This is a genomic window from Thermus oshimai DSM 12092 (assembly GCF_000373145.1).
Classification (GTDB): Bacteria; Deinococcota; Deinococci; order Deinococcales; family Thermaceae; genus Thermus; species Thermus oshimai.
The window spans coordinates 1-53410 of sequence record NZ_KB890621.1 but is presented as its reverse complement, the minus strand read 5'-3'; the positions used below and the strand labels follow the sequence as shown (position 1 = coordinate 53410).

58 protein-coding genes and 2 riboswitches (1 of these 60 cut by a window edge) are annotated in these 53410 nt (G+C 69.8%); of the genes, 35 read left to right on the top strand and 23 right to left on the bottom strand.

Annotated elements, in window-relative coordinates:
• The 3 genes in view from B043_RS0109645 to B043_RS0109635 are tightly spaced (at most 12 nt apart) and all read right to left on the bottom strand, a layout consistent with a single transcriptional unit that may run on beyond the window.
• Positions 1-96 carry the 5' portion of a ribonucleoside-diphosphate reductase subunit alpha gene (locus tag B043_RS0109645; RefSeq protein ID WP_018461846.1) on the bottom strand. It extends 1587 nt beyond the left edge of the window, so the window shows 96 of its 1683 coding nt (coding positions 1-96); it begins with the start codon at positions 94-96; the stop codon falls past the left edge of the window.
• 12 nt (positions 97-108) lie between these two features.
• Positions 109-1080: a ribonucleotide-diphosphate reductase subunit beta gene (locus B043_RS0109640; protein ID WP_018461845.1), complete on the bottom strand. Its 972-nt coding sequence runs from the start codon at positions 1078-1080 to the stop codon at positions 109-111.
• Positions 1070-1453, bottom strand: a complete 384-nt coding sequence (locus B043_RS0109635) for an acyl-CoA thioesterase (protein ID WP_015065333.1) — start codon at positions 1451-1453, stop codon at positions 1070-1072. Before B043_RS0109635 ends, B043_RS0109640 begins: the two co-directional genes overlap by 11 nt.
• Positions 1454-1603: 150 nt before the next feature.
• Positions 1604-1674, bottom strand: a riboswitch (cobalamin riboswitch).
• Positions 1675-1797: 123 nt separating this feature from the next.
• Between B043_RS0109635 and B043_RS13365 the strand changes: the two genes are divergently transcribed.
• The 7 genes from B043_RS13365 (at position 1798) to B043_RS0109600 (ending at position 8041) form a co-directional block, all read left to right on the top strand.
• Complete coding sequence (locus B043_RS13365; protein WP_018461843.1) at positions 1798-2655, top strand: TroA family protein; 858 nt, start codon at positions 1798-1800, stop codon at positions 2653-2655.
• Positions 2656-2690: 35 nt separating this feature from the next.
• Complete coding sequence (locus B043_RS0109625) at positions 2691-3599, top strand: carbohydrate ABC transporter permease (protein WP_026234216.1); 909 nt, start codon at positions 2691-2693, stop codon at positions 3597-3599.
• Positions 3592-4407, top strand: coding sequence for a carbohydrate ABC transporter permease (locus B043_RS0109620; protein ID WP_018461841.1), 816 nt, complete (start codon positions 3592-3594; stop codon positions 4405-4407). Before B043_RS0109625 ends, B043_RS0109620 begins: the two co-directional genes overlap by 8 nt.
• Positions 4408-4416: 9 nt before the next feature.
• Complete coding sequence (locus B043_RS0109615) at positions 4417-5715, top strand: ABC transporter substrate-binding protein (RefSeq protein WP_026234215.1); 1299 nt, start codon at positions 4417-4419, stop codon at positions 5713-5715.
• Positions 5716-5846: 131 nt separating this feature from the next.
• The gene (locus tag B043_RS0109610; RefSeq protein ID WP_018461839.1) at positions 5847-6572 is read left to right on the top strand and encodes a sugar phosphate isomerase/epimerase family protein; all 726 of its coding nucleotides are present in this window, start codon (positions 5847-5849) and stop codon (positions 6570-6572) included.
• Positions 6573-6581: 9 nt separating this feature from the next.
• Positions 6582-7328, top strand: coding sequence for a 5'/3'-nucleotidase SurE (surE, locus tag B043_RS0109605; protein WP_015065327.1), 747 nt, complete (start codon positions 6582-6584; stop codon positions 7326-7328).
• Positions 7325-8041, top strand: coding sequence for a glycosyltransferase family 2 protein (locus B043_RS0109600; protein ID WP_018461838.1), 717 nt, complete (start codon positions 7325-7327; stop codon positions 8039-8041). Before surE ends, B043_RS0109600 begins: the two co-directional genes overlap by 4 nt.
• Positions 8042-8092: 51 nt before the next feature.
• Here B043_RS0109600 and B043_RS0109595 read toward each other — a convergent pair whose 3' ends face one another.
• From B043_RS0109595 to B043_RS0109570, 6 genes are all read right to left on the bottom strand, one after another.
• Complete coding sequence (locus tag B043_RS0109595; RefSeq protein WP_018461837.1) at positions 8093-9592, bottom strand: alkaline phosphatase; 1500 nt, start codon at positions 9590-9592, stop codon at positions 8093-8095.
• Between the two features lie 159 nt (positions 9593-9751).
• On the bottom strand, positions 9752-11647 hold the full coding sequence (locus B043_RS0109590) for a pilus assembly PilX N-terminal domain-containing protein (RefSeq protein ID WP_018461836.1): 1896 nt from the start codon (positions 11645-11647) through the stop codon (positions 9752-9754).
• Positions 11648-11656: 9 nt separating this feature from the next.
• On the bottom strand, positions 11657-12547 hold the full coding sequence (locus B043_RS0109585; protein WP_051073591.1) for a PilW family protein: 891 nt from the start codon (positions 12545-12547) through the stop codon (positions 11657-11659).
• Positions 12513-12893 (bottom strand): prepilin-type N-terminal cleavage/methylation domain-containing protein, encoded by a 381-nt coding sequence (locus tag B043_RS0109580; protein ID WP_015065322.1) that lies wholly within the window; start codon positions 12891-12893, stop codon positions 12513-12515. The genes B043_RS0109585 and B043_RS0109580 overlap by 35 nt, the downstream gene beginning before the upstream one ends.
• The gene (locus tag B043_RS0109575) at positions 12890-13327 is read right to left on the bottom strand and encodes a pilus assembly FimT family protein (RefSeq protein WP_015065321.1); all 438 of its coding nucleotides are present in this window, start codon (positions 13325-13327) and stop codon (positions 12890-12892) included. Before B043_RS0109575 ends, B043_RS0109580 begins: the two co-directional genes overlap by 4 nt.
• A 121-nt stretch (positions 13328-13448) precedes the next feature.
• Positions 13449-16040, bottom strand: coding sequence for a MalT transcriptional regulator family protein (locus B043_RS0109570; RefSeq protein WP_018461833.1), 2592 nt, complete (start codon positions 16038-16040; stop codon positions 13449-13451).
• A gap of 82 nt (positions 16041-16122) precedes the next feature.
• Here B043_RS0109570 and B043_RS0109565 point away from each other — a divergent pair, with 82 nt between their 5' ends.
• From B043_RS0109565 to B043_RS0109515, 11 genes are read left to right on the top strand one after another with little or no spacing between them, the layout of a single operon-like run.
• Entirely contained in the window at positions 16123-17130 is a 1008-nt protein-coding gene (locus B043_RS0109565; RefSeq protein WP_018461832.1) for a 3-oxoacyl-ACP synthase, read from the top strand.
• Entirely contained in the window at positions 17123-18604 is a 1482-nt protein-coding gene (locus B043_RS0109560) for a class I adenylate-forming enzyme family protein (protein WP_018461831.1), read from the top strand. The genes B043_RS0109565 and B043_RS0109560 overlap by 8 nt, the downstream gene beginning before the upstream one ends.
• Positions 18591-19361, top strand: coding sequence for an alpha/beta fold hydrolase (locus B043_RS0109555; RefSeq protein WP_018461830.1), 771 nt, complete (start codon positions 18591-18593; stop codon positions 19359-19361). The genes B043_RS0109560 and B043_RS0109555 overlap by 14 nt, the downstream gene beginning before the upstream one ends.
• On the top strand, positions 19354-20085 hold the full coding sequence (locus tag B043_RS0109550; RefSeq protein WP_018461829.1) for an alpha/beta fold hydrolase: 732 nt from the start codon (positions 19354-19356) through the stop codon (positions 20083-20085). Before B043_RS0109555 ends, B043_RS0109550 begins: the two co-directional genes overlap by 8 nt.
• Entirely contained in the window at positions 20082-20531 is a 450-nt protein-coding gene (locus tag B043_RS0109545; protein WP_018461828.1) for a MaoC family dehydratase, read from the top strand. Before B043_RS0109550 ends, B043_RS0109545 begins: the two co-directional genes overlap by 4 nt.
• Positions 20524-21696, top strand: a complete 1173-nt coding sequence (locus tag B043_RS0109540; RefSeq protein ID WP_026234214.1) for an ABC transporter substrate-binding protein — start codon at positions 20524-20526, stop codon at positions 21694-21696. Before B043_RS0109545 ends, B043_RS0109540 begins: the two co-directional genes overlap by 8 nt.
• A complete protein-coding gene (locus B043_RS0109535; RefSeq protein ID WP_018461826.1) occupies positions 21696-22571 on the top strand; it encodes a branched-chain amino acid ABC transporter permease in 876 nt (291 codons plus the stop codon). Before B043_RS0109540 ends, B043_RS0109535 begins: the two co-directional genes overlap by 1 nt.
• Positions 22568-23470 carry a branched-chain amino acid ABC transporter permease gene (locus B043_RS0109530; protein ID WP_018461825.1) on the top strand — a complete coding sequence of 301 codons (903 nt, stop codon included), beginning with the start codon at positions 22568-22570 and terminating at the stop codon, positions 23468-23470. Before B043_RS0109535 ends, B043_RS0109530 begins: the two co-directional genes overlap by 4 nt.
• Positions 23463-24188, top strand: coding sequence for an ABC transporter ATP-binding protein (locus B043_RS0109525; RefSeq protein ID WP_018461824.1), 726 nt, complete (start codon positions 23463-23465; stop codon positions 24186-24188). The genes B043_RS0109530 and B043_RS0109525 overlap by 8 nt, the downstream gene beginning before the upstream one ends.
• Complete coding sequence (locus B043_RS0109520; RefSeq protein WP_018461823.1) at positions 24185-24889, top strand: ABC transporter ATP-binding protein; 705 nt, start codon at positions 24185-24187, stop codon at positions 24887-24889. The genes B043_RS0109525 and B043_RS0109520 overlap by 4 nt, the downstream gene beginning before the upstream one ends.
• Before the next feature lie 9 nt (positions 24890-24898).
• Positions 24899-25648 (top strand): 3-hydroxybutyrate dehydrogenase, encoded by a 750-nt coding sequence (locus B043_RS0109515; protein ID WP_018461822.1) that lies wholly within the window; start codon positions 24899-24901, stop codon positions 25646-25648.
• 14 nt (positions 25649-25662) lie between these two features.
• On the opposite strand, the gene B043_RS0109510 is transcribed toward B043_RS0109515, so the two are convergent.
• The 6 genes from B043_RS0109510 to B043_RS0109485 all read right to left on the bottom strand — a co-directional run bounded on the left by B043_RS0109510 (position 25663) and on the right by B043_RS0109485 (position 31956).
• On the bottom strand, positions 25663-27561 hold the full coding sequence (locus B043_RS0109510) for a cobyric acid synthase (protein WP_018461821.1): 1899 nt from the start codon (positions 27559-27561) through the stop codon (positions 25663-25665).
• A gap of 72 nt (positions 27562-27633) precedes the next feature.
• On the bottom strand, positions 27634-27897 hold the full coding sequence (locus B043_RS12395; protein WP_018461820.1) for a nucleotidyltransferase domain-containing protein: 264 nt from the start codon (positions 27895-27897) through the stop codon (positions 27634-27636).
• Between the two features lie 4 nt (positions 27898-27901).
• Entirely contained in the window at positions 27902-28909 is a 1008-nt protein-coding gene (locus B043_RS0109500) for a pyridoxal phosphate-dependent aminotransferase (RefSeq protein ID WP_018461819.1), read from the bottom strand.
• Positions 28910-29004: 95 nt separating this feature from the next.
• Positions 29005-30531, bottom strand: a complete 1527-nt coding sequence (locus B043_RS0109495; RefSeq protein WP_018461818.1) for a S8 family peptidase — start codon at positions 30529-30531, stop codon at positions 29005-29007.
• Positions 30532-30610: 79 nt separating this feature from the next.
• Positions 30611-31450 (bottom strand): adenosylcobinamide-phosphate synthase CbiB, encoded by an 840-nt coding sequence (gene cbiB / locus B043_RS0109490; RefSeq protein WP_018461817.1) that lies wholly within the window; start codon positions 31448-31450, stop codon positions 30611-30613.
• A complete protein-coding gene (locus B043_RS0109485; protein ID WP_018461816.1) occupies positions 31447-31956 on the bottom strand; it encodes a histidine phosphatase family protein in 510 nt (169 codons plus the stop codon). Before B043_RS0109485 ends, cbiB begins: the two co-directional genes overlap by 4 nt.
• A 56-nt stretch (positions 31957-32012) precedes the next feature.
• Between B043_RS0109485 and cobT the strand changes: the two genes are divergently transcribed.
• The 7 genes from cobT (at position 32013) to B043_RS0109450 (ending at position 37635) form a co-directional block, all read left to right on the top strand.
• Entirely contained in the window at positions 32013-33026 is a 1014-nt protein-coding gene (cobT, locus tag B043_RS0109480; RefSeq protein WP_018461815.1) for a nicotinate-nucleotide--dimethylbenzimidazole phosphoribosyltransferase, read from the top strand.
• Between the two features lie 4 nt (positions 33027-33030).
• A complete protein-coding gene (locus B043_RS0109475; RefSeq protein ID WP_015065297.1) occupies positions 33031-33354 on the top strand; it encodes a heavy metal-binding domain-containing protein in 324 nt (107 codons plus the stop codon).
• Positions 33355-33358: 4 nt separating this feature from the next.
• A complete protein-coding gene (locus B043_RS0109470) occupies positions 33359-34051 on the top strand; it encodes an adenosylcobinamide-GDP ribazoletransferase (protein ID WP_015065296.1) in 693 nt (230 codons plus the stop codon).
• Positions 34030-34593, top strand: coding sequence for a cob(I)yrinic acid a,c-diamide adenosyltransferase (cobO, locus tag B043_RS0109465; protein WP_018461814.1), 564 nt, complete (start codon positions 34030-34032; stop codon positions 34591-34593). The genes B043_RS0109470 and cobO overlap by 22 nt, the downstream gene beginning before the upstream one ends.
• 66 nt (positions 34594-34659) lie before the next feature.
• The gene (locus tag B043_RS0109460) at positions 34660-35259 is read left to right on the top strand and encodes a protoglobin domain-containing protein (RefSeq protein ID WP_018461813.1); all 600 of its coding nucleotides are present in this window, start codon (positions 34660-34662) and stop codon (positions 35257-35259) included.
• On the top strand, positions 35256-36581 hold the full coding sequence (locus B043_RS0109455) for a cobyrinic acid a,c-diamide synthase CobB (protein WP_018461812.1): 1326 nt from the start codon (positions 35256-35258) through the stop codon (positions 36579-36581). Before B043_RS0109460 ends, B043_RS0109455 begins: the two co-directional genes overlap by 4 nt.
• A 22-nt stretch (positions 36582-36603) precedes the next feature.
• Positions 36604-37635: an Atu2307/SP_0267 family LLM class monooxygenase gene (locus B043_RS0109450; protein ID WP_018461811.1), complete on the top strand. Its 1032-nt coding sequence runs from the start codon at positions 36604-36606 to the stop codon at positions 37633-37635.
• A 5-nt stretch (positions 37636-37640) separates the two neighbouring features.
• Here B043_RS0109450 and B043_RS0109445 read toward each other — a convergent pair whose 3' ends face one another.
• The 7 genes from B043_RS0109445 to B043_RS0109415 are packed head-to-tail and all read right to left on the bottom strand — an operon-like array spanning position 37641 to position 43930.
• Complete coding sequence (locus tag B043_RS0109445) at positions 37641-38699, bottom strand: sulfate adenylyltransferase (RefSeq protein ID WP_018461810.1); 1059 nt, start codon at positions 38697-38699, stop codon at positions 37641-37643.
• Positions 38696-39418: a uroporphyrinogen-III C-methyltransferase gene (gene cobA / locus B043_RS0109440; RefSeq protein ID WP_015065289.1), complete on the bottom strand. Its 723-nt coding sequence runs from the start codon at positions 39416-39418 to the stop codon at positions 38696-38698. The genes B043_RS0109445 and cobA overlap by 4 nt, the downstream gene beginning before the upstream one ends.
• The gene (locus tag B043_RS0109435; protein WP_015065288.1) at positions 39411-40145 is read right to left on the bottom strand and encodes a sulfite exporter TauE/SafE family protein; all 735 of its coding nucleotides are present in this window, start codon (positions 40143-40145) and stop codon (positions 39411-39413) included. Before B043_RS0109435 ends, cobA begins: the two co-directional genes overlap by 8 nt.
• Positions 40146-40814 (bottom strand): phosphoadenylyl-sulfate reductase, encoded by a 669-nt coding sequence (locus B043_RS0109430; RefSeq protein ID WP_015065287.1) that lies wholly within the window; start codon positions 40812-40814, stop codon positions 40146-40148. It lies immediately after the preceding gene.
• Positions 40802-41449: a precorrin-2 dehydrogenase/sirohydrochlorin ferrochelatase family protein gene (locus B043_RS0109425; protein ID WP_018461809.1), complete on the bottom strand. Its 648-nt coding sequence runs from the start codon at positions 41447-41449 to the stop codon at positions 40802-40804. The genes B043_RS0109430 and B043_RS0109425 overlap by 13 nt, the downstream gene beginning before the upstream one ends.
• Complete coding sequence (locus B043_RS0109420; protein ID WP_018461808.1) at positions 41431-42195, bottom strand: uroporphyrinogen-III synthase; 765 nt, start codon at positions 42193-42195, stop codon at positions 41431-41433. The genes B043_RS0109425 and B043_RS0109420 overlap by 19 nt, the downstream gene beginning before the upstream one ends.
• A 10-nt stretch (positions 42196-42205) precedes the next feature.
• Positions 42206-43930 carry a nitrite/sulfite reductase gene (locus B043_RS0109415; RefSeq protein WP_018461807.1) on the bottom strand — a complete coding sequence of 575 codons (1725 nt, stop codon included), beginning with the start codon at positions 43928-43930 and terminating at the stop codon, positions 42206-42208.
• Between the two features lie 595 nt (positions 43931-44525).
• Here B043_RS0109415 and B043_RS0109410 point away from each other — a divergent pair.
• The 7 genes from B043_RS0109410 to B043_RS0109380 all read left to right on the top strand — a co-directional run bounded on the left by B043_RS0109410 (position 44526) and on the right by B043_RS0109380 (position 50663).
• On the top strand, positions 44526-45242 hold the full coding sequence (locus B043_RS0109410; RefSeq protein WP_155987423.1) for a hypothetical protein: 717 nt from the start codon (positions 44526-44528) through the stop codon (positions 45240-45242).
• Between the two features lie 143 nt (positions 45243-45385).
• Positions 45386-45495, top strand: a riboswitch (TPP riboswitch).
• A gap of 66 nt (positions 45496-45561) precedes the next feature.
• Positions 45562-46182, top strand: a complete 621-nt coding sequence (thiE, locus tag B043_RS0109405) for a thiamine phosphate synthase (RefSeq protein ID WP_018461805.1) — start codon at positions 45562-45564, stop codon at positions 46180-46182.
• Positions 46169-46363, top strand: a complete 195-nt coding sequence (gene thiS, locus B043_RS0109400) for a sulfur carrier protein ThiS (RefSeq protein ID WP_015065282.1) — start codon at positions 46169-46171, stop codon at positions 46361-46363. Before thiE ends, thiS begins: the two co-directional genes overlap by 14 nt.
• Positions 46364-47134, top strand: a complete 771-nt coding sequence (locus B043_RS0109395) for a thiazole synthase (protein WP_015065281.1) — start codon at positions 46364-46366, stop codon at positions 47132-47134. It begins immediately after the preceding gene.
• Positions 47131-48057, top strand: coding sequence for an FAD-dependent oxidoreductase (locus B043_RS0109390; RefSeq protein ID WP_015065280.1), 927 nt, complete (start codon positions 47131-47133; stop codon positions 48055-48057). Before B043_RS0109395 ends, B043_RS0109390 begins: the two co-directional genes overlap by 4 nt.
• Positions 48054-49361, top strand: a complete 1308-nt coding sequence (gene thiC, locus B043_RS0109385) for a phosphomethylpyrimidine synthase ThiC (RefSeq protein ID WP_015065279.1) — start codon at positions 48054-48056, stop codon at positions 49359-49361. The genes B043_RS0109390 and thiC overlap by 4 nt, the downstream gene beginning before the upstream one ends.
• 6 nt (positions 49362-49367) lie before the next feature.
• The gene (locus B043_RS0109380) at positions 49368-50663 is read left to right on the top strand and encodes an MFS transporter (protein ID WP_015065278.1); all 1296 of its coding nucleotides are present in this window, start codon (positions 49368-49370) and stop codon (positions 50661-50663) included.
• Between the two features lie 82 nt (positions 50664-50745).
• Here B043_RS0109380 and B043_RS0109375 read toward each other — a convergent pair whose 3' ends face one another.
• Positions 50746-50949 carry a type II toxin-antitoxin system Phd/YefM family antitoxin gene (locus B043_RS0109375; RefSeq protein ID WP_015065277.1) on the bottom strand — a complete coding sequence of 68 codons (204 nt, stop codon included), beginning with the start codon at positions 50947-50949 and terminating at the stop codon, positions 50746-50748.
• Positions 50950-50995: 46 nt separating this feature from the next.
• On the opposite strand from B043_RS0109375, the gene thiD reads away from it, so the two are divergent.
• The 3 genes from thiD to B043_RS0109350 form a co-directional block, all read left to right on the top strand.
• Positions 50996-51772 carry a bifunctional hydroxymethylpyrimidine kinase/phosphomethylpyrimidine kinase gene (thiD, locus tag B043_RS0109370; protein ID WP_018461804.1) on the top strand — a complete coding sequence of 259 codons (777 nt, stop codon included), beginning with the start codon at positions 50996-50998 and terminating at the stop codon, positions 51770-51772.
• Positions 51773-52266: 494 nt separating this feature from the next.
• Positions 52267-52773 carry a hypothetical protein gene (locus B043_RS12845; RefSeq protein WP_155987422.1) on the top strand — a complete coding sequence of 169 codons (507 nt, stop codon included), beginning with the start codon at positions 52267-52269 and terminating at the stop codon, positions 52771-52773.
• Positions 52774-53163: 390 nt separating this feature from the next.
• On the top strand, positions 53164-53410 hold a 247-nt coding region (locus B043_RS0109350; RefSeq protein WP_026234212.1), incomplete at its 3' end, for a transposase.

Genomic DNA, 53410 nt, shown 5'->3' with positions numbered 1-53410 from the left:
GACCCCCGGCAGCAGGTAGCCCCGGGCCATGTAGGTCCGGGTGTGCTCGTTGACCCAGTACCAGGGCTCGTAGGCGTGTCCTTTGGTCTTAAGCATCCCCTACCCCCTTTAGAACAGCTCGTCGGGGCTGAAGGCCTTCACCCTGCGGGCGTAGGCCACGCTCCTTTTGTTGAAGAAGTCCACGTCCTTGTCCGCCAAGAGCTCCAGGCTGAACCACTCCGTGTCCTTAAGGACCTCCTTGCGCACCGGGAAGGCCTCGGGCAGGCCGTGGAGGCGGAGGACGGTGTTGTACCGGTCCTTGAGGAACTCCAAGACCTCCTCCCGCCCCACGAAGGGGGTGTCCCCCTCCGCAAAGAGCCAGTCCAGGAGGTCTTCCTCTGCCTTGAGGAAGCTCCGGGCGGAGCGCAGGGCTTCTTCAGCGAAGCCTTCGCCGAAAAGCCCTGGCCCTTCCTCCCGGAGGATGCGCAGGAGTTCGGCCCCAAAGAGGCCGTGGATGTTCTCCTCCTTGCTGGTGGCCTCGATGGCGTTGGCGATGCCCTTGTAGCGGTTGCCCCGGCGGTTTAGGGCCATGAGGGCGTAGAACTGGGAGAAGAGGGAGATGTGCTCCACAAAGGAGGAGAAGAGGAGGAGGGCCAGGGCGTACTCCTTTAGGCTCCCCTCTTTCGCCCGCTCCAGCACCCCCCTTAGGGCCTCCGCCCGGGCCCGGAAGGGGGAAGCCTCCTCCAGGTACCGACCGAAGCGCTCGTTGAGGTCCAGGAGGTCCAAGAGGTGGGCGTAGGCGTTGGCGTGGCGCACCTCGCTCTCGGCGAAGGTCATGCCCACCTCCGCCACCTCCGGCTTGGGGAAGCGCTCGTACACCTTGGCCCAGAAGAGCTTCACGGAAAGCTCCACCTGGGCGATGGCGGAAAGGGCCCTCTCCACCAGGCTCCGCACCTCCGGCTCCGAGAGGGCGTGGTCCTGAAGGTCGGAACTAAAGCTAAACTCCGTGTGCACCCAGTAGCTGTGCCGGATGGCGTCCCTAAACCGGAGAAGCTCAGGGTACTCGTAAGGGCGGTAGGCCTCGCGGGGTTCAGTCAGCATGGCGGTCCTCCTGACGGGGGACGGGAACAGGGCGCCCATTCTCATCCACGGCCACCAGCACGAATCCTCCCTGGGCGGCCAAGTAGGGCTCCCCCTTCTCCAAAGGCTCCACCCACATTTCCACGGACACCCGGATGGAGCTTCGCCCCACCTCCGCCACCCGGGCCACCAGCTCCACGATGGACCCCAGGGGCACGGGGCGCTTGAAGTCCACCGCGTCCGCGTGGACCGTGACCACCTTCCTGCGGGCATAGCGGGTGGCGGCCACGAAGGCCGCCTGGTCCATCCAGGCCAGAACCGTACCGCCGAAAAGGGTTCCGTAGTGGTTGGTCTCCCCGGGGAAGACGGGGTAGACCATGCGCGTCTCACGCATGCTTCCTCCCTCCCTAGGGGGTGAAAAGACCCCCTTAAGCCGAAGGCTCAAGCCGCTACCGGTTTTTTGGGGGAACGGGCTTGTCTAAGGGTCCATGCGCATCACCACCTTCACCCTTGCCTCGAGGGCTACGGGGCAGGACCGCGGGGCGGGTACTCGGGCTTCCGGCCCAGGGCCGGTTACCGTTGCGGGACAGCGCCGGACTCTCACCGGACTTCCCCCGCCGCCCGTGGGCGTCCAGGCCTGTCGGCCTGGCCCCGCGGCCAGGACACCCTAAGTTTTGGGTGTCCTGCCGGATAACCTACTACCGGTAGGGCCTCCCGTCAAGGCCGTAAGCTGAAGGCATGCGCGTGGCCAGCCTGGTGCCCGCAGGCACCCTCTATCTGGAGGCCCTCGGGGTGGAGCCGGTGGGGGTGAGCCACAGCTGCCCCAACCCCCGGGGGCTTCCCGTGCTCACGGAAAGCCTCATCCCGCCCGGCCTCTCCCAGGAGGAGATCGACCGGCGGGTACGGGAGGCCTACCGCCAGGGGCTTTCCCTCTACCGGGTGCGGGAGGAGGTCCTCCTGGAGTTGGCCCCCGACCTTCTCCTCACCCAGGGGGTCTGCGAGGTCTGCGCCCCCACCCCCCGGGAGGTGGAAGGGGCCCTGGCCTTCCTGCCCCGGCCGCCCAGGGTCTTTGAGCTCCGGGGCACCCGCCTGGCGGACCTCTTCCGGGACCTCAGGCGCCTAGGGGAGGCCTTGGGGCTAGAGGGGCGGGCAGAGGCTCTGGTGGAAGGCCTTTCCGCCCGCTTGGCCGCCCTGCCCCCGCCCCCTTCCCCCAGGCCCCGGGTGGCCTTCCTGGAGTGGCTGGACCCGCCCTACCTTGGGGGGCACTGGGTGCGGGAGGTGGTGGAGGCCGCGGGAGGGGCGTACCTGGGGCCCGAAGCGGGGGCCCCAAGCCGGAGGGTCCCTCCGGAGGAGGTGCCCCTGGCGGAGGTGGTCTTCCTGGCCTTTTGCGGCTACGGCCTGGAGGAGGCCCGGGTGGCGGTGGAGGCCCACCTGGCCCGGGGAGGGTGGCTTCGGGGTTACCTCCGGGGGCGGAAGGCCTACCTCCTGGACGCGGGCCCCTTCCAGGCCCTTACCCCCAGGACGGTGGAGGGGGTGGGGATCCTGGCCCGCCTCCTCCGGGGCGGGGAGGCGGAGGGCGCCCTGCCCCTGGCCTGACCTCCTTCTGACAGCGGGGGCCTAACCTGTCCTCCGTGGTCCGTTCGGAGCGTCGCCTCCTGAGGCGGGCAGCCCCCTTGCGGGAGGGCCTTTGGGCCTACGGGTTCCTCCTCCCCGCCTACCTGCTCTTCGGGGCCTTCTACCTCTGGCCCCTCCTCCAGGGGGTTTGGCTTTCCCTCCACGAGGAGGACTTTCTGGGCCGGAAGGCCTTCTTCGTGGGCTTGGCCCAGTACGCCCAGGTCCTGCAGGCCCCGGAGTTTTGGGCGGGCGCCCTGCGTTCCCTCTTCTTCGCACTGATGGTGGTCCCCCTGGAGCTGGGCCTGGGCCTCCTCGCGGCCCTACTGGTCTACCGCAACTACCCTGGGGTGGCCCTGTTCCGGGTCCTCTTCTTCCTCACCGCCGCGGTGCCCACCGCGGTGGCCGCGGTGGCCTGGGGCTGGTTCCTCCACCCCGTGGGGGGGTACCTGAACCACCTCCTCCAGGGCCTCGGCCTTGGGCCCTTCCCCTGGCTCACCCACCCCGCCTGGGCCCTCCCCACCCTGGCGGCCGTCACCGCCTGGTCGGGGGTGGGCTTCACGGCCATCCTCCTCACCGCTGGGCTCCAGAGCATCCCCGAGGAGGTCCTGGAGGCGGCCCTGGTGGACGGGGCCACCCCCTGGGTCCGCTTCCTCCGGGTGACCCTGCCCCTCCTTTCCCCCGTCCTCTTCCTGGTGGGCCTCCTGGTGGTCCTGAAGAGCCTCACCGCCTTCGGCCCCATCCACCTCCTCACCCGGGGAGGGCCCCTGGAGAGCACCACGGTCTGGATCTACCGGGTCTACCAGGACGCCTTCTTTAACTTCCGGGTGCCCTACGCCCTGGCGGAGGCCGTCCTCCTCCTCCTTCTCCTCATCGCCCTGGCGGCCCTGCAGTTTTGGCTTCTGGGGAGGCGGGTGCACTATGCCTAGGCGCCTCCTTCCCCTTTACCTCCTGGCGGGGGGGTACGCCTTCCTCCTCCTGCTCCCCCTTCTCGTGCTCCTTTCCGCCAGCTTCCGCCCCCCTGAGGAGCTCTTCCGCCCAGGCCTCTGGCCCCAGGGGGCCACCCTCGAGGCCTACCGGCTGGCCCTCACCGCCTACCCCCTAGGGCGCTACCTCCTCAACAGCCTCCTGGTGGCCGGGGCCACCACCCTCCTCGTCCTCCTCACCAGCCTGCCCGCGGGCTACGCCCTGGCCCGCCTCCCCTTCCGGGGCCAGAGCCTCTTCCTGGGCCTCGCCGTGGCCTTCCTCCTCATCCCGGGGGAGATCACCTTCCTGCCCCTCTACCTCCTGGTGGACCGCCTGGGGGGGCTGGACACCTACTGGGCCCTGGTCGTGCCCTTCGCGGCCAGCCCCCTGGGGGTCTTCCTCCTGCGCCAGCACCTCAAGGCCCTGCCCCAGGACTACTTTGACGCGGCCCGCATCGACGGGGCGGGGCACCTGGCCATCCTCCGCCACCTGGCCTTCCCCCTTTCCGCCCCCGTCCTCTCGGCCCTGGCGGCCCTCACCTTCATCGGGAGCTGGAACATGTACCTCTGGCCCCTGGTGGTGGTCCAGAGCAAGGAGATGATGACCGTCCAGCTGGGGATCAACTTCATCCTCAACGAACAGGACGCCGTGGCCCGGTGGAACGTGGTGGCCGCGGCGGCCTTCCTCACCCTTCTTCCCAGCCTTGTGGTCTTTCTGCTCGCCCAAAGGGCCCTGGTGCGTGGGGTCACCCTGGGCGGGCTGAAGGGATAGGAGGTGGGTATGCGCAGACTGGTATGGTTCTTGGTCCTAGGTTGGGGAGCGGCGTTGGCCCAGGGGAAGATCACCCTGCAGTTCTGGCACTCCATGGGGGGGGTCCTGGGGGAGGCCACGGAGGCCCTGGTCCAGGACTTCAACCGGAGCCAGAACCGCTACGAGGTCAAGTCCCAGTACGTGGGGAGCTACGACGACGGGATCAACAAGCTCCTGGCCGCCCTCCGGGCCGGCCGGGGCTACCCCCACGTGATCCAGGTCTACGACATCGGGGCCCGGATCATGGCCGACTCCGGCGCCGTGGTCCCCCTGGAGGACCTGGCCCGGGCCAGCGGCTTTGACCTGGACCGCTTCCTCTCGCAGCCCAGGAACTACTACACGGTGGAGGGCAAGCTGTACGGCCTGCCCTTCAACTCCTCCAACCCCATCCTCTACCTTAACGCCGCGGCCCTGGACGAGGCGGGCATCCCCTTCAAGGCCAGCTGGAGCCTGAAGGACCTAGAGGAGGCGGCCCGCAAGCTCACCAAGAAGGACGCCCAGGGGCGCACCGTGCGCTACGGCCTCTCCATCCCCATAGACTCTTGGTTCGTGGAACAGGTGAGCTACAACTCCGGCTACTTCTTCTGCAACGGGGAGAACGGCCGCAGGGCCCGGGCCACGGAGGTGGCCTTTGACAACGAGGCCGCGGTGGCCTTCCTGGACATGTACGCTCGCCTCGTGCGGGAAGGGGTGGCGGCCAACACCGGGAGGAACTGGACGGACTCCCAGAACCTCTTCGCCCAGGGCCAGGCGGCCATCGCCGCCTACTCCACCGCGAGCCTCACGGGGGTCCTCCGCCAGGTGGGGGGCCGTTTCCCTGTGCGCACCGCCTTCTACCCCTACCTGAAGGAGCGGAACGGCGTGGCCATCGGCGGGGCTGCCCTCTATGTGCTCAAGGGCTTTCCGGAGGCGGAGGTCCAGGGGGCCTGGGCCTTCGTGCGCTTCCTGTTGGAGCCCAAGACCCAGGCCAAGTGGCACCTGGCCACGGGGTACTTCCCCGTGGTGAAGGGGGTGGTGGAGCTTCCCGAGGTGCGCCAGGCCCATGTGCGGAACCCCAACTTCACCACCGCCATCCGGCAGCTGGAGACCTCCAAGGCCAACACCGCCTCCGCGGGGTGCCTCATGGGCTCCTTCCCCGAGATCCGCCAGTACGTGGCCGCGGCCTGGGAGGCCACCCTCCAGGGCAAGCCGGCCCGGGAGGCCCTTAGGGAGGCCAAGGCCCGGGCGGACGAGGCTTTGAGGCGCTACAACGCCAGCGTGGCCCGCTGAAGGCCTCCTGACACGGGGGGCTTAACCTAACCCCGGAGGGCGGAAGGCCCTCCGGGCTCCCCTTCCTTACCCCCCGGGCTTGTCCCGGGGGCTTTGACCTGCCCCTGACAGGGGGAGGCTAGGGTGGGGGCATGCGGCTCCTCTGGTCCGTGAACCTGCTGGAGGCGGAGGCCCTCCTCCCCCGCCTCGAGGCCCTGGGCCTGGGGGCGGAGGTCTACCTGGACCCCCGGGGCCTGGGGGACCGGGCCCTCCTGGAGCGCCTGGCCCGGAGGCTTCCCGGGCCCCTTTCCGCCCACCTCCCCTTCTGGAACCTGGACCCCATCGCCCCCGACCCCGAGGTGGCCGACCTCTCCCAAAGGCGCCTCCTGGAGGGCCTGGAGGCCGCGGCCCGCCTGGGGGCCGAGCGGGCGGTCTTCCACTCCGGCCTCCCCGCCAAGACCCCCCTGGCGGGGGCCCTGGCCCGGGTGGAGCCCCTCCTGGAGGCCCTGAGGCCCCTGGTGGAGAGGGCCCGGGCCCTGGGAGTGGCCCTTTTCCTGGAGAACACCCACGAGCCCGCCCCTGGGGTCCTGGTGGAGCTCCTGGAGGCCCTGGGCCTGGGCTTCTGCTTTGACCCCGCCCACGCCCGGGTCTTCAGCGCCACCCCCGACCCCTTCTCCTGGCTCGCCCTCCGCCCGGGCCACCTGCACCTGAACGGCACGGACGGGGTCTACGACCGGCACTGGAACCTGGACCGGGGGGAAGGGGACCTGGCCTGGCTGGAAGGCCTCGAGGGGGTGCCCTGGGTGCTGGAGGTGTGGGGGGACCCCGGGCCCTCCCTGCGCTTCCTGGCTGACCGCCTCCTGACCGCCGGGGGCTAAGGTGGGGGCATGAAGATCCTGGTGACCAACGACGACGGCATCCTGAGCCCCGGCCTCCTGGCCCTGGCCCGGGCGGCGCTGGACTTCGGGGAGGTGCGGGTGGTGGCCCCGGAGTGGGAGATGAGCGCCTCCGGGCACGCCATCACCATCGCCCGCCCCTTGAGGATGCGCCCCACCCGGCTTTTGGATCTGGACCTGCCCTACCTGGAGGCCTTCCGGGTGGACGGCACCCCCGCGGACTGCGTGGCCCTGGGGGTTTACGACTGGGGCGGGGCGGACCTGGTCCTTTCCGGGATCAACCTGGGGAGCAACCTGGGCCACGAGATCTGGCACTCGGGCACGGTGGCCGCGGCCAAGCAGGCCTTCCTCTTCGGCATCCCCGCGGCCGCCTTCAGCGTGCCCCTGAACGGGGAGGAGCCGGACTTCTCCCGCCTGGTCCCCTGGGTCAAGCGGGTGATCGCCGCCCTCCTGGAGGGCCCCTGGCCCTTCCTGGTGAACGTGAACCTCCCCCACCAGCCCAAGGGGATCCTCTGGACCCGGCAGTCTGTGCGCCGGTACGAGGGCCAGGTGGTCGCCGCCCAAGACCCCATGGGCCGGGACGGGTACTGGTTTGCCGCCCACCCCCTGGGGGAGGCGGAGGAGGGGACGGACCGCTGGGCCGTGGCCCAGGGCTTCGTGAGCCTCACCCCCCTGAGGCTGGACCTCACGGACGAGGCCTGGATCTCGGGCTTCGCCCCCAAGCGCGCCGAGCGGTGAGCGGGGAGCCCCTCTTCAGCGTCCTCATCCCCACCCGGGGCCGGCCGGAGTTCCTGGCCCGGGCCTTGGCCTCCCTGGAGCGGCAGACCCTGGGGGCCTGGGAGGCCTGGGTGGTGGAGGACGGGGCGGGGGAAGGGCTTTTGGTGGCCCGGAGCTTCCTGGACCCCCGGGTCCAGGGGGTCAGGAACCGGGGGCAGGGCCAGGTGGCGGCCCGGAACACGGGCCTCGCCTTAGCCCGGGGCCGGTACCTCCTCTTCCTGGACGACGACGACTGGCTCCTGGACACCGCCTACCTCCATCGGGTCCGCCGGGCCCAGGAGATGGGGGAGGCCCTGGTCTACACGGGGGGTCTCCTCTTCGGGCCCGTGGAGACCCGCCGCCTGGAGCCGGGGGAGGTGGGCCCCTGGCTCCTAAAGGACAACCGCCTCCTGGCCTCGGGGACGGCCCTGCCCCGGGCCTGGATGGACCGCCTAGGCCCCCTGGACGAGGCCATGGGGCACTACTGGGACTGGGACCTCTGGCTTCGGGTCTACCGGGCCGGCCTCCCCTTCCGCTACCTCAAGGGCCCAGGGGTGGGGATCGGCCTCCACGGGGGCAACCAGAGCCTGGGCCGGGAGGCGGAGCGGGCCTTCTACCTGGAAAGGCTAAGGGCCAAGCACGGCCTTGGCCCCCTGGCCCTCAAGAACCACGCGGAGCTGGCGGAGGGATTGTAGGAAAGCCCCCGCCGAGGGGGAGGATTCGGCGGGGGCTTCCTGGGAAGCCCTCTACACCGCCAGGGTTTCCTTGGGGTGCACCCACTCCGCCCCGGGGCGCTTGGCCAGGACCTCCAGGGCCTCCTCCTCCGTCATCACCGGGTTCTGGTAGCGGAGCCCCAGGGCCCGGCTCATGAGGGTGAAGACATCGGTGTTGTCCAGGAGGCCCAGCTGCACCCCCCGGCCCACCCCGGCCCCGTAGAGGGCCAGCATCACTGGGCTTGCGGTGTGCTGGCCGGAGTTCCAGCCGATGTTGGGCCGGTCGGGGCGGGCGGCTTCCCGCTGCACCATGGCCCAGGAGAGGGTGTTGGCGGGCTGGACGCCGTAGCGCACCCCGTCGGGCCGGTAGGCCTTCTTGGCGATGGCCTCCACCACCATGGCCGCCTCCTCGTCCTTGAGGGCCACCCCCTTCATGGCGCGGAAGGCCTCCTTCACCTGGGCGGCGTCGGGGTTCTGGCCCAGGCGCGCCAGCATGAACTCAAAGGAGGCTTTCTGGTCCTTGAGGAGGTCCACCCCCCGGCTGCTCTCCAGGTAGGACCGGCCAGCCCCGTAGAGGGCCCCCACCCCGGTGGCGTGGTCCGAGACCACGATCAGGAGGGTGTCGGGGTAACGGTCCGCGAAGGCGAGGAGGAGCTCCAGGGCCTCGTCCGCGGCCAGCACGTCCCAAAGGGTGGCCGCGGGGTCGTTGAGGTGGTTGGCGTGGTCGATCCGCCCGGCCTCCACCTGGAGGACAAAGCCCTGCCGGTAGGCGGGAAGGCGCTTAAGGGCGGCCTCGGTCATCTCCTTCAGGGAGGGGACCTTCACCCCCTGGAAGCGGCGGTCCACCTCGTAGGGCACGTGGCTGCTGGAGAAGACCCCCAGGAGGCGGTTGGAGCGCTCCGCCTGGAGCTCCTCGAGGGTGCGCACCACCCCGTAGCCCTTTTCCCGGAAGAGGGCGTAGAGGTCCTTTTTGTCGCTCCGCCTCTCCGCGCTGAAGAACCGGTCCCCACCCCCCAGGTAGACCTCCGCCCCGAAGGCCAGGTACTGCTCCGCGATGGCCTCCTCCGCGTTGCGGTCGGGGTTGCTCACCACGAAGGAGGCGGGGGTGGCGTGGGTCACCGTGGTGGTGGTCACCAGGCCCACCGCCTTGCCCGCCTCCTTGGCCGCGGCGAAGATGGGGAGGAGCTTGGTCCCGTCCGCGTGCACCGCCAGCCCCCCGTTCACCGTCTTCACCCCGCAGGAGAAGGCGTTCCCCGCGGCGCTGGACTCGGTGACGTAGGAGGTGAGGCTGTTGGTGTGGATCTGGCCGAAGGCCCCCTGCCCGAAGAGGCGTTCCAAGGTGAGCTTCCGGCCCAGAACCCGCTGGGCGTAGGCCCGGGCGATGGCGAAGTCCTCCCAGGAGAAGCCGTCGTAGACCATGACGATGAGGTTCCGCGCCTTGGGCAAGAAGGGCATCATCCCCCCCTGGGCCCGGGCCAGCCCCGAGGCGGCCCCTATGACCAGTCCTGCCTTGAGGAGATCCCTACGGTTCATACCCGATCCCTCCGCCCTCAGCTTGGGGGGGCTCCGTCATGGCCGTGTCAGGGCGCCCCGGATAGGGGCGGGGAAGCTTCCCGGAGTAGGGCTTGGGTTAAGACGCCCCCAAGGCCTCGAGGCCTTGGGGGAAAGAAAGGAGCGCCTTCGGTCCCGCTCCTAGCGCTCAAACTGCCGCACGAAGAGTTCCTGTTTTAGGTAGACGAAGCGGGGGGACAGGGGCGGCAGGTTTTGGTAGTGGTTGAAGCGGGTGTCAAAGGACCAATTGCGGATGGGGGGCTGGTACCACGGGGGGCCGAGGAAGAAGGGGCCGTTGACGTTTCGGGGCTCTCCCAGGCTTACGATGGAACCCGTGAAGTTAAACGTGGCTTGCGTGTAGCGTACGCTACCTCCGCAGCACTGGGTGGTGTTGCTTCCCCAGTGCTCGTGAAAGCGGAAGATGTTGTGCACGCCTCCACCCTCCTGCCCACCTTGGGTGGGGGTCACGGAAGCTCCGCTGAGCACCGCGGCGTTCACCGTGGTAGTGGTGGCTTGGGGAAGCCACCGAGAGGTGTCCGTGCCGTTATCCCCACCGGGGAGATTCTGGCCCCTCAGACGGCACTCAGGCCGGCTCTTGGTATCCCCGCTTATGGTGGCGGGGCAGCCCGCGGGCCGAGGGGTAGGGTAGGCCTCCCCGTTCGCCCAGTTGTTGGAGAGCAAGTTCATGGAGTCGCCCATGAGGGCCGCCGGCCTCCAGTTCACGGCGTTGAAGTCCCCCTGGATGTAGAGGGCTTGGTCCGTGACCAGGGTAAGGCCTTGAATGGCAGGGGCCCCAGAGATGGCGGATCGGAGCTCGCGCCCGTTTCTAAGGCGCACCCCGTAGCCATTGGTCCGGTCGCTATCCGGCCCCCTGACGGAAAGGTGGACCACCAGGCCCCCGTCGGTGGTGTCGTCTAAGCCGAAGGAAAGGGCACCGTGAACAGTCCTGAGGATGTGGATGCAGTCCAGCATCCTCTGAACGTCCACCTCTAACATGGAGATGGTCCGGCGCTCCCGGTTGTTGTAGAAGCTGTTGCTGTAGCCGAAGGCGCTAGGGCAAGCGGAGGCCAGCAGGCTGTCGGCCAGGGCCAGGCTTCCGTCAGGGTTGTAGACCCTTATGGTGGGTGTGGTGCCCGTGAGGTCCAAGGCCACCCTCAGGTCCGCCTTGTTCCAGTACTCCCCTGCCCGGCCTCGCCAGGGGGGGTTGAAGGTGTCGGGGGTGGGGATGGTGGGTGGATCCACTCCGGCCTGCATCCATCCGTTCCAGTTCCGGATTTCCGATGGAGACAGAGCCCGCAGGCTGTCGGTGTTGCTTACCTCCCGGTCCTGGTTCCCATCGTGGACCCGGACGGTGCCCGTACTCCCCCGGGAGGACTTGTTCCCCCGGTAAATCCTTCCTGCGGCGGTTACCTGGCCTCGGATGGTCAGAGTGGAGCCACCCCCTGCGTCCAAGTAAAGGTCGCTGTTGGTGTGCACCGGGCCCTCGAGGGTCATGGGGGCGGTGCGGTTGAACTCCAGGTCCTGCTGGTAAAAGACGGCAAACTGGAAGAGGGGCACCACCCGGCTCTTGAAGCGCATCTCCAGGATGGCCTCCGGCCTCCCGTCCCGTCCCTCCGCTACGGAGAAGACGCTATAGCGGTACTCCTGGGCGTTCAGGTTCTGGTAAAGCTCTCCCGGCGGAATCCGGATCACCTGGGGGTTGTTGGGATCTTCCACCACGTAGGTCATCACCCGGCGGCCGGAAAGGGTGTAGGCCTGGCAGCGGAAGTCCCCACCCCCCTGGTTGCTCCCCTGGCAGGGGTTCGTGGGGCTTGGGGGGGTGCCCGAGGGGCGGTTGTAACCTAAAAACTTTTGCCGGACTTCCTCCGCCCGGAGGTTGAGCCCGGCCTCCGCGGCATAAAAGCCCGCGGTTTGCGCAGCCGAGGCGCTTGTGGTGCTGAGCTCTATGCGGGTGAGGGTGAAGTACGCGGTGAGGAGGGCCATAAGCACCGTGAGGAGGATCAGCGCGGTGACTAGGGCAAACCCTTTTCCCTTCATGTTTGCCTCCTACTGCGAGAGAACATTGCGGGGAAAGTACTCCCCGCTGAGGGTGCGGCTTCGCCCCCCTTCCTGCACCGTGACCTCCACCAGGATTGCGGCCACATCCGTCCACCGCTGGCCCCGGCTACCGAAATCCGTGTGAGTTCTGCCGTCCTGGGTGCGCACCGCCACCCTAAAGCCCGTCACCCGATCCACTAAGCGCAAGGGTGCGGCCGCATTCCCGTTCAGGATGAGGTGAAGCAGGCCGTCTTGGAGCACATACCGGCGTTCCTCTAGGGCGTAGATCCGGCTGGTGCCGTTCCCGGGGTAGTCGTTGGTCCACCGTCCCCGGGCGCGGTGGATGTGGAAACGGGATTGGTCCTCGGCGTCGTAGGGGAAGAACTCCCCTCTTCCCGTGGTGGGGTCATAGAGGTAGAAGGTTACCTCCCCTCCGTTTTCCTGGCGGTAACGAGCGAAGGCCTCCAGGCGGTCGTCCCACCCGTTTCCGTCCCCGTCCTGGGGGAGGCATTGGGGCGGAGGGCTGTGGTCCCTTCGGGCCACAAAGAGCACGTCTTGGCTGCTCCCGGCCTGTAGGCCGTTTCGGTCGCAGAGCGTTAAAACCGCGTCCAGCAGGTTCCTGCGGAGGACCAAGGTGTTCCCACTAGACACCTGGACGGCAGGAAAGTCCATGGGTGTCCTTTCCCCCGCTTGGCGGATGTCGGCTCCCAGGAGGTCCAGAGCCGCCCGTAGGTTCTGGTTCAGGGCGGTTCGGGTCTGGTCCAGGGTGTAGAGCTGGCGGTTGGAAAGGACCAGGCCCAGGGAAAGGGCCAGGATCAGGGCCCCGATGCCCAGAGCCACCAGGAGCTCTATCAGGGTGAGCCCCTTAGCGGAGGCTAGTGTAGACCGTTTCTGCGGCATAGACCGTCCTCCCGTTCCAGACCACTTCCACCCGGATGTGCCGGCTTCCGGGGCCGCACAAGGAGGCCTGGGCGCAGTAGGTGCGGCGTAGGGTGAAGGTGCGCCCCCCGTACCCCTCTTGCCGTTCCGTACTCCCCGAGGTGGGCAGGGTGGAAGGGTCCTGGAGCCTTAGGCTTTCAAACTCCCGCTGGGCTAGGAAGACCGCTTGGGAGCGGACCTCAGAAGCCGTATTGGTCTGGAGGTGCCCCACGAAGGAGGGGACGATAAAGGCCAGGGCGATGCCCAAGACGGCGAGGGCCACCACCACCTCCACAATGGAAAGCCCCTGGGAACCGCCGTGCCTCATAACCGCCTCACCCCCCCGCCCAGGAGCACCTCTAGGCGACGCTCTTGGGCCTCTTTCCGGAACACCAAGACCAGGTTTCGGTCGCTGTACCCCCGGCTGGAGAAGCAGAGCTCCACGGATTGCCCATTTCCCGTGGATAGGGTAACCCCCGGGGGGAGCTCCAGCTCCAGGCTGGTGTCCTCGGTGAAGCTCGTGCTCGTGCACCGGGGTGCGTACTCTGCCAAAAGCCGGTTCCCCACCTGGCGTACCCGGTAGGCGGAGGTGGTGGACATGGCCTTGGCCCGCACCAGCTTAAGGTAGCCCTCCGTGTGGACCCAGGCGTCCTGGAGAGGGTTGGAAAAGGGACGAAGGTTGAGGGCGGCGATACTGAAGGCGATTCCCAAAACGCCTAGGGTCACCAGGAGTTCTATTAGCGTGAACCCCTTGGACCTCATCTGCTTCAATGGTAATCGTTGGTACTGTTGGGAGTCTATCCCCCAAATGGGGGGTTCATCCGATGTTCTCCTGTGGAGCTGGGCTTGGCCAAAGCTGTACCTTCACAGGGCCCGGGGGGTCTCAGGATGCCTCTTCCCCTAGCTCCTCCAGGGCCCTCTTCCGGAGGGCCCTGGCCTCTTCTGCCCAAGGGGTGAGGCGGAGCCTCTCCCAGGCCTCCTCGTCCAAGGGGTCCAGGGCCAGGGCCTGGAGCCAGTCCTCGGCCCGGGGGCTTCGGAGGAGGGCCCGCCTCCGCTCCTCCAGCCGGGCCCGGGCCCACTCGTCCAGGAGGGGGTGGTCCAGGCCCCGGTAGGGGAGGGCGCAGGGGGCCTCGGGGTCCTGGAGGTCCAGGTAGAGCTCGGGGGCCTCCCGGTGGAGCCGCCAGGGGTGGGTGCGGAGGAAGTAGCCCGGGGCCCCCTTGGGCCGGCCGGGTTCCAGGTGGGAGAGGAGCTCCCACCACAGCACCCGGAACTCCCCGGGGGAGACCCCCAGGGCCTCCTGGAGCTCCTCCTTATCCCAGTCCTTCTCCAGGAGGAGGGCGAGGAGGAGGCGGGCCTTCTCCCGCCCGAAGCGCACGGGCCTGCCCTCCACCCGCACCTCGAGGCCCCCCAGGGCCCGGATCTCCACCCGCACCCCAGGGTGATAGGCCACCTCCAGGCGCCCGAGCCGCCAAAGGGCCTGGCGCACCCGGTGGACGGGGGGGGCGAAGAGGGTGGGGCGTTCCAGGAAGGGGTAGCGGAGGAGGAGGTCCTCCAGCCCTTGCCGGAAGGGGTAGGCCTGGGCCAGGTTCCTCAGGAAGGGGTCGGGGGCGGGGAGGGCGGGGAGGGGCCAGGCCTCCCCCCCTCTGAGCCGGGCCGTGGCCACCGCCAGGGTCATGAAGGCCTCCACCCAGAGGTCCCCCGAGGCCCGGGCCAGGCGGACCATCTCCGGGAAGGCCCCCTCCTCCCCCAAGGCGGCAAGCCCCCCCAGGGCCTCCACCTGGAGCCGGGCGGGCCCCCCCTGGGCCAGGAGGAGGGCCGTGCGGTAGGCGGCCTCCGCTTCTCTAAGGCGGCCCAGGGCCAGGAGGGCGTGGCCCTGCCGGGCCTCCGCCAGGCTGATCCCGAAGGGGCTTCCCAGGACCTCGGCCTCCCAGCGGCCCCTTTCGGCCAAGCGCAGGCCCTCCTCCGCGTCCCCGGCCACGCACTCCAGGAGGGCCCGGAGGAGGGTTCCCTCCCGGTGGTTCTGGGGCGGGCGGTGGAGGCCGGGGTCCTTGAGGTCCCGGAGAAGGGCCAGGGCCTCCTCCACCCGGCCGAGCCGGAGGAGGACCCTGGGGCCCGTGAGGCCCAAGGCCTGGGCCTCCTCGGCCCGGCCCTCGTTGAGGAGGTTTTCCGCGAGGAGAGGCCTAGCCTCCTCGGGGAAGCGCCTCAAGGCCTCCTCCAGGTAGGGCCGGGCCAGGGCGGGTTCCACCGTGTCCAAGTGGAGGCGGGCGAGGCCCAGGTAGGCCCGCGCCTCCCCCCGTTCCAGGGCCTCCCGGTAGGCCCGTTCCGCCTCCTCGTAGCGCCCGGCCTGGCGCAGGGCCTCCGCCAGGAGGAGGCCGAGGCCGGGGCGGGGCTTCCGGACCTCTTCCGGAAGGCCCTCCAGGAGCCTCAAGACGGTGTGAGCCAGGCCCCGTTCCAAAAACCCCTGGCCCTCCTTCAAGAGGAGGTCCGCGGCGTGGCCGTAGCGGCCCGCCTCCAGGAGGAGCTCCGCCGCCCGCACCCCCTCGCCCCGCCCCAGGGCCTCCCGGGCCGCCCGGTCCAGGAGGGCCCGGGCCTCGGCGGGGGGGAGGAGACCTTTTAGGGCCGAGCGCACCAGGGGGTGGAAGGCGAGCCGCCCCTCCCGCCTTTCCAGGAGGAGGTCCTCCGCGAAGGGGAGGAGGGCCTCCGCCTCCTCCTCCGCCACCTCCCCCCGGAGGGCCAGCCGGGCCGCCTCCAGGAGCACCGCCTCGGGCAGGCCGTAGGCCAGGTAGCCCAGAAGCCCCTCCCCGCTCACCACGGCCCTTTCCGGGCGCAGGCCCCTCCGCATGGCGAGGAGGAGGGCCCTGAGGCCCAAGGGCCAGCCCCGCACCAGGCTCAGGGCCCGCTCCACCTCAAAGGGGGGGAGCTCGGGGGCCAGGGCCTGGGCCAGGCGGCAGGCCTCCTCGGGGTCAAAGGCCAGCTCCCGCTCCCCGATGACCCGGAGGAAGGCGAAGGGGGCCGAGCGGCGGGTGAGGACCAGGATCTTCAGGCCGGGCAGGCGCAGGAGGTCCTGGAGGAGGCGGATCGTGGCCGGGCTTTCCCCCCGGTGGGCCTCGTCCAGGAGGAGGAGGTGGGGGCCAAGCCCCCCCAGGGCCTCCATCAGGGCCTCCAGGGCCCGGGGCCAGGCCCCCTGTTCCAGGAGGGCCTCCGCCCCTTCCAGGGCCAGCCCCCGCTGGGCCCGGTAGGCGGCCAGGAGGTGCCAGAGGAGGAGGGCGGGGTCCTTGGCCTCCTCGGAGAGGGCCAGGTAGACCCCGGGGAACTCCGTGGCCAGGGCCGTCTTCCCGTACCCCGCCCCCCCGGCCAGGGCCAGGCCGGGGCTTCCCTCAAAGGCCTGGGCCATGAGGCGGAGGAGGCGTTCCCGCCGCACCTCCTTGGCCAGGCGGGGGGGGAGGAGCCTCGAGGGGGGCACCGGGTAGGGCACGCCCCCAGTCTAAACCGCCCCCGCCCGTGTAACGGGGCTGTAACACCCGGCCCCTAACCTGGGGGAGGAAGGAGGGCAAGGGGTGTACCTTAGGGCCCTTGGGGTCTACCTGCCGGAAGGTCGCATGGGGGCGGAGGAGATCGCCCGGCGCTCGGGGCTTCCCCCGGAGGTGGTGCGGGAGAAGCTGGGGATCCTGGAGAAGGCCGTTCCCGGCCCCCAGGACCACCCGGCGGAGATGGCCGCCTGGGCGGCCGAGAGGGCCCTTTCCGCCGCGGGCTTTTCGGGTGGGGGGGTGGATTGGGTGCTCTCCATCGTGGAGGAGCACAAGGACTACCCCGTCTGGGCCACCGCCCCCTACCTGGCCCGGCGGGTGGGGGCCTGGGGGGCGAAGGGGATGGACCTCAACCAGAAGTGCGCCTCCTTCCTGGGGGCCCTGGAGGTGGCCCGGGGCCTCTTCGCCACCCGGAAGGCGGTGGGGGCCATCCTGGTGGCGGGGGGGTACCGCAACGGGGACCTGGTGGACTACGCCGACCCCCACACCCGCTTCCTCTACGACCTGGCCGCGGGGGGCGCCGCCGCCCTCCTCACCCGGGAGGGCCCGGGCTTGAAGCTTCTGGGCCTCGCCCACCGCATGGACCCGGAGCTGGCCTTGGCCGTGAAGGTCCCCGTGGGGGGGACCCGCCTCCCCCTCACCCCAGAGACCCTCGAGGCCTACCGCCTCCGGGTGGAGGACCCCGAGGGGATGAAGGCCCGGCTGGACGCCACCTCCATCCCCACCTTCCTCGGGGTGATCCGGGAGGCGTTGGAGGAGGCGGGGTACGGGGAGGCGGACCTGGACTACCTGGCCCTCCTCCACATGAAGCGCTCCGCCCACCGGGCGGTCTTGGAGGGGCTGGGCCTGAGGCCGGAGCAGTCCGTCTACCTGGAGCGCTTCGGCCACCTGGGCCAGCTGGACCCCCTCCTCTCCCTGAAGCTGGCCTGGGAGGAGGGGCTTCTCAAGGAGGGGAGCCTGGTGGCCCTGGCCGCGGCGGGCGTGGGCTACTTCTACGGGGCGGCGGTGCTCCGCCTCGAGGGGAGGCTCTATGCTTAACCCCAACTGGCTGGAACGGCTTGCGGCCTACCACCCCGAGCGGCGGGCGGTCTTCTTCCGGGACCGCTGGCTCACCTACGGGGAGCTCTACGAAAGGGCCCGGCGCGCCGCGGCCACCCTGAAGGCCCTGGGGGTGGGCCCTGGGGACCGGGTGGGCCTCCTTTCCTGGAACCACCCCGCCTACCTGGACCTCCTCTTCGCCGCGCCCCTCCTCGGCCACATCCTCGCCCCCTTCAACCACCGCCTAAGCCTCCCCGAACTCCTGGCCCTCCACGCCTACGCCGCCCCCCGGGTCCTCTTCTACGGGGAGGGCTTCCGGGAGGCGGCGGAGGCCCTGGACCCCCGGGCCCTGCCCCTCTCCGCCCTCCTGGAGGGGGAGGGGGAGCCCCCGGAAGGGTACGCGCCCGGCCTCGAGGACCCCGCCCTGCTCCTCTTCACCGGGGGGACCACGGGCCTGCCCAAGGGGGCCCTCATCCCCTACCGCCAGCTCCTCCTGAACGCCCTGGAGACGGCCTTCGCCTGGGGGCTTTCCCGGGAGGACCGCTACATCCTGGCCACCCCCATGTTCCACGCCGCCCTGAACGCCCTGGCCACCCCCCTCCTCTACCTGGGGGGGGAGGTGGTCATCGAGGAGCGCTTCCAGCCCGAGGAGTACCTGGAGCTTTTGCGCCGCCACCGGCCCACGATCCTCTTCCTGGTGCCCACCATGTTCGCCATGCTTCTGGAAAGCCCCGCCTTTGCCGAAACCGACCTCTCCTCCGTGCGCTTCGCCATCTCCGGGGGTGCCCCCTGCCCGGCCCCGGTGCGGGAGGCCTTCCGGGCCCGGGGGGTGCGCTTCAAGCAGGGCTACGGCCTCACGGAGTGCGGGGTGAACTGCTTCACCTTTGAACTGGAGGAGGCGGAGGCCTATCCGGAGAGCGTGGGCCGCCCCATGCCCCACCTCTGGGCCCGGATCGTGCGGGAGGACGGGGGGGAGGCGGGCGTGGGGGAGGCGGGGGAGCTTTGGCTTTCCGGGGGCGTGGTCATGAAGGGCTACTACAACCGTCCCGAGGAGAACGCCAAGGTCTTCGCCTTTGACGGGGCAAGGCTTTGGCTGAAGACCGGGGATCTGGCCTTCCGGGACGAAGGGGGGCGGTACTACATCGCCGGCCGGAAGAAGGAGATGTTCATCTCCGGGGGGGAGAACGTCTACCCGGTGGAGGTGGAGCGGGCCCTCTACGACCACCCCGCGGTGAAGGAGGCGGCGGTCATCGGGGTGCCCGACCCCCGCTGGGGGGAGGTGGGGGCGGCCTTCGTGGTCCTGAAGGCCCCCCTGGACCCGGAGGCCCTTAGGGCCTTCCTTAGGGGGCGCCTTGCGGGGTACAAGGTCCCCAAGCACCTCTTCTTCCTGGAGGAGCTTCCCAAGACCGGACCCGGCAAGGTGCAGAAGGAGGCCTTGAGGAAGCTATGGGAGGAGCGCCATGGTGCGGCTTAGGTACAAGGTGGAGGGGGAGGGCCCCCAGGCGGTCCTTCTGAACGGGCTCTTCCAGCGGCTGGAGAGCTGGGACCCCGTCCTGCCCCACCTTCCCGGCTATACCCTCCTCCGCTACGACATGCGAGGCCAAGGGGAGAGCGAGGCCCCGGAAGGGGTCTACACCCCCGCCCTCCACGCGGAGGACCTCCTAGCCCTCCTGGACCGGCTGGGGTGGGAAGGGGCGGCCCTGGTGGGCCTTTCCAACGGGGGGGTGGTGGCCCTGGAGGCCGCCCTCCGGGCTCCGGAGCGCTTCTCCGCCCTCGTCCTCTGCTGCACCACCCCCTACCTGGATCCGGCCCTCCGGGCCAAGGCGGAAAGCTGGCTCCACGCCCTCCGGGCGGGGGGCACCCCCTTGCGCCTCCGGGTGGCCCTGCCCTGGGTCTTTGGGGCGGGCTTCCTGAACGCCCACCCGGAGCTCCTAGGGGCGGGCCTGGAGGCCCTCCTGGCCCAGGCCCCCTCTCCTGAGGCCCAGGAGAGGCTCCTCCTCGGCTTCCTGGCCCTGGAGGACCTGAGGCCCCGCCTCCGGGGGCTCTCCCTCCCGGCCCTGGTCCTCTACGGAAAGGAGGACCTCCTCTTCCCCCGGCCCTACGCCGAGGCCCTGGCGGAGGCCCTGGGGGGGAGGCTTCAGGGCCTTCCCGCGGGCCACGCCGCCCCCCTCGAGGCCCCCCAGGCCTTCGCCGAGGCGGTGCGGGCCTTTCTGGAGGTGAACCGTGCTTAGCTATCTGGAACGCGGAAGCGGCTTCCCCCTGGTCCTGGTCCACGGCAACTTCGCCTCTAAGGAATGGTGGCGGGGCCTCCTGGAAGACCCCCCTGAGGGGGTCCGGCTCCTCGCCCCCGACCTCCCCGGCTTCGGGGATAGCCCCGCCCCCCCGGACTTCACCCCCTCCATCCCCGCCTACGCGGAGGCCCTGAGGGGCTTCCTGCGGGCGGTGGGGGCGGAGGAGGCGGTCCTCCTGGGCCACTCCCTGGGGGGTGCGGTGGCCATGGAGGCCGCCTGGGAGGGGACGAAAGGCCTCGTCCTCCTGAACTCCGCCCCCCCCTCGGGCCTCAGGACCCCGGAGGCCTACTACCCCATCCTGGAGTCCTACCGGGAGAACCGGGAGGCCCTGGCCGCCGCCCTCGCGGCCATGGCCCCCACCCGTAGGCCCCCCTGGTTCCCTGAGCTCGTGGACCGCGCCCAGAGGATGCACCCCGCCCACTTCCAGGGGAACGCCCGGGCCCTCTCCGCCTGGCGGCTCCAGCGGCCCTACGGGGGCCCGGTCCTGGTCCTCTATGGGGCCCTGGACCCCCTGGTCTCCCGGGCCATGGCCGAGGAGACCGCGGCCTTCTTCCCCCGGGGGCGGCTTTTGGTGCTGGAGGGGGTGGGCCATTCCCTGAACCTCGAGGACCCGCCCCGGCTTAAGGCCATCCTGGAGGCGTTTTTAGGGGAGGTGATGGGATGAGGTTCAAGGTGGGGGACCGGGCCAGCTACACCCAGACCCTTTCCGAGGCCCACGTGGCCCTCTTCGTGGGGGCGGTGGGGGACACCAACCCCCTCCACGTGGACGAGGCCTACGCGGCCAAAAGCCGCTTCGGCCGCCGCATCGCCCAGGGGATCTTGGTGGCGGGCCTCATCTCCACGGTGATCGGCACCAAGCTCCCCGGCACGGGGGCCATCTACCTCTCCCAGACCCTGCGCTTCCTGAAGCCCACCTTCCTGGGGGACACGGTCACGGCCACCGCGGTGGTCAAGGCCGTGCGCGAGCGGGCCAAGGGGGGCTACGTCCTCACCCTGGACACCTTCTGCGAGAACGCCCGGGGGGAGCGGGTCCTGGAGGGGGAGGCGGTGGTGCTCTACGAACCCGAGGGCGTAGGCCCTGGGGAACAAGGAGGTGGTCAAGGTGCGTAAAGCGGTGGCGGTTCTCCTGTTGGCCGGTCTGGCCCTGGCCCAGACCCAGGTGCGGGTGGGCGTGCTCCTGCCCCTTTCCGGGGTCTCCTCCGTGTCCGGGAAGGCGGCCCTAAACGGCATCCAGCTGGCGGCGGAGGAGGTGAACGCGGGGGGCAAGGTGCGGTTGGAGCTGGTGGTGGCCGACGACGGCACCGACCCGGCCAAGGCGGTGCCCGCCTTCACCAAGCTCATGACCGTGGACCGGGTGGACATCGTCATCGGGGGCCTGGCCAGCGGCGTGACCTTCGCCCTCTCGGGGCCCGTGAAGCAGTACGGGCCGCTTTTCCTCTGCATCGGGGCGGCCAGCAGCGTGGTGGAACAGGCCTTTGAGGGGTACCCCCTCTTCTTCCACTACCACCCCTGGGACTACCACAACGTGGCCGCGGCCCTGCAGTTCTTCGCCCATCTGAAGGAAGCCCATGGGGCCAAAAAGGTGGCGGTGCTCTACGAGGACGGCCCCTTTGGCTCTGCGGGGATCGCGGTCTACAAGCAACAGCTGGAGAAGCTGGGCTACCAGGTCCAGGCCGAGCCCTACAAGGCAGGCAGCGGCCAGTTCACCCCCATCCTCACCCGCTTCCGCTCCTTCGCCCCCGACATCCTCTACTGGATCGGCTACGACGTGGACGCCTTGCCCATCGCCGCCCAGGCCCGGCAGGTGGGCCTCAGGCCCAAGCTCATCTATGGGGCCCCGCCCTCCTGGCCCATTGGGTTTGAGAAGAACCCCCTCTCCAACGACATCGCCGGCATGACCGCTTGGCTGCCCACGGTGGCCAACGCGGAGTCCCGCCGCTTCGTGGCCGCCTACCAGAAGAAGTACGGGGAGGTCACGGAGGAGTACATGGCCCCCATGGGCTACGCCATCGTGAAGAGCCTGGCCCTGGCGGTGGAGCGGGCGGGGAGCGCGGACAAGGCGAAGGTGGCCGAGGCCCTGGCCGGGGTGCGGATGAACACGCCCTTCGGGCCCCTCGCCTTCAAGCCCTCGGACACCGGCAAGACCCGCTACCAGGGCTTTGGCCCGGAGATCTGGTTCCAGTTCCAGTACCTTGGGGGCTCGAGGCGCCCCGTCTTCCCCCTGGATAAGGCCGCCCGGCCCCTGCGCTACCCTGGGGAGTACCACCTCCGCTGATGGAACTCCTCCTCCAGACCCTCCTCAACGGGATTCTGGCCGCCGGGGTCTACGCCCTGGTGGCCACGGGCCTGGCCCTCTCCTTAGGGGTGGTGGGGATCGTCAACTTCGCCCACGGGGAGTTCCTCATGCTGGGGGCCTTCCTCTCCTACTTCCTCTTCCTCCTCCGGGGGGTGGACCCCCTTCTCGCCCTGGGCCCCGCTTTCCTGGCGGCCTTCCTGGTGGGGGCCCTGGCCTACCGCGGCCTCATCCGCCCCGTCCTTAGGGCCCCCGAGCTCAACCAGATGCTCCTCACCTTCGGGCTTTCCGTCCTCCTGCAGAACCTGGCCCTCCTCCTCTTCGGGGCGGACACCCGGGTGGTGGCCCCTCCCTACCAGGCGGCCACCCTCACCCTGGGGCCCTTCTTCCTGGGGGCCGTGCCTCTCGGGGCCTTTCTCCTCTCCTTGGGCCTCCTCCTCTTCCTCCACCTCTTCCTCACCCAAAGCCGCCTGGGGCTCGCCGTGCGGGCCGTGGCCCAGAACCGGCTGGCCCCGGGGCTTCTCGGGATTGAGACGGACCGGATCTACCTCCTGGCCTTCGGCCTCTCCGCAGGCCTGGCGGGGGTGGCGGGGGTGATGCTTTCCGTCCTCCTCTACGCCAGCCCCACGGTGGGCTTCGTCTACACCCTGAAGTCCTTCGCCATCGTGGCCCTGGCGGGCCTGGGGAACCTGAAGGGGGTGGTCCCCGCCGCCCTGCTCCTGGCGGTGGCCGAGGCCCTGGTGAGCACCTACGTGCCCGGGGGGGGCGGCCTGGTGGAGGCGGTCTTCTTCCTGGTCCTCTTTCTGGCCCTGGTCCTGCGCTCCTGGGCTGCGGCCCGGGCTTTGGGGGGGGTATGAGGCGCCTCCTTTGGCCCCTCCTCTTCCTCCTCCTCATCCTCCTTCCCCTCCTCCCCTTGGGGGCCTGGCGGGCCTTTGCCCTGGACGTGGCCGTCTTCCTCTACCTCACCGTGGCCCTGGCCCTGGCCTGGGACCTGGTGGCCCGGAGCGGCCAGCTCTCCCTGGCCCATGGGGGCTTTTTCGGCCTGGGGGCCTACGCCGCGGGGCTTTCCGCCCCGGGGCTCGGCACCCTGCCCGCCCTCCTCCTTGGGGGGGTGGTGGCGGCCCTCATGGCCCTCCTCCTGGGGGCGGCCACCGGTAGGCTCCACGGCCTCTACTTCGCCATCGCCAGCCTGGCCTTCAGCGAGGTGCTCCGCACCCTGGCCCTGAAGCTCCCCTTCACCGGGGGGCCCATCGGCCTGCCCGTGGCCCCGCCCTTCGGGGGGGTCTGGCCCCTGGCCCCCTACTTCCTGGCCCTCTTGGCCCTGGCCCTGGCGGTGGGGGTGAGCCTTTGGGCGGAGGGGAGCCCGTTCCGCCTGGCCCAGGCGGCCACCCGCCAGGGGGAGGCGGTGGCCCGGGTCCTGGGGGTGAGCACGGTGCGGGTCAAGCTCCTCTCCCTCCTCCTGGGGAGCTTCCTGGCGGGGTTTGCCGGGGGCGTCTACGGGATGAAGGCCCTCTTCCTCACCCCCTACGATGCCTTCAGCCTAGGGCGGGCGGTGGAGGCCCTGGTCATCCCCATCTTCGGGGGGCTTTACACCACCCTGGGGCCCCTTCTGGGCGGGGCCATCCTGGTGGGGCTGGAGCAGGTCCTGAGGCTCGGGGTGGGGGAGGGGTACCTGGTGGTCTACGGGGGGCTTCTCATCGTGGCGGTCCTCTTCCTCCCCCGGGGGCTCATCGGGCTCGGGAGGCGCCGTGGCTAGGCTCCTCGAGGTCCACGCCCTGAGCAAGCGCTTCCTGGGCCTTAGGGCCCTGAACGGGGTCTCCTTTGTCCAGGAGGAGGGGGAGATCCTGGCGGTCATCGGCCCCAACGGGGCGGGGAAGAGCACCCTTTTAAACCTCATCTCCGGCCTCCTCAGGCCCGATGGGGGGCGGATCCTCTTCCAGGGGGAGGAGATCGCCCATCTCTCCCCGGAGGCCCGCACCTGGCGGGGCTTGGGCCGGGCCTTCCAGATCGTGAGCCCCTTTCCAGAGCTCACGGTGCGGGAAAACCTCCTGGTGGGGGCCCTTTTCGGCAAGCCGGGCACCTCCCGGAAGGAGGCCGAGGCCTGGGTGGAGGAGGTCCTGGAGCTCACGGGCCTCTGGCCCAAGCGGGAGGCCCCCGCCTCGGAGCTCACCCTCTTGGAGGACAAGCGGCTGGAGCTGGCCCGGGCCCTGGCCACCCGGCCCAGGCTCCTCCTCCTGGACGAGGTCATGGCCGGCCTCCGGCCCAAGGAGGTGGGGGAGGCGGTGGAGCTTTTGAAGCGGGTGCGGGCCCAGGGGGTGAGCATCCTCTTCATCGAGCACCTTATGCCCGCGGTGCGGGCCCTGGCGGACCGGGTGGTGGTCCTGGACCACGGGGAGAAGATCGCCGAGGGCCCCTACGAGGCCGTGGCCCAGGACCCAAGGGTGCGGGAGGCCTACCTGGGGAGGAAAGCATGAGGCTCAAGGTGGAGGGGTTGGAGGCCGGCTACGGTAAGGCCCAGGTCCTCTTCGGGGTGGACCTGGAGGTGGGGGAGGGGGAGATGGTGGCCCTCCTGGGGGCCAACGGGGCGGGGAAGACCACCACCCTTAGGGCCCTTTCCGGCCTGGTCCGCCCCTGGCGGGGCCAGCTTCTCCTGGACGGCCTGGACCTCAGGCCCCTTTCCCCGGCCAGGAGGGCCCGGCTGGGTCTTGGCCACGTCCCCGAGGGGCGCCAGCTCTTCCCCCTCATGACCGTGGAGGAGAACCTCCGTTTAGGAGCGGCCTTCCTGGCCCCCGGGCGGGAGAAGGAGGGCCTCGAGCGGGCCTACGCCCTCTTCCCCAGGCTTGGGGAAAGGCGGGGCCAGCTTGCGGGCACCCTCTCCGGCGGGGAGCAGCAGATGCTGGCCATCGCCCGGGCCCTCATGGGCTTCCCCCGGATCCTCCTGGTGGACGAGCCCTCCTTGGGGCTTTCCCCAAGGCTGGCGGAGGAGGTCCTCCTGGCCCTGGTCCAGGTGGTCCGGGAGGGGACCGGGGTCCTCCTGGTGGAGCAGAACGTGGCCCTTTCCCTGGAGGTGGCCGGGCGGGCCTACGTCCTGGAGGGGGGGCGGGTGGTCCTGGAGGGCCCCGCCCCCCTTCTGCGGGAGGACCCCCGGGTCCGGGAGGCCTACCTGAGCCTCTAGACTGGGACCATGAAGGGAAAGACGGCTTTGGTTACCGGAGCGGCTAGCGGCATCGGGCGGGCCATCGCCGAGGCCCTGGCGGGGGCGGGGGTGCGGGTTCTGGTGCACGACCTCCGCCCCGAGGGGGAGGAGGTGGCCCGGCGGATCGGGGGGGTCTTCCTGCAGGCGGACCTCGCGGACCCGGAGGGGGTGCGGGCCCTGGGGGAGCGGGCCGCGGCCTTTGGGGTGGACATCCTGGTGAACAACGCGGGCTTCCAGCACATCGCCCCGGTGGAGGAGTTTCCCCTGGAGGTCTGGCAGCGGATGCTCCAGGTGATGCTCACCGCGCCCTTCCAGCTCATCCGGGCCCTCCTGCCGGGGATGAAGGCCCGGGGGTGGGGTCGGATCGTGAACATCGCCAGCGTGCACGGGCTGGTGGCGAGCCCCTACAAGTCGGCCTACATCAGCGCCAAGCACGGGCTTTTGGGCCTCACCAAGACCGTGGCCCTAGAGGCGGGGGCCTTTGGGGTGACGGTGAACGCGGTGTGCCCGGCCTACGTGCGCACCCCCCTGGTGGAGGGGCAGGTGGCGGACCAGGCGCGCACCTTGGGGATTTCCGAGGGGGAGGTTCTGGAGAAGGTCTTCCTGGCGCAGGCGGCGGTGAAGCGGCTGATTGAGCCGGAGGAGGTGGCGGAGCTCGTCCTCTTCCTGGTGTCGGAGAAGGCGGGGGCGGTGACGGGGGCGGCCTGGCCCATCGACCTGGGCTGGACGGCGCGGTAGGCCTTGAGGCCGGCCTAAGGGGCCAGGGGCAGGGCCCGCCCCGCCACCAGGAGGTAGGCCTCCTTCGCACGCTGGGCGAAGCGCGCGTTCACCTCTCCTAGGAGGTCCCGGTAGCGCCGGGCGAGGGGGTTAGCGGGGACGATCCCCATACCCACCTCGTTGGACACGGCGATGACCCGCTTGTTGCTCCCCTCCACCGCTTGGAGGAAGCGCTCCGCCTCCTCCAAGGGGTCCAGGCCCGCCTCCAGGAGGTTCGCCACCCAGAGGGTGAGGCAGTCCACCACCACCACCCCGTGCCGGGCCCGGCCCAGGGCCCCCACCAGGTCCAGGGGCTCCTCCAGGGTCTCCCAGGTGGGGGGGCGCTCCCTCCGGTGGCGGGCGATCCTCTCGGCCATCTCCTCGTCCCGGGCCTCGGCGGTGGCGATGAGGGTGGCGAAGGGGCCGGCGAGCCGCTGGGCCAGGCGGCTCTTGCCGCTCCTCGCCCCTCCCAAGAGGAGGACGAGGCCCGGGGGGGGTGGGGGGTCGGGGGCCTGGAGGGGCCTCGAGGCCGGATAGATCTTCCCCGTGAGGCCCAGGGCCCGGTGGAGGACCTTGAGGTCCAGGTGCCTTTCCAGGGCGTCCGCCAGGGCATCCAGGGCCTCCTCCAGGCCCCTCGCCCTCCGGCCGAAGAGGGCCTCCTGCACCCCGGGATCCTCCAGGAGGCCGTGGAGCCAGGTGGCGAGGAGGGGGCCTTCCTGGTGCACGAGGGGAAGGCCCTCCCCGTGGTGGATCTCGTAGCCTTGGACCTCGAGGCCGTTGAGCCGGCCCCAGAAGCCCGTGAGGCCCGAAAGGCGCACCCCCTTGCGGGCCACGGTCTTCTCCTGGCGCATGGCCACCCGGAAGGGGAGGAGGCCAAGCCCGGGGAAGACCCCCCGCCGCTCCACCCCCTCCTCGTCCCGGATCTCCCGGGCCAGCATCTCCGCCCCGCCGCAGACCGCGAGGAGGGGCTTGCCGGCCTCGAGGTGGGCCCTTAGGAGGGGGAGGAAGGCCCTAAGCCAAGGGAGGTCCTCCGCGGGCAGGCGGCTTCCCGGGAGGATGAGGAGCTCCACCCCCTCCGCCTCCTCGGGGGTCCTGGCGTGGCGGAAGTCCGAAAGCTCCGAAAGGGGCCAGAACTCGTCCAGGTTGGCCGCATGGGGGTAGCGGAGGAGGGCCACCCGCATCCCCTTGCCCCCCCTTGGCCGGTGGCGGAAGCCGTCCTCCTCCGGGAGCTCCAGGGGGAGCATGGGGAGGGTGCCCAGGACCCTCACCCCCGTCCAGCCCTCCAGGAGGCCGTAGGCCGGCTCCAGGAGGCTCAGGTCCCCCCGGAACTTGTTGAACACAAAGCCCAGGAGCCGCTCCCGGTGGTTCCCCAGAAGGGCCCAGGTGCCGAAGAGGGCGGCCAAGGCCCCTCCTTGGTCCACGTCCGCCACCAGGAGGGCCCGGGCGTCTGCCCACTCCGCCACCTTGAGGTTCACCAGGTCCGGCCAGAGGTTCCGCTCCACCGGGCTTCCCGCCCCCTCCAGCACCAGGAGGTCGTACTCCTTTTGGAGGTCCTCCAGGGCCTCCCGCACCGGGGCCTCCAGGTGGGGCCTCCGTTCCCGCCAGGAAAGCCCCGAGAGGAAGGGGTCCACCCGCCCCAGGACCACCACCTGGCTCCCCCTTTCCCCGAAGGGCTTGATGAGGACGGGGTTCATGCGCACCTCGGGCGGGACCCCGGCGGCCAGGGCCTGGAGCCACTGGGCGCTGGCCATCTCCCCGCCCTCGGCCACCCGGGCGTGGTTGGCCATGTTCTGGGCCTTGAAGGGGGCCACCTTGAGCCCCAGGCGGCGGAAGTGGCGGAGGAGCCCCGCGGCGAGGAGGCTTTTTCCCACCCCGCTCCCCGTACCCCAGACCATGAGGGCCTTAGCCCGTCCCAAGGCGTCCCCCCCTAGCCTCGAGCCGCCTCTTCTCCGCGTTCATCCAGGGGCCTAGCCCCCTTGAGCACCCTTCGCATTCTTCCTCTCCTCGGGGGTGAGCGCCAGGGCCTCCACCGGCCAGGGGCTGTCCTGGAGGGGCTCCGGCACCCGCCCGATGCGCTCCAGGGGCGGGAGGTCGGTCCGGGCCACCACCCGGAGGTCCGGGTCCGCGCTGCCCCGGGCCCAGGAGCCGAAGAGGTGGACCCCTTCCAGGGTAAAGGCCCCCTTCGGCCGGGCCGCGGCCTCCTCCAAGTAGGCCTTAAGGCGCCCCTCCACCCCTTCAGTCTACCGGAACCCCCGGAAGGATCTCCTCCAGGGCCTCCAGGAGGGCCTCTATGGCCTCCTCCTTCTGGGCGGAAAGCCTTAGCCACTGGGGGAGGCCGAAGCTGGTGGCGTCCCGCACCCTTATCCCCCGGGCCCTTAGGGCCCTCGCCACCTCCGTGGCCCGCCCCACCCGCACCAGGAGGAAGTTGGCGGGGCTTTCCCGTACGGAAAGGCCCAAGGCCCTTAGCCCCTCCGCCAGCCTCCGCCTCAAGCGGTGGAGCTCCTCCTTGGTCTTCTTCAACCAGGCCTGGGCCTCCGGGTCCAGGTGGCCGAAGAGGAGGGCCTCCCCGTAGACGGAGAGGGGCCAGCTGGGGGCCAGGTGCTGGAAGTGGGTGAGGTCCAGGGGGGCGAGGAGGTACCCCGCCCTTACCCCTGTGAGGCCGTGGGCCTTGTTGGGGCTCAAGAGCCGCCAGGCCCCTTCCGGTAGGGGCACGGGGGCCTCCAGGAGGTCGTGGTAGGCCAGGTCCAACACCAGGGCGGTGTGGCCCCTTTGGGCGGTCCGGGCCGCCTCCTCCAAGAAAGGATAGACCTCCCCCGTGGGGTTGTTGGGCACGCAGAGGAAGGCCAGGCCGGCCCGGGGGAGGAGCCTCAGGAAGTGCTCCGGATCCCTCGCCTCCCACAGGGGCAGGTCCAGGGCCTTGGCCGCCCGGGCGTACTCGCTGAAGGTGGGGGGGAGGAGGAGGATGGGGCCCCTCAGGTAGGTCCAGCGGGCCAGGCGGTGGATGAGCTCGCTGGTCCCCGTGCCCACGGCCACGTGGGTCTCCGGCACCCCGTAATGCCCCGCCAGGGCCCGGCGGAGCCTGCGGTAGAGGGGGTCGGGGTAGCGGCTGGGGTCCGCCCGCCGGAGGTGGTCCAGGATGACGGGGTTGGGCCCCAGGGCGTTGGCGTTGGTGGAGAAGTCGTAAAGGGGTTCTGGGCCGTCGTCCGTGCCCCCGTGGATGGGCTTCAGCACGTCGTCGATCACTCCCCCTATCCTAGCCCTCCCCCAGAGGGAAACCTTGGCCTGGGCCCCAAAGGGAAGCCCTCGCCCCAGGGGGCGAGGGCTTTGGGAGACTTAGTTCAGGGCCGCTTTAGCCAGAAGGTGTAGCTTCCAGAGCCCGAGTAGGCGTAGATCCGCCAACGGTAGTATCCGCTTTGGCCGTAGTAGCGGATGCTTTCGGTGGAGGTGGTGCCGGTGGAGCTGGCCACCGTGGTCCAGGCGCTGCCGTTCCAGCGCTGGAGGTAGAGGTCAAAATCCGCGTTGCTCGGCCCTTGGAGGTAGCCCTCATGAGTCCCGGCGGCGCTGTAGTAGTAGCTTCCATTGGGTTGGTAAGCGGACTGGCCGGTGCTAAGGCTTCCCGTGTAGGTTTCACACCCCGTGCACGGGGAGGGCGAGGAAGAGGAGCTTAAGAGGCTGTAGAGGAGACGGTTGGGAGAACCGGTTCCGATGCCCGAGAGTTTGTTGGTGGTAGCCCCATTGAGGATGGCCGAGGTCACCTGGGACGGGGTAGCGGTGGGGTTCTGCTGTAGGTACAGGGCGGCTACCCCGGCCACGTGGGGGGTGGCCATGGAAGTCCCGTTAAGGGTGGAGGTGGCGGTGTCCGAGGTGTACCACGCCGACAGGATGCTTTGGCCCGGTGCGAAGATGTCCAGGCAGCTTCCGTAGTTGGAGAAGCTGGCCCGGGCGTCGGTGGAGGTGGTGGCCCCCACGGTCACGGCCTCCGGCACCCTGGCTGGGGAATAAAGGCAGGCATCCTGGTTGTCGTTCCCTGCCGCTACCGCGTAGAACACCCCTGCGGCGATGGAATTCTTAACCGCGTTGTCTAAGGCGGTGGAGGCCCCCCCTCCCAGGCTCATGTTGGCCACCGCCGGTTTCACGTGGTTCCGGGTAACCCAGTCCACGCCGGCGATCACCCCGGAGTTGGTGCCCGAGCCGTTGCAGTCTAGAACCCTGATCGCGTAGAGACGGGCCCCCTTGGCCACGCCGTAGGTGGCTCCGCCGATGGTGCCGGCCACATGGGTACCGTGGCCGTTGCAGTCCTGACCGTTGCCCCCTAAGGCGTCGTAGGCCACCTGGGCCCGTCCGCCGAAATCCTGATGGGTGGTGCGGATGCCCGTGTCGATTACGTAAACGTTGACCCCTTGGCCGGTGGCGTTGTAGGTGTATCCTCCGTCCAAGGGCAGGCTCCGCTGGTCAATCCGGTCCAGCCCCCAGGGTGGGGAGGTCTGCACTGCATAGGCCTGGACATAGGCGTCTTGTTCTATGAAGGCCACCCTGGGGTCTTTGCGCAGGGTGTTCAGGGCCTGGGGGGTTAGCTCAGCGGCAAAGCCGGGCAGGGCGGCGGTGTAAACTTGGTCCACGCGGGCCTCCATGGGGGAGAGCCCTAAGGTGGTTAGGATATCCCCTTGGGCCAGGGCCTTGACCGCTTGGGCGCTCTCTTTTTTGAAAACCACGATGTACCGGTCGGGGATGGCGTTGGGGTTGTCCGTGCCGTAGAGGGGAGCTTCCTGGATCTCGGTGTTGCCGGGTACTTCCCCCGTTGGGGTTTGGCAGCCCCAGAGCCCAAATAAAGCTGCGCTCCATAGGATAAGCCACTGATAACGCATATGGTCCTCCCAAACAGCGTTTAGCCTTTTAAGGCCGAGGGGGACTATACCGGGTTTCGGGGTGGGTGTCAAGAGGCCCTTAGAGGGCCACCCCCAGAAGCCCCCCGAAGGCGTACCCCAGCCCGCCCACCAGCCACACCCCTCGGCGGAGGTCCCGGGGGGTGGGGGAGGGGGCCAGGGGGTTCAGGGCGTAGGCCCCCCGTTTCCTGAGGCGCACCCCGAGCCTCAGGGCCAGGGCGGCCATGGGGTAGCCGGCGTTGGGGGAGGGGGTCTTCCGGGCCTCCCCCGGGAGCCTGGGCCAGAGCCGGGGCGGGCAGAGGAGGAGGCCGGCGAGCCGTGCGGGAAGGAGGTTCAGGAGGTCGTCCGCCCGGGCGGCGAAGGCCCCCCTCTCCCCGTGCTCGGGGTAACCCCACATGGCGTCCGCGGTGTTGGCGTAGCGGTAGAGGGCGGCCCCTCCCAGGCCCAAGAGGGCGAAGTAGAGGAGGGGGGCCAAGAGGCTATCCGAGAGGTTTTCCGCCAAGCTCTCCAAGGCCGCCTCCCGCACCTCCTCCGGGCTTAGGTCCGCTGTTTTCCGGCTTACGATGCGCCCCAGGCGGTTTTGGCCGGCCTCGAGGCCCTCCCCCAGGGCCCTTTCCACCGCCAGGACCTCGGAGAGGAGCATCCTCAGGCTGAAGAGGGGCTTGAGGAGGAGGCCCAGGAGGGCCCACCCCCAGGCGAGGGGCCTCAGGAGGAGGTCCAGGAGGAAGGCGGGGAGGGCGAAGAGGATCGCCCCAAGGGTCCAGTAGAAGGCCCCGGACCAAAACCCTCTCACCCGGGGCCAGGCCCACCCCAGGTACCGGCCCATGAGGACCACGGGGTGGAGCCTAGAGGGGGGTTCCCCAAAGAGGGCGTCCAGGAGGAGGGCGAGGAGGAGGCTCATCCGAGCCCGTCCAGGACCCGGTGGGGCCAGTCCACCACCACCACGTGCCCGGGGGGCACCAGCCCGTCCTCCCCCAGGGCCCGGAGCACCGCCCGCACCACCCCCCCGTGGGTGAAGAGGAGGCTGGGCTCCCGAAGCGTTTCCAGAAAACGGAAAACTCTTTCTTGAAAATCCTCCAGGGTTTCTCCGCCGGGGGGCCGGAAGCCCTGGAAACGGAGGAGGGCTTCCTTGTGCACCGGGTCCAGCCCTTCCCAAAGGGCCCCCTCCAGGAGGCCGAAGTGGATCTCCCTGAGGCTTGGGGTGGCCTGGGGGGCGAAGCCCGCCAGCTCCGCCGTCCTCAGGGCCCGCCTCAGGTCCGAGCTGTGGGCGGGAAGGGGAGGGAGCCTCTCCCTAAGGGCCTTTGCCTGGGCCTCCCCCTCCGGGGTGAGGGGCAGGTCCGTCCAGCCCAAAAGCCGCCCCTCCCGGTTCCATTGGGTTTCCCCGTGGCGCACGAGCCAAAGCTCCATGCCACCCCAAGCTTACCCCTTTGACGCGGGGGGAGGAGCCTCCTTAGGATGCTCCCATGGACCTCGAGACCCTCCAGGCGGCCAAGGCGCGGATGGCCCAGCTCACCAAGCCCCCCCGGGCCTTGGGGGTTTTGGAGGAGGTGGCCGTGCGCCTTGCGGCCATCCAGGGGCGGGTGAAGCCCGAGCTGGGCCCCGGGGCGGTGGTGGTGGCGGCGGCGGACCACGGGGTGTTGGCGGAGGGGGTTTCCGCCTACCCCCAGGAGGTCACCTTCCAGATGGTCCTGAACTTCCTCCGGGGCGGGGCGGCCATCAACCGCTTCGCCCAGGCGGCGGACTGCCGGGTCTACGTCCTGGACGTGGGGGTGAAGGGGGAGCTCCCCGAGCACCCGGGGCTCCTTAGGGCCAAGGTGCGCCCAGGGACGGCCAACCTGGCCCGGGAGGCCGCCATGACCCTGGAGGAGGCGGAAAGGGCCCTCCAGGCGGGGAGGACGGCCGCCCGGAAGGCCCTTTCGGAGGGGGCCACCCTCCTCGCCGCGGGGGACATGGGCATCGGGAACACCACCGCGGCCGCGGCCCTTTCCGCCGCCCTCCTGGACCTTTCTCCTGAGGAGGTGGTGGGCCCGGGCACGGGGCTGGACGAGGAGGGCCTGGCCCGCAAGCGGCAGGCGGTGGCCCGGGCCCTGGCCCGCCTCCGCCCGGGGATGGGGCCCTTGGAGGTGGCCGCGGAGGTGGGGGGGCTGGAGCTCCTCGCCATCGCCGGGGTGTACCTGGAAGGGGCGGAGGCCGGGGTGCCCCTGGTGCTGGACGGGTTTCCCGTTTCCGCAGGCTTCCTCCTGGCCTACCGCCTAAAGCCCAAGGTCCTGGACTACGCCTTCGCCGGCCACCTCTCCCGGGAGCCGGGCCACCGGAGGGTCCTGGAGGCCCTGGGCCTGAGGCCCCTCCTCCAGCTGGACCTAGCTTTAGGGGAAGGCACGGGGGCGGTGCTGGCCATGCCCCTCCTCCGGGCCGCGGCGGCCATCCTCCACATGGCCACCTTCGCCGAGGCCGGGGTGAGCGGCCCGGTATCCTAAGGGCATGATCCTCACCACCGGCACCACGGTAGAGGGGCGCAGGGTGGAGGCCTACCTGGGCATCGTCTTCGGGGAGGCCATCGTGGGGGCCAACCTCTTCCGCGACCTCTTCGCCCAGATCCGGGACATCGTGGGCGGGCGGAGCGGGGCCTACGAGGCCGAGCTCAAGCGGGCCCGGGAGATCGCCCTAAGGGAGATGGAGGAGGAGGCCCGCCGCCTGGGGGCCGACGCGGTCATCGGGGTGGACATCGACTACGAGGTCCTTGGGGGCAACAACTCCATGCTCATGGTCACCGCCAGCGGCACCGCGGTGCGCCTGGCCCCCTAGCCCCTTGCGCGCCCTCCTCGCCGCCTTCGCCCTCCTCACCGTCCTCCCCCTGGGGCGGGCCTTCGCCCCGGAGGACCTCAAGGGGGCCTCGGCCTTCTTCCCCCTGGTGGGCTACGCCCTCGGGGGCCTCCTGGCCCTGGCCTCCCTCCTCCCCCTCCCCCCGGGGCTCCTGGGGGCCCTTCTCCTCGCCCTTTGGCTTGCCCTCACGGGCTTTTTGCACCTGGACGGGCTTCTGGACACCGCCGACGCCCTCCTTGGGGCCAAGCCCCGGGAGAAGCGCCTCGCCATCCTCAAGGACCCCCACCTGGGGGCCTTCGCCTTCGGGGTGGGGGGGCTTTACCTCCTCCTCAAGGGGCAGGCCTTGGCCCTTCTCCCAGAGCCCCTCTTCCTCCTCCTCCTCCCCGGCTTCGCCCGCTTCGCCTTCCTGCCCTTCCTCCAGCGTTACCCCCTGGCCCACCAGGGGATGGCCGCCCTGGTGCGGGGAGGGCCCCTTCTCCCTCCCTTCCTCCTGGCCCTGCCCTTTCCCATCCTCTACCCCGGGCCCGCCCTCCTGGCCTTCCTCGCGGCCTATGGGGTGGCCCGGCTGGCCCTGGCCCGGATAGGGGGGCTTACGGGGGACGTGCTCGGGGCCATGGTCGCCCTATCGGAGCTTGCGGGTCTGCTAGGGTATGCCCTATGGAGCGCCCTCCGCGCCTAAAACCTTACGGGAGGCCCACGGGGGAAAGACGGGGCCTGGTCTTGGTCTACACCGGGGACGGCAAGGGGAAGAGCACCGCCGCCTTCGGCCTGGCCCTCCGCGCCCACGGCCGGGGCCTTCGGGTGCGGGTCTTCCAGTTCATCAAGCACGAGGGGGCCCGCTTTGGGGAGCACCGGGCCTTCGCCCAGCTGGGGGTGCCCGTGGAGGGCCTGGGGGACGGCTTCACCTGGAAAAGCCGGGACCTGGAGCGCTCCCGGGCCCTGGCCTACGCGGGCTGGCAAAGGGCCAAGGAGGCCCTTCTCTCCGGGGCCTACGACCTCCTGGTCCTGGACGAGATCACCTACCCCATCCGCTACGGCTGGGTGCCCCTCGGGGAGGTCCTGGAGGCCCTAAAGGATAGGCCCCCCCACGTCCACGTGGTCCTCACGGGCCGGGGGGCTCCGGAGGCCCTTTTGGAGCTGGCGGACACGGTGACGGAGATGCGCAAGGTGAAGCACGCCTTTGACCAGGGGGTGCCCGCCCAGCGGGGGATAGAGCACTGAAGGTTTTGGGCGCGAAGCCTCTTGGGGGCGTACCGTGGGCCCCCGGCCCGATTAGACTGGAGGGGGATGACGGAGAAGAACCTCGCCCGCTTCTACGCCATCGCCCAAGGGATCTGGAGCCAACTCCCCCCAAGCGCCCGCTTCCGCCCCCTCGAGGACGGCAAGGTCCTCGCCCGGCACCGGGCCTTCCTCGAGGGCCTGGTGGACGAGCTGGTGCAGGGCTTCTACGACACCCTCTTTGCCCACCCCCCTACCCGCGCCGTCTTCCGGGAAGGGGAGAGGCCCCTTAGGGAGAAGACCTTAAGGGACTGGTACCTGCGCACGGTCCAGGGGCCCTTCAACGGCCAGTACTTCGCCTGGCAGGCCCTGGTGGGGCTCGTACACGTGCGCCGCCAGGTGACCAACGCCATGATGGCCGCCATGTGGAACTGGCTGGTGGAGCGGGTGGTGGAGCGGGCCCACGCCGCCCTGCCCCCGGAGGAGGCCAAGGCCCTGGAGGGGACCTGGCGGCGGCTCGGCTTCACCGTGGCCGCGCTTATAGGGGAGGAGTACCTGGACGCCTACCTCGAGGCCCTGGCCGAGGCCCGGGGAGAGGACCCCCAGGCCTTCCGCGCCCTGGCCCAGAGGGAGGCGGAGCGGCTTCTCCAGGAGCTTAGCCCCAGGTGAGGCTCCCCCGCCTCCTCCTCGCCGCCCCCCACTCGGGGGCGGGGAAGACCACGGCCGCCCTGGCCCTCCTCCTTGCCCTGAGGGACCGGGGGCTAAAGGTGCAGCCCTTCAAGGTGGGCCCGGACTACATCGACCCCACCCACCTGGAGGGGGCGGCAGGGCGGAGGCCCTACAACCTGGACGGCTTCTTCCTGGACGAGGAGGGCCTCCTCGCCCTCTTCCGCCACGGGGCAAGGGGGGCGGACCTGGCCCTGGTGGAGGGGGTCATGGGCCTCTTTGACGGGAAGGACCCCTTGGGCCGGGTGGGCTCCACCGCCCAGGTGGCGGCCCTCCTAAGGGCCCCCGTGGTCCTGGTGGTGGACGCCGGGGGAATGGCGGGTTCCATCGCCCCCCTGGCCCTGGGCTTCGCCCGCCACCATCCCGGGGTGCGGGTGGTGGGGGTCATCGCCAACCGGGTGGGTTCGGAGCGGCACGCGGAGATCCTGAAGGAGGCCCTCGCTGCCCACGGGCTTCCCCTCCTGGGCTGGCTCCCCAAGGACCCCGCCCTGGAGCTTCCCGAGCGGCACCTGGGCCTGGTGCTTGCGGGGGAGGCCGAGCCCGATTGGGAGGCCTTAAGGAGGCTTCCCCGGCTGGACCTGGAGGGCCTCCTCTGCCTGGCCCAGGAGGCCCCGCCCCTCCCCGAGGCGCCCTCCTTCCTCCCGGAAAAGGCCCCTCCTAGGCTCCGGGTGGCCTACGCCTGGGACCGGGCCTTCCGCTTCTACTACCCCGAGGCCCTGGAGCTTCTGGAGGCCCTGGGGGCGGAGCTCATCCCCTTCAGCCCTCTGGAGGACGAGGCCCTGCCCCAGGCAGAGGCCCTCCTCCTGGGGGGCGGCTACCCCGAGCTCTTCGCGGAAAGGCTTTCGGAAAACGGGGCCATGCGCTCGGCCGTCCGCGCCTTTCCCGGCCCCATCGTGGCCGAGTGCGGGGGGTACATGTACCTTTCGGAGGGGCTTTGGGTTGGGGAAAGGTTCTTCCCCATGGTGGGCCTGGCCCCGGGGGAGGCCCGCATGGCGGACCGGCCCGTCCTCGGGTACCGGGAGGTGGAGGCCCTAAAGGACACCCCCGTGGCCCGGAAGGGGGAGCGGCTCAAGGGCCACGAGTTCCACTACGCCCGCCTTCCCCCTTCCCCAAGCCCCGCCTGGCGCCGGGTGGGGGGAGAGGAGGTGGAGGGCTGGACGGACGGGAGGGTCCTGGCAAGCTTCGTCCACCTCTACCTCCCCGCCCGCCCCGAAGCCGCCCGGCGGCTTCTCGCCCAGGGTGGGTCAGGGCACTTTCAAAAATAAAGCGTGGGGTTAGCCTGGCCCCATGGAGATCGGCCTCTACACCTTCGGCGACCGCACCCTAGACCCCGAGCTCGGCCGCCCGCCCACGGGGGAGGAGCGCCTAAAGCGCCTTCTGGAGGAGGCGGAGCTTGCGGACCAGGCGGGGCTTGCGGTCTATGCCGTGGGGGAGCACCACCGGCCGGACTACGCCGTCTCCGCCCCGGCGGTGGTCCTGGCGGCCATGGCCGCCCGCACCAGGAGGATCCGCCTTTCCAGCGCGGTGAACGTCCTGAGCTCCGACGACCCCATCCGCCTCTTCCAGCAGTTCGCCACCCTGGACCTCCTCTCGGGCGGCCGGGCGGAGATGATGGTGGGCCGGGGCTCCTTCATAGAGTCCTTCCCCCTTTTCGGCTACGAGCTCAAGGACTACGAGGCCCTCTTTGAGGAGAAGCTCGCCCTCCTCCTCAGGCTCCGGGCAGAGGAGCGGGTGGACTGGCCCGGGGGGCGGTTCACCCGGCCCATCCCCGGCCTTGGGGTCTACCCCCGGCCCCTCCAGAACCCCCTGCCCCTCTGGGTGGCCGTGGGGGGGACGCCGGAGTCCGCGGTGCGGGCGGGGCGGCTTGGTCTCCCCATGGTCCTCGCCATCATCGCCGGGGACCCCAGGCGCTTCCTTCCCCTGGTGGAGCTCTACCGGGAGACCGCCCGCGCCCACGGCCACACCCCCCGCCTGGCCTTGGCGGCCCACGGTTTCCTGGCGGAGGACGACGAGGAGGCCTTCCGCCTGGCCCTGCCGGCTTTCCTCGAGGTCATGAACCGCATCGGCCGGGAGCGGGGCTGGCGCCCCTTAACCCCGGCCTACTTCGCCCGCTCCCGCACCCTGGAGGGGGCGGACTTCATCGGCAGCCCCGAGCGGGTTCTGGAAAAAGCCCTCTACTGGCGGGAGCTCTTCCGGCCCGATCGGCTTCTCCTCCAGCTCACCGTGGGCACCCTGCCCCACCGCAGGGTCCTGCGGGCCATAGAGCTTTTAGGGGAAAAGGTCCTTCCCGCCCTTAAGGCCCCTTCCCCCGCAGCCTAGGGCGCCTACCCTCCTCCCACCACCCCCGCCCGCAGGATGGGCACCAGCTCGGGGCGCACCAGCTCCGGGGGCGGGGCCTTCCCCTCCCTTAGGAGGGCCCGCACCCGGGTCATGCTGATGGCAAGGCGCTTCTCCATGTGCCCCTCGGGGCAGGTCCTCTCCGAGGCCATCCCCCCGCAAAGGGGGCAGTGGAAGACCGCCCCCACCCGCACGACCTCGATCCCCAAGGGGGGGAGCTGGTCAAAGATGCGGTGGGCGGCGTAGGGCTCGTAGAAGTCCCCCACCCCCGCGTGGTCCCGCCCCACCAGGAAGTGGGTGGCCCCGAAGTTCTTCCGCACCAGGGCGTGGAAGACCGCCTCCTTGGGCCCGGCGTAGCGCATGGGGGTGGCGAGGCCGAAGAGGGCCACCCTGTCCGCCGGCAGGAAGTGGGCGATGAGGTAGCGGTAGGCCTCGAGGACCGTCTCCGTGGGGAAGTCGTCCGCCTTCTTGGCCCCCAGGATGGGGTGGACCAGAACCCCGTCCGCCATCTCCAGGCCCAGCCGGATGAGGTACTCGTGGGCCCGGTGGGGGGCGTTGCGGGTCTGGAAGGCCACCACCCGCTTCCAGCCCCGGGCCTGGAAGTAGGCCCGGGCCTCCTCCGGGGTCTTCTCCAGGGGGGTGCGGGGCCGGGGCTTGAGGAGGGCCACCCGGCCCCCCAGGGCGTAGGGCCCCTTGGCGTAGAGGCGGGCCACCCCGGGGTGGGCCTCGCGCTCCGTGCCGAAGACCGCCTTGGCCAGGGCCCTTAGGTCCAGCTCGAAGGCCTCCTCCACCTCCAAAACCCCCACCGCCTCGCCCCCATGCAAGAGGGCCACCCGGTCCCCCGGGCCCGCCTTGGGTTTGGTGCGGAACTGGAGGAGGATGGGGATCGTCCAGACCTCCCCCGTGGGCAGGCGCATCTCGTGGGCCACGGAAAGCGCCTCCTCCCGGGTGAGGAACCCCTTCAGGGGGTGGAAGGCCCCCGTGGCCAGGTTCTCCAGGTCCAGCCGCTCGTCCTCCCCGATCTCCACCGCACCGTCCCAGCTCATCCCGCCACCTCCAGGGCCTTCAGGCGTTCCACCAAAGGCTCAAAGGCCCCCACCACCGCCCCCACCAGGAAAAGGGCGGGGGGGCGCACCGCCACCTTCCCTTCCGCCACCTCCCCCAGGGTGGCCCGGAGGCGGCGCTCCTTTGGGGTGGAGGCCTGCTCCACGAAGAGGCAGGGCTCCAAAGGGCTTCGCCCAAGCCGAATGAGCTCCCTTGCGATCCAGGCCCGCCTTCCCGCCCCCATGAGGACCACCAGGGTGGGCACCCGGGCGAAGGGCGCCAGGTCCGGGTACCCCCCGCCCTCCAGCACCCCTGAGACCACCGCGAACCCGTGGGCCAGGCCCCGGTGGGTGAGGGGCACCCCCGAGGCCAGGGCGCTGGTCACCCCCGGCACCACCTCGCAGGGGACCCCGTGGGCCAGGAGGAAGCGGAGCTCCTCCCCGCCCCGGCCGAACACAAAGGGGTCCCCCCCCTTGAGGCGCACCACCAGGGGGTAGGCCCGGGCGTACCGCAGGAGGAGGCGGTGGATGGCCTCCTGCTTTTCCCCCTCCCCCTCCTCCTTCCCCACGTCCACCCGCTTGCCTCGGACGAGCTCGAGGATGCGCTCGTCCACCAGCCGGTCGTGGAGGACCACGGGGGCCTCCTTTAGGAGCCGGTGGGCCTTCAGGGTGAGGAGCTCCGGGTCCCCGGGGCCCGCCCCCACCAGGTAGACCCTACCCATGGGCCACCCCCCGGTAGACCAGCTGGCTCCCGATGAAGAGGAGCCAGAGGAGGAGGGCCACCCTCAGGGGCTCCTTGGGCAGGCGGGTGGCGAGAAGGGCCCCAAAGGCGCCCCCCAGGACCCCGCCCAGGGCCAGGGGGAGGAGGAGGGCCCCCTCCACCGCCCCCAGGGCCAGGTGCACCCCCCCGCCCAGGAGGGCCAGGAAGAGGCCGAAGAGGAGGTCCGTGCCCACCACCTTCTGGGGGGAAAGCCGGGTGGCGTGGAGGAGAAGGAGGGTGCCGAGGGCCCCGGCCCCCGCGGAGGAGAAGCCCACCTCGAGGCCGATCCCGAAGGCCCCGAGGGGCAGGAGCCAAGGCCTCTCCCGCCCCCCCGCCCGCCTTAGGCCCACAAGCCCAAGCCCCGCGGAAACGACCACCGTGAGGCCCACCAGGAGGAGGACCAGGTCCTTGGCCCCCTTTAGGGCCCAAAGCCCCAGGCTTCCCAGGAGGACCCCGGGAAGCCCCCCGAGGAGGAGGAGGCCGAGGGCCCGCCCCGCCACCTGCCCTCGGAGGAGGTACACCCCGCCCGCGGGGACCTTTACCAGGAAGCCGAAGAGGAGGGCCGTGCCCACGGCGGCTTCCGGGGGGAGGCCCAGGGCCAGGATGAGGAGGGGCGCGGTGACCGTGCCCGCCCCCACCCCCGTGACCCCGATGGCAAAGGCGATGAGGAACCCCAGGACGAAGGCCATCTAGCCCTCCTTTGGGTGCAGGTGGATGCCGCACTCCAGCTTCCCCTTGCCCGCCCAGCGGCCCGAGCGGGGGTCGGAGGGGTCCAGGGGCTTGGCGGTGCAGGGGGCGCAGCCGATGGAGAGGTACCCCTCCTCGTAAAGGGGAAGGAGGGGGAGGTCGGCCACCGCCAGATAGGCGAAGACCTCCTTCAGGGTCCAGTCGTAGAGGGGGCTCACCTTGGTGAGCACCTCCCCGGTGGGCAGGCGGGCCTCCTCCAGGGGCTTTAGATGGGCCCGGGTGGGGGACTGCTCCCGCCTTAAGCCCGTGAACCAGGTGTCGTACCCCCTCAGGGCCTGGAAGAGGGGCCGCACCTTGCGCAGCTCGCAGCACCGGTCGGGTGCGGTTTCGTAGAGGCGGCCGAAGCGGGCCTCCTGCTCCTCCCGGGAAAGCTCCGGCGTGAGGTTCACCAGCCGGAAGCCCAGCCTCCTTTGGAGCTCGTCCCGGTAGGCGTAGACCTCGGGAAAGTGGTAGCCCGTGTCCAGGAAGAGGACGGGGATGTCGGGCCGGGCCTTCAGGAGGAGGTTTAGGACCACCACGTCCTCCGCCTGGAAGCTGCAGGTGAAGCAGGGGGCCTTGGCCCCTTCCAGGGCCTTGGCGATCCAGCGCTCGGCCGATCTCACCTTGTCCACGGCACCACCTCCTTTAAAAGCTCCTCTATGCGCCCCTTGGCCCTCTCGTCTCCTCCCACCGGGTCCAGGTCCAGTTCCTCCAGCACCAGGTCGGCGATCCGGTACCAGAGGCGCTTGCGTTCTTCAAAGCCCGGGATCTGGGCGATCCTCGGCCTGAGGGCCTTGAGGTGGGCCACCGCCTCCCCCAGGGCCTCGGGGAGGAGGAGGGCGAGGCGCTCCCTGAGCCGCACCGCCAGGGCCGGGGCCGCCCCCGAGGTGGAGAGGGCCACCACCAAAGGCCCCCGCCTGAGGACTGCGGGCAGGATGGCGCTGGCGTTTTGGGGATCGTCCACGGCCACCAGGAAGACCCCCCGGGCCTCGGCCTCCCGCCGGAGGCGGGGGTTCAGGGCCCGGTCCAGGCTCACCACCAGGAACTGGCCCTTGAGGTCCCCTTCCCGGTAGCCCCGCCTCTCCCAGCGGAGAAGCCCCCTTTCCTCCTTCTCCCCAAGGCCCCAGAGGTCCTCCCCCGGCCAGAGGACGGTGACCCGGGCCCCCGCCTCCAGGAGGGCCTGGAGCTTGGCCTCCGTCTCCGCCCCCCCGGCCACCAGGAGGACGGGCCTTCCCGTTAGGTCCAGCATCAAGGGGAAGTAGCCCATACGGCCTCCTTGCGGAAGGCCTGGAGCATGGCCCCAAGCCGCTCCGTTTCCGAGACGAAAAAGCGCTCCACCCCCCATTCCCTTAAGGCGTCGGCGGTGACCCGGCCCACGGCCAGGGGGAGGACGCGGGTGTTGAGGGCCTCCCGGAGGGCTTCCGGGTCCCTTGCCCCCTCAAAGAGGAACTCCACCTGGAGGGCGGCCACGAAGGCCACGGCCTCCACCTCCCCCCGGAGGACGGCCTCCTCCAGCCGCCGGAGGCCCTCGAGGTCTGGGAGGTGGCGGTAGGGGAGGAGGGGAAGCACCTGGAAGCCCCGCTCTTCCAGGGCCCGTTCCAGGAGGGGCAGGGGCTTGCCGTAGAGCTGGAGGGCGGCCCGGCCAGGCCCTTCTGGAAGGAGGGGGAGGAGGCTTGGGGAGGTCCCGTCCCCGGTGGCGTGGGGGGGAAGGCCCAGGGCCCTTAGGGCGCGAGCGGCCTTCTCCCCCCGGGCCAGGCGGTGGGCCTGCTGGAGAGGTCGCTTGAGGTCCAGCCCCAGGGCCTCCCCGGCCTGGAGGAGGTCCTTAACCCCCACCCCCGTGGTGGCGAGGAAGAGGTCCACGCCCCGGGCCAGCGCCTCCAGGGCCTCCGTGTACTCGGGCACGGGGATCCTTTCCGTGGCCTGGACGGGAAGGAGAAGGGGGGTGAAGCCGAGCTTTTCCGCCAGGACCTTGAACTCCTCCTTCCTGCGGAGCCCCGCGTAGGCGATGCGCACGCCCCACCTCCTACACCGCGCACTCCCCGCGCCCCAAGGAGACGCTGAAGGCCTGCCCCTCCGCCCCCAGGTCCTCGTAGAGCGCAGGGGCCTCCTCGTAGGGGGGGATCTCCTGGAGGTCCGCCAGGAGGGGCTTGAAGGAGGCCGTCCCCACCCGGTCCAGGAAGGCCTGGAAGCTTTCCCCGTTCTGCCGCTCCGCTTGGTAGCGCTTTAGGATCCTTTCCACCGCCTCCGGCACCCTGCGGGCCGGGACGCGGCCTATCACCTGGCCGAAGCGGGCCTCCCCTTCCCGGGTCCCGCCCCCGAGGAGGAGGGTGTAGTGGGGCACTTCGCGCTCCCCCACCTTGCGGCTTGCGCCGTAGAAGCCGATGTCCGCGATGTGGTGCTGGCCGCAGGCGTTGGGGCAACCGGAGATCTTGAGGCTTAAGGGTCGCAGCGCAGGGTCCTGGGCCAGGGGCAGGGCCTGGAGGCGCTCCTCCAGGGCGGCGGCCAGGCCCCGGGAGCGGGTGATGGCCAGGTTGCAGGTGTCGGCCCCGGGGCAGCGGGTGATGTCCAGGAGGGTGTGGGCCCCCGCCTGGGCCAGCCCTGCCTCCAACAGGGCCTCGTAAAGCCCCCCTAGGGCCCACTCGGGCACGAAACGCAGGAGGAGGTTTTGGCTGATGGCGCTCCGCACCTCCCCTGCGTAGGCCTCGGCGATCTCCGCCAGGGCCCTTAGGCCCTCGGGGGTGATGTCCCCTAAGGGCAGGCGGACGGTGACGGTGTAGAACCCCTCCTGCTTCTGCCGAAAGAGGTTGGTCCGGCGCCACGCCTCAAACCCCGGGGCGAAGGAGAGGGGCTTCCTGGGCGGGGTGGGGAGGGCGGGGGGTGGGGGGTCCTCAGGGGGGGTCCAGGCCTCGAGGTCGGCCCCGCTGGCGGTGAGCTTGACGATCCGCCGCTCCTCCCGCACCGCCTCCCGGAACTCGGCGATGCCCCAACGCTTCACCAGGAACTTGAGCCGGGCCTGGGTGAGGACCTTGCGGTTGCCGTAGCGGTCAAAGAGGCGGATGACCGCCAGCATGGTGGGGAGGAGGTCCTCCTCCGGGGTGAAGGGCTCCAGGAGCTCGGCCCCCATGGGCGCCGCCCCCAAGCCCCCGCCCACGTAGATGCGGAAGCCCCGCTTTCCCCCCTCCACCGCGGCCACCACCCCGATGTCGTGGATGGGGGTGCGGGCATGGTCCGTGGAGCAGCCCTCAAAGGCGATCTTGAACTTGCGGGGCAGGTTCTGCCCCACGGGGTGGCGGAGGAAGTAGCGGTAGGCCCGTTCCGCGTAGGGGGTCACGTCAAAGGGCTCCTCCGGGGAGACCCCCGCGTAGGGGCAGCAGGTGACCGCCCGGATGGAGTGGCCGCAGGCCTCGCGGGTGGTGAGGCCCACCCGGTTCACCGCCCGGAGGACCTGGGGCACGTCCCGGCGGTGCACGTGGTGGAGCTGCACCGCCTGGCGGGTGGTCACGTGGGCCAGGCGGTTTTCCGCGTAGCGCTCCGCCACCTCCGCCAGGACCCTAAGGCCTTCCGGGGTGATCCGCCCCACGGGGAGCTTGATGCGGATCATGTGGTGCTCGGGCCGGCCCCGGATGCCGTAGATGCCGTTTTTCAGGCGGTAAACGCGGAAATCTTCCGGGTCTTCCTCCCCCGCCTCGAGGCGGGCGATCATGGCTTCCAGGTACCGGATCTCCTCTTCCGCCAACCGGTCCAGCATCCCTCCACCTCCCCCGCCCCTGGGGGGCGGTTGGGGTTCAGTATACATATGAGCCTATGAAAGTCAAGGGTATAGAGGGCGTAGCCCCTATCCCCCCCGGCCCACCCCGGGAAGGCCCCGGGGAATCCCTGGGATATCCCTCGGCAAGGGGGTGCTACATTGGAAGCAAGGGGAGTTCAACGAGCAAAAGGGGGTGAGGCGGATGAAGGTCCAGAAGGTTTGGTTGGCCCTTGGCCTAGCCCTTTTTGCCGCTTGCGGTGGACCAGGCGGTGGGGGCAACCAGGGGGGTATGTCCCAGCAGGAGTTTGGCCAGGCCTTGGACGAACACACCCAAACGCAACAGCAGGTCGTCCAGCAACTCATCCAAGATCCTGCGTTCCAGGCTTTCCTGGGGAATCCGATGGATGGTCTGAGCCTAGAATCGCTCGCCCTAGCACCTTTTGGAGGGACTTTGCCCGGTTTCTTCCCCTTCCCGGGCCTTCGTCCCCTAAACCACCCCTCTGAGAATCATGCACTTCCCCGGGGAGGCTGGGACTATACCGCCGATCCCAACAACCCCACGCCCTATGACCCTCGGTCCCCTTATGACCTAGGTGTGAAGTGGACCGCGTCGGGCCAGGTGGCGGAGCTCCTGGTGGACTGGGACAACGGCAGGGCCACCCTTTGGCCTCACGATCAGAGCGGCCAGAGCTGGGAAGCCCCCCAGGCGGCCCAGGCCCATATGACCTTAGGGGACGATGAGGTTGGCCACGCTGACTTTGAGGCCACCTGGTATAACTGCAGCGCCGCCAGCACCTACATCCTGGAACCCACCCGGCTTGCTTTCTCTGGCTACCTTGGCCAGACAGCCCAGCTCAACTGGGATGCCTCCTACCAGCTTACCGAAGGCGCCCAGGACCGGATCCAAGCTGCGCTTGACCTCTCCACCCAGGGCACCAATCCCACTTCCGGCCTCTCCCTGGAGCTCACCCTGAACGGGCAGCTTACCCGGGGTGCCAACTGCTTCACCCAGAGCTTCCAGCCCCAAAGCGGTTCCTTCACCCTGACCTCCCAGGTGGGTTCGGAGAACATGGTCTTCCAACTCCAGGTCACCAACGTTCAGTGGAACCCCGACGGCCGACCCATTCGGGTGGATCTGAACGGCTACGTGGACCACAACAACCAGCGGGCGGTGAGCTTTAGCGGGTATCTCGATGAAGAAGACCTGAACGGCACGGATCCCTGCCCTGGGGAGGACGTAACCCTTACTTTCCGCGACGGATCGGTTAGCCTAGAGGCATGGCTCCAGGACCAGGGTGCCTGCCGGCCGTAGAGGGGTGGGGGTAGCCCTGGGGTTAACCGAGCTTTGAGCTAGGCCGGCCAGTTTGAGGGGTTGGGCCCGGTTCCTCCGAAAGGGGGCCGGGCCCAGAGTGTGTCCACCCCCCTTTTCCGCCCCACCCCTCTGCTATAGTGGAGGGGACAGGCTAGGGGTGCCCCAATGGAGGGGCTGAGAGCTGGGTCCTTCCCAGCAACCCTTGGAACCTGATCCGGGTAATGCCGGCGGAGGGAAGCCTATGCGGAAGACCCCCCACACAACCCACCCCTTCCTCAGGCCGCGTGGGCCTCGGCCGCCGGCCTGAGGGGGTGAAAGGTTGCTCGGCAGGCTCTATTTGGTGGTGACCCCGCGCCCGGGCTGGACCTTTGAGGAGACCTTGGCGCGCACGGAGAGGGCCCTGGCCGGCGGGGTGGAGGTTTTGCAGCTTAGGGCCAAGGACTGGGAGGCGAGGCCCACCCTGGCCCTAGGGGAGAGGATGCTGGCCCTGGCCCGGCGCTACGGGGTGCCCTTTTTCCTCAACGACCGGCCCGATCTGGCGGCCCTCCTGGGGGCGGACGGGGTCCACCTGGGCCAGGGGGACCTGACCCCGGAGGAGGCCCGGCGGTTCTTCGGGGGCCTCTTGGGCCGCTCCACCCACGCCCCGGAGCAGGCCCTAAGGGCCCTTAGGGAGGGGGCGGACTACCTCTCCGTGGGGCCCATCTGGGAGACCCCCACCAAGCCCGGGCGGAAGGCGGCGGGGCTTTCCTACGTGCGCTGGGCCGCGGAAAACCTGGGGGAGAAGCCCTGGTACGCCATCGGGGGGATCAGCCTGGAGAACCTGGACCAGGTCCTGGAAGCAGGGGCCCAAGGGATCGTGGTGGTCCGGGCCATCCTGGACGCGGAGGACCCCGAGGGGGCGGCCCGGGCCTTCCGGAGGAGGCTCTATGGTCTTCCTTAACGGCAAGCCCCTGCCCCTCGAGGGCAAGACCCTGAAGGAGGTCCTGGCGGAGCTGGGCGTGGAGCCCGAGCGGGTGGCCGTCCTCCTCAACGAGGAGGCCTTTCCCGGCCACGCCCTCCCCGAGCGCCCCCTGGAGGAGGGGGACGTGGTGGAGGTGGTGGCCCTGATGCAAGGAGGCTAGATGGACGCCTGGAGGGTAGGGAAGAGGGAGCTTAGAAGCCGCCTCATCCTGGGAAGCGGCAAGTTCAAGGACTTTGGGGTCATGCGGGAGGCCATAAGGGCCGCGGGGGCGGAGGTGGTCACGGTCTCCGTGCGCCGGGTGGAGCTCAAGGCCCCGGGGCACGTGGGCCTCCTGGAGGCGTTGGAGGGGGTCACCCTCCTCCCCAACACTGCAGGGGCAAGGACGGCGGAGGAGGCCCTGCGCCTCGCCCGCCTGGGCCGGATCCTCACCGGGGAGGACTGGGTGAAGCTGGAGGTCATCCCCGACCCCACCTACCTCCTTCCGGACCCCCTGGAAACCCTAAAGGCGGCGGAGCGGCTTCTTGAGGAGGGCTTCACCGTCCTCCCCTACATGGGGCCGGACCTGGTGCTGGCCAAGCGCCTCGCCGCCCTGGGCACGGCCACGGTCATGCCCCTCGCGGCCCCCATCGGCTCGGGCTGGGGGGTGAGGACCCGGGCCCTTTTGGAGCTCTTCGCCCGGGAGAAGGCCCACCTCCCCCCGGTGGTGGTGGACGCGGGGCTCGGCCTCCCCTCCCACGCGGCGGAGGTCTTGGAGATGGGCCTGGACGCCGTCTTGGTGAACACGGCCATCGCCGAGGCGGAGGACCCCCCGGCCATGGCCGAGGCCTTCCGGTTGGCGGTGGAGGCGGGAAGGAAGGCTTACCTCGCGGGCCCCATGCGCCCGAGGGCGGGGGCGAGCCCTTCCAGCCCCACGGAGGGGGTGCCCCTGTGACCGAGGTGGCGGTGGTGGGGGCGGGGGTGGTGGGGGCCCTCGCCGCCTACGAGCTCAGGAAGAGGGGCCTCGAGGTGGCCCTCCTGGACGCGGAGAAGCCGGGAGCCGCCACCCTGGCCAGCGCCGGCATGCTCGCCCCCTACCCCGAGGGGCTTTCGGGGGAGGTCTTGGAGGCGGGGCTTTTTGGGCTGGAGTACTACCCCGAGCTCCTTAGGGAGCTTGCAGGGAGGGGCCTCGAGGTGGAGGCGGGCTTCGGGGGCACCTGGGTCGTGGCCCTCTCGGAGGAAGAAAGGGCCTTCTGGGCCGCGGAGGAGCCCCCGCCCTACCCCGTGCGGGGGGCCCGGGGGGCGAGGCGCTTCCCCGGGGGGTACGTGAACCCCAGGGACCTGCGAAGGGCCCTCCTGGAGGCCCTTAAGGCCATGGGGGTCCCCCTCCTCCGGGCGGAGGTGGAGGGGGTGGGGGAGGGGCGGGTGGTCTGGCGGGAGGGCCTCTTAAAGGCCCGCACGGTCCTCCTCGCCGTGGGGGCCTGGGGCGGGCGGTTCGGCCTTTCGGTGCGCCCCCTGAAGGGGGAGGCCCTCCTCCTCTTTGGCCCCGCCCCTCCAGGCCCCCTCTTCGCCGGGGAGGGCTACCTCCTCCCCCGGGAAGGAGGGGTCTACCTGGGGGCCACCGCCCGGGAGGGGGTTGCGGACGGGGTGGACCTCTTTGGCCTTAGGTGGCTTTCGGACTACGGGCACGAGCGCTTTCCCCCCTTGGAGGGGGCGCGCTTTAGGGAGGCCCTCTGGGGGTACAGGCCCCTGGGGGAGCTCTTTGTGGGTGAGGTGGAAAAGGGCCTCCTGGCCGCCACGGGGCACGGGCGGAACGGCGTCCTCCTGGCCCCCTGGACGGCCCATAGGGTCCTTTCCCTTTTGGGGGTGAAGGCATGACCCAGCTGGAAGCGGCAAGGAAGGGCATCGTCACCGAGGAGATGGCCTACGTGGCCGAGCAGGAAGGGGTTTCCCCGGAGTTCGTGCGGGAAGGGGTGGCCGCGGGGCGGATCGTCATCCCCAGGAACCCCAACCACACCACGCTGCGCGACTTCAAGGGCATCGGGGAGGGGCTTTCCGTCAAGGTGAACGCCAACCTGGGCACCTCCTACGACTACGTGAACCCCGAGGAGGAGGTGGAGAAGGCCCGGATGGCCATCCAGTACGGGGCGGACACGGTCATGGACCTCTCCACCGGGGGGGACCTCAAGGCCATACGGGCGCGCATCCTGGAGGTGGCCACCGTCCCCTTGGGCACCGTGCCGGTCTACGAGGCGGAGTTTAGGGCCGCCCGGCGGAAGAACTTCTTTGACATGTCCGCGGACGAGCTCTTCCAGGTGATCGAGGAGCACGGGAAGGAGGGGGTGGACTACATCACCGTGCACGTGGGGGTGACCCTGAAGAACCTGGAGACCTACCGGAACACGGGGCGCACCACGGGCATCGTGAGCCGGGGGGGCGGGCTCATGGCCGCCTGGATGCTCCACCGGGGGGAGGAAAACCCCCTTTACGCCCGCTTTGACGACCTCCTGGACATCGCCCGTACCTACGACATAACCCTCTCCTTAGGGGACGGGCTCCGGCCCGGCTCCTTGGCCGACAGCACCGACCGGGCCCAGATCGCCGAGCTCCTCACCATCGGGGAGCTGGTGGAACGGGCCCGGCGGGCCGGGGTCCAGGCCATGGTGGAGGGCCCGGGGCACATCCCCCTGAACGAGATCGCCACCAACGTCCAGATCCAGAAAAAGCTCACCGGGGGGGCCCCCTTCTACATCCTGGGCATGCTCCCCGTGGACACCGCCGCGGGGTTTGACCACATCGCCGGGGCCATCGGGGGGGCCATGGCGGGGTGGCTGGGGGCGGACATGCTCTGCTACCTCACCCCGGCGGAGCACCTGGGCCTGCCCACCCCCGAGCACGTGAAGGAGGGGGTCATCGCCTTCAAGATCGCCGCCCACGCCGCGGACGTGGCCCGGGGGAACCCAAAGGCCCTGGAGCGGAACCGGCGGATGTCCGAGGCCCGCTACCGCCTGGACTGGGAGGGGCAGTTCGCCCTCGCCCTCTTCCCCGAGGAGGCCCGGCGCCTCAAGGAGGAGCGGGGCTCTAAGACCAAGGCCTGCAGCATGTGCGGCCCCTTCTGCCCCATGAACCTGGTGGAGGCGGTGCTCCGGGGCGGGGCGCGGATGGAGCTCCCTGTAGGCTGAAGCGGTATGGACCTCCTTGCCCGTTTGGAACGCCTGCCCCTGGGCCGGCCCCACCTGAGGCTCCTCCTTCTCCTCGGCCTGGGCTGGGCTTTAGACGCCATGGACGTGGGGCTCATCGGCTTTACCCTCCCGGCGTTGATCCGGGAGTTCGGCCTGAGCCCGGCCCAGGCGGGGCTTTTGGGAAGCGCGGGGCTTTTGGGGATGCTCCTGGGGGCTGCCCTGGGGGGGCGGCTCGCGGACCGCTTGGGACGGAAGGCGGTGGTGGGCTACAGCCTCTTCCTGGCAGGGGCAGGGAGCCTCCTCACCGCCTTGGCCCCAGGGGTGGGCTGGCTCTTCCTCTTCCGCTTCCTCACCGGGGTGGGCCTGGGGGCGGAGCTCCCCGTGGCCGCGAGCCTCATGGGGGAGATGAGCCCCCGGGCCCACCGGGGGCGGATGGTGGTCCTCCTCGAGGCCTTCTGGGCCTTGGGGTGGCTTCTTGCCGCCCTTTTGGGCTACCTCCTCGTCCCCTCCTGGGGTTGGCGGGCGGCTTTCCTCGCCGGAGCCCTTCCGGCCCTCTACGCCGCCTACCTCCGCCTATCCCTTCCCGAGTCCCCCCGCTTCCTCCTGGCCCAGGGGCGGGTGAGGGAGGCCGAGGCGGTGGTGGCCGCCTGGGAGAAGGCTTTTCCCGGCCCCCTTCCGGAGCCCGTTCCCCTTCCCCCTCCCAAGCCCCTTCCCTACAAGGCCCTTTTCCAGCCCCCCTTGAGGCGGCGCACCCTTTTCATCGGCCTGGCCTGGCTGGCCCTGAACGCGGGCTACTACGGGGCCTTCATCTGGCTCCCCTCCCTTCTGGTGGCCCAGGGCTACGGCCTGGTGCGCTCTTTAGAGTACGTCCTCCTCATCACCTTGGCCCAGGTGCCGGGCTACCTCCTGGCCGCCTTTTTGGTGGAGCGCTTGGGGCGAAGACCGGTGTTGGTGGGCTTCCTTGGCCTTTCCGCCCTCTTCGCCTACCTCCTGGGCCAGGCCCAGGGCCCGGGCCAGGTCCTCCTTTTTGGGGCCCTCCTTTCCTTTTTCAACCTGGGGGCCTGGGGCGCCGTTTACGCCTACACCCCCGAGCTTTTCCCCACCGCCCTGAGGGGGAGCGGGGCAGGCTTCGCCGCCGCCCTTGGCCGGGTGGGCGGGGTGCTGGCCCCCTACGCCACGGGCCTCCTCCTCCCCGCCTTGGGCCCCGGGGGGGTCCTGGCCCTCCATGGGGCCCTCCTCCTCCTAGCGGGGGCCTTCGCCTATGGGGTGGGGGTAGAAACCCGGGGCCTTCCCCTGGAGTGAGGCCGTGGCCCGGCTAAGGGGGAAGGGGAAACCCCTGCCGCTCCGCCAGGAGGCTTCCCCGGCTCTCAGGCAGCGGGAGGTCCTAGAGCTCGGGCCTACCTGTTCCCGATCGGACCAGGCCCTTCCGTACCAAAAGGCTCAGGCTCTCGTCCTGAGCCTGGGGAACGGGCCCCAGCCGGGCCACGGGCACCCCCCGGTCCAGGAGGAGAACCTCCTCCCCCTGCCGTACCCATTCCAGGAGGAGGTCCAGGTGGTTTCTGGCCTTGATAACGGATACGGTTCGCATAGGGCCATTTTGGCCCCCTGAAAACCGTCCTTCAAGGAGGTAAGCCATGCGGGTAGCCCTGACGGTGGCCGGTTCCGACCCCTCCGGGGGCGCAGGGGTCCAGGCCGATCTCAAGACCTTTAGCCGCTTTGGGGTCTATGGGGCCGCGGCCCTCACCCTCCTCACGGTGCAGAACACCCTGGGGGTGCGGCGGGTGGAGCTCCTCCCTCCGGAGTTCGTCTACGAGGAGATCCGGGCGGTGGCCGAGGACCTCCCCGTCCACGCCCTGAAGACGGGGGCCTTAGGGAGCGCCCCCATCGTGGAGGCGGTGGCAAAGGCGGTGCGGGACTTCCGCCTGGGGCCCGTGGTGGTGGACCCGGTGATGGTGGCCAAAAGCGGGGACCCCCTCCTGGGGGAGGAAGCAGTGGCCGCCCTGAAGGAGGCCCTCCTTCCCCTGGCCTTCCTCGTGACCCCGAACCGGATGGAGGCGGAAAGGCTTTTGGGAAGCCCCATCCGCGACCTAGGGGATGCGGAGGAGGCGGCCATGACCCTCCTCGCCTTAGGCCCCAAGGCCGTGCTCCTCAAGGGGGGCCACCTCCCGGGGGCGGAGAGCGTGGACCTTCTCGCCACGGGGGAGGGCCTGAGGCGGTTCTCCGCCCCCCGGGTGGCGACCCGGAACACCCACGGCACGGGGTGCACCCTTTCCGCGGCCATCGCCGCCCACCTGGCCCTGGGGCGCCCCCTCGAGGCGGCGGTCCTCGAGGCCAAGGCCTACCTCACCCGGGCCCTGGAGAGCGCCCCGTCCCTGGGGCACGGCCATGGGCCCCTGAACCATTGGGCCTAGAGCTCCTGGATCGCCAGGGAGGTGGGCCCCTTTCGCCCCGAGCCGCCGGTCTAGAAGCGGATGGGAACCTCAGATGAGGTTTTCCAGGGAAGGGTAAGCTCTCCTTTGTCTTGTCAAGGCTAGGCACCTAGCTGAGGGGGGTATCTTTCCTTACAGAACTCTTGGGGTTATTATTCTCTAAAGGTCTTGATACGGGGGGATGTTGAGCAATGGCGGGCAAAAACCCAAAATCGGGTCCCGGTGATCTTAAGGCAAAGCCTGCTTTTGTTCGTCTTGGGAGCTATCCAGCTCAACGACTCCATGACCTCGATGGCCTTTTTCAGGTCTACTGGGTTCAGTATGCTGTTACTCCCCCGGTAAAGCAAATAGAAAAATCCTTGTCCAGAGCTGGCGGTTCCGCTCTAGTGATTTTTGCTGGTAATGTGGAAACCCTCTTAGATCTTTTCTATGTAGAAGGTTCCCAATGCTTTCGAGTGAAAGTTGAGAATGAATGGTTGAAGAAGCTCCTTTCCGAGATAGAGGAGCGCTATCGCAGAACAGAGGATGCACTTGAGGTTGCGGATTGGGTTCGGGAGTCTATACGGGCTTACAGCGAGGGGCAAATCGCTCGCAGAAAGCGCCCCTACCGAAACTACGGCCTTTTTAGTGAGCATTTTTTAGTTAACCGACTGCCGGAGAGTGAGGAATGGCGTGAGGACCCTGAGCCGGTGCGAGCGAAACTCCAGAGGCTTTATCGCGAAAAGGAAGCTCTTCTTAAAGATGCCAACGAGGCTCAAACCGAGGAGGAGTTTATTCGTCCCGTCCTCGAGGTCCTTGGCTTCGCCTACTGGGTACAGGACACCACCAAAGCCACCGGAGGCCCTCAGCGCCCAGACTATGTGCTCTACCCAGATGAGGACACCAAACGGAAAGCGGTAGGGCATAAAACGGACGAGGTCAAGCGGTACGCCCCGGCCTTGGCCATAGCCGAGGCCAAGTACTGGGGACGTGACATGACTTAGATAAAAGAGAGGTTTTGGATTCAAAGTACCGTATTTACGATCTGATACGATGTGAGGAAGATACGCCTCGTGTAGAGGCAGATTTTGATATAGATTCGATACTTTCTGAAGTGCAGACTAAACTGCTCTCTGAACTGGCAACACAAACGGCCGTTCCTATAGAAACCTTGCCGAAGATTCAGCGTGAGGTGCAAATATTTCTTCGTGATTTGTCGAGGAATCCCCAGATAGATCGGCGCTGCATCGTCGATCTGCTTAAGGCGCTTAAGCGTCCTCTGCCCCATCCCCTTCTCCGCGATCTGCAAGCTATTTATAGCTCCTATAAAGAACACCCCTCGCGCCTTCTAGACGAGCTATTGAGGTCGTGTAAGGAATTATGTGTAAGGGTCTGTGTTTAATAGGGGGGCACACCTTAGACGGAGGAGGTGCCCCTTGGATCAGGATACCCTGCGGATCTTGCTGAGGGAAGCGGTGCGGGAGACAGTAGCCGAGGTTCTGCAGACGGTTCTGGAGCTGGACCGGACGGCCTTCTTGCAGGTGCACGGAGGCCGCAGGAACGGCTACTACCCCCGCAAGCTGGAGACCACCTTCGGCCAGGTGGACCTGAAGGTCCCTAGGGATCGGGAATCTCGGTATT

What these genes read in the sequence shown, in the direction of transcription:
- cobT (WP_018461815.1), top strand. Translation starts at nt 32,013, where the DNA reads ATGGACCTCGAGACCCTCCAGGCGGCCAAGGCGCGGATGGCCCAGCTC.
- B043_RS0109585 (WP_051073591.1), bottom strand. Translation starts at nt 12,547, where the DNA reads ATGCCGCAGAAACGGTCTACACTAGCCTCCGCTAAGGGGCTCACCCTG.
- B043_RS0109615 (WP_026234215.1), top strand. Translation starts at nt 4,417, where the DNA reads ATGCGCAGACTGGTATGGTTCTTGGTCCTAGGTTGGGGAGCGGCGTTG.
- B043_RS0109450 (WP_018461811.1), top strand. Translation starts at nt 36,604, where the DNA reads ATGGAGATCGGCCTCTACACCTTCGGCGACCGCACCCTAGACCCCGAG.
- B043_RS0109435 (WP_015065288.1), bottom strand. Translation starts at nt 40,145, where the DNA reads ATGGCCTTCGTCCTGGGGTTCCTCATCGCCTTTGCCATCGGGGTCACG.
- B043_RS0109415 (WP_018461807.1), bottom strand. Translation starts at nt 43,930, where the DNA reads ATGCTGGACCGGTTGGCGGAAGAGGAGATCCGGTACCTGGAAGCCATG.
- B043_RS0109510 (WP_018461821.1), bottom strand. Translation starts at nt 27,561, where the DNA reads ATGGTCTGGGGTACGGGGAGCGGGGTGGGAAAAAGCCTCCTCGCCGCG.
- B043_RS0109555 (WP_018461830.1), top strand. Translation starts at nt 18,591, where the DNA reads ATGGTGCGGCTTAGGTACAAGGTGGAGGGGGAGGGCCCCCAGGCGGTC.
- B043_RS0109395 (WP_015065281.1), top strand. Translation starts at nt 46,364, where the DNA reads ATGGACGCCTGGAGGGTAGGGAAGAGGGAGCTTAGAAGCCGCCTCATC.
- cobO (WP_018461814.1), top strand. Translation starts at nt 34,030, where the DNA reads ATGGAGCGCCCTCCGCGCCTAAAACCTTACGGGAGGCCCACGGGGGAA.
- B043_RS0109535 (WP_018461826.1), top strand. Translation starts at nt 21,696, where the DNA reads ATGGAACTCCTCCTCCAGACCCTCCTCAACGGGATTCTGGCCGCCGGG.
- cbiB (WP_018461817.1), bottom strand. Translation starts at nt 31,450, where the DNA reads ATGAGCCTCCTCCTCGCCCTCCTCCTGGACGCCCTCTTTGGGGAACCC.
- B043_RS0109595 (WP_018461837.1), bottom strand. Translation starts at nt 9,592, where the DNA reads ATGAACCGTAGGGATCTCCTCAAGGCAGGACTGGTCATAGGGGCCGCC.
- B043_RS0109590 (WP_018461836.1), bottom strand. Translation starts at nt 11,647, where the DNA reads ATGAAGGGAAAAGGGTTTGCCCTAGTCACCGCGCTGATCCTCCTCACG.
- thiC (WP_015065279.1), top strand. Translation starts at nt 48,054, where the DNA reads ATGACCCAGCTGGAAGCGGCAAGGAAGGGCATCGTCACCGAGGAGATG.
- B043_RS0109580 (WP_015065322.1), bottom strand. Translation starts at nt 12,893, where the DNA reads ATGAGGCACGGCGGTTCCCAGGGGCTTTCCATTGTGGAGGTGGTGGTG.
- B043_RS0109620 (WP_018461841.1), top strand. Translation starts at nt 3,592, where the DNA reads ATGCCTAGGCGCCTCCTTCCCCTTTACCTCCTGGCGGGGGGGTACGCC.
- thiS (WP_015065282.1), top strand. Translation starts at nt 46,169, where the DNA reads ATGGTCTTCCTTAACGGCAAGCCCCTGCCCCTCGAGGGCAAGACCCTG.
- cobA (WP_015065289.1), bottom strand. Translation starts at nt 39,418, where the DNA reads ATGGGTAGGGTCTACCTGGTGGGGGCGGGCCCCGGGGACCCGGAGCTC.
- B043_RS0109610 (WP_018461839.1), top strand. Translation starts at nt 5,847, where the DNA reads ATGCGGCTCCTCTGGTCCGTGAACCTGCTGGAGGCGGAGGCCCTCCTC.
- B043_RS0109380 (WP_015065278.1), top strand. Translation starts at nt 49,368, where the DNA reads ATGGACCTCCTTGCCCGTTTGGAACGCCTGCCCCTGGGCCGGCCCCAC.
- B043_RS0109475 (WP_015065297.1), top strand. Translation starts at nt 33,031, where the DNA reads ATGATCCTCACCACCGGCACCACGGTAGAGGGGCGCAGGGTGGAGGCC.
- B043_RS0109460 (WP_018461813.1), top strand. Translation starts at nt 34,660, where the DNA reads ATGACGGAGAAGAACCTCGCCCGCTTCTACGCCATCGCCCAAGGGATC.
- B043_RS0109375 (WP_015065277.1), bottom strand. Translation starts at nt 50,949, where the DNA reads ATGCGAACCGTATCCGTTATCAAGGCCAGAAACCACCTGGACCTCCTC.
- B043_RS0109425 (WP_018461809.1), bottom strand. Translation starts at nt 41,449, where the DNA reads ATGGGCTACTTCCCCTTGATGCTGGACCTAACGGGAAGGCCCGTCCTC.
- surE (WP_015065327.1), top strand. Translation starts at nt 6,582, where the DNA reads ATGAAGATCCTGGTGACCAACGACGACGGCATCCTGAGCCCCGGCCTC.
- B043_RS0109495 (WP_018461818.1), bottom strand. Translation starts at nt 30,531, where the DNA reads ATGCGTTATCAGTGGCTTATCCTATGGAGCGCAGCTTTATTTGGGCTC.
- B043_RS0109445 (WP_018461810.1), bottom strand. Translation starts at nt 38,699, where the DNA reads ATGAGCTGGGACGGTGCGGTGGAGATCGGGGAGGACGAGCGGCTGGAC.
- B043_RS13365 (WP_018461843.1), top strand. Translation starts at nt 1,798, where the DNA reads ATGCGCGTGGCCAGCCTGGTGCCCGCAGGCACCCTCTATCTGGAGGCC.
- B043_RS0109575 (WP_015065321.1), bottom strand. Translation starts at nt 13,327, where the DNA reads ATGAGGTCCAAGGGGTTCACGCTAATAGAACTCCTGGTGACCCTAGGC.
- B043_RS0109635 (WP_015065333.1), bottom strand. Translation starts at nt 1,453, where the DNA reads ATGCGTGAGACGCGCATGGTCTACCCCGTCTTCCCCGGGGAGACCAAC.
- B043_RS0109560 (WP_018461831.1), top strand. Translation starts at nt 17,123, where the DNA reads ATGCTTAACCCCAACTGGCTGGAACGGCTTGCGGCCTACCACCCCGAG.
- B043_RS0109520 (WP_018461823.1), top strand. Translation starts at nt 24,185, where the DNA reads ATGAGGCTCAAGGTGGAGGGGTTGGAGGCCGGCTACGGTAAGGCCCAG.
- B043_RS0109640 (WP_018461845.1), bottom strand. Translation starts at nt 1,080, where the DNA reads ATGCTGACTGAACCCCGCGAGGCCTACCGCCCTTACGAGTACCCTGAG.
- B043_RS0109485 (WP_018461816.1), bottom strand. Translation starts at nt 31,956, where the DNA reads ATGGAGCTTTGGCTCGTGCGCCACGGGGAAACCCAATGGAACCGGGAG.
- thiD (WP_018461804.1), top strand. Translation starts at nt 50,996, where the DNA reads ATGCGGGTAGCCCTGACGGTGGCCGGTTCCGACCCCTCCGGGGGCGCA.
- B043_RS0109530 (WP_018461825.1), top strand. Translation starts at nt 22,568, where the DNA reads ATGAGGCGCCTCCTTTGGCCCCTCCTCTTCCTCCTCCTCATCCTCCTT.
- B043_RS0109545 (WP_018461828.1), top strand. Translation starts at nt 20,082, where the DNA reads ATGAGGTTCAAGGTGGGGGACCGGGCCAGCTACACCCAGACCCTTTCC.
- B043_RS0109515 (WP_018461822.1), top strand. Translation starts at nt 24,899, where the DNA reads ATGAAGGGAAAGACGGCTTTGGTTACCGGAGCGGCTAGCGGCATCGGG.